The organism is Cellulosimicrobium sp. E-16 (assembly GCF_049913115.1).
In the GTDB taxonomy this organism is placed as follows: Bacteria; Actinomycetota; Actinomycetes; order Actinomycetales; family Cellulomonadaceae; genus Cellulosimicrobium.
Genome location: NZ_CP183974.1, coordinates 4,001,701 through 4,057,155 on the forward strand (window position 1 = coordinate 4,001,701; position 55,455 = coordinate 4,057,155).

Consider the following 55,455-nt stretch of genomic DNA (forward strand, 5'->3'; position numbering starts at 1 on the left):
GGACGCACCGCGCGCCGGGCGGACCGCGACTCCCGGAAGGCCGTCACGACGAACGCCCCGAGGATCAGCGTGTTGGTGACGTTCCACGCGAGCGCGAGGCTCGGCATCGGGTCGCCCCACTCCTTCCAGGCCCCCACCACCGACGTCACGAGCAGGAACGCGAAGAACAGCACCTGCGGGATCATGTAGTTGAACGGCGACGTGACCTTTCCCGTGCTCCCGGTCACGTGCCACGCCTGCTCCTTGCCGGTCAGCGCGTTCCACAGGGCCTTGGTGTAGATGGGGAACGACACGGACGCGAGCATGAGCACCTCCCACCGGAACGACCCGAGCGTGAAGAACGCGATGGCGATCTGGAGGACGTAGAACCCCGCGTAGTAGAGCAGCCACGTGCCCCAGGAGATGGTGAGGTTCATGGGCGTGAGGTCGAGGTAGATCTGCAACGGCGGCACGAGCAGCAGCACGAGCGGCGCGATGCCCGCGAGGTAGTGCGTCGCGGTGACGGTGTACTGGAGCCGCTGGTCGAGCGTGAGGGTGCGGCGCGGGCTGAGCGGGTTGTGCTGGAGCAGGATCTCGAACCCGCCGGTCGCCCAGCGCAGCTGCTGCTTCGTGTACGCCTCGACGGTCTCGGGGGTGTCGCCGACGGCGAGCGTCGTGGGGATGTAGATCGTGCGCCACCCGCGCTCGTGGAGCATGAGCGACGTCCACACGTCCTCGGACTTGGAGTCGGTGTGCATGCCGCCGATGTCGTCGATCGCGGCCCGGCGGAAGATCACGTTGGTGCCGACGCAGAACGCGGCGTTGAAGCGGTTCCGGCCCGGCTGCACGAACCGGTAGAAGACTGCCTGCATGTACCCGGCGCCGCGCGAGATGAGGTTGTCGAGGTTCCCGTAGGTCTGCGGCGTCTGGACGAACGCGACGTCGTCCTTGACGAAGAACGGCACGGTCTCGACGAGGAGCTCGGACCTCGCGACGAAGTCGGCGTCGAGGATGACGAAGAAGTCGCCCTTGGCGATGGCGAGCGCGTGGTTGACGTTGCCGGCCTTCGCGCCGTTGCTCGACAGCCGTCGCACGTAGCGCGCGCCGAGCTGGGCGGCGAGGTCGCGCACGTCGTCGGACCGGCCGTCGTCGAGCACCCACGTGCGGTGCGTGCCGCGGAGCGCGACGGCGGCCCGCACCGTGCGCGCGATGGTGTCGAGGTCCTCGCCGTAGGTCGTGATGAGGACGTCGACGGTGACGGGGCGGTCGTGGAGGTAGAGGTTCCAGCGCGTCGGGTCGTCCTCGGCGCCGTCGCGGATGATCTCGGGGACGTCGAACAGGCGGTCCTTGGCGTGGTGGAACGAGAACCCGCGCGGGTCGTGCCCGCTCGACAGCACGGTCCACATCGCCAGCAGCGCCTGGGCGACGAGCACCGACTCGGCCGTGATGACCATGACGTACGGCAGGGCGTCGCCGCGGTTCGCGGGGTTGAGCAGGAACACCGCGTACGCGACGACGCCGAGCGTCGCGAGCAGCATGATCATGACGAGAGACGGCGAGCGCGCCGCGGAGTTCTCGTCGCGCGGCGGGCCGGTCGGACGGTCGACGTCGGCCGTCGGGCCGAACGGGGCGGGCCGCACGTGCTGCGTGCGGCGCGGGGTGACGACCAGGCGGTCGAACTCGGAGACGGCCATCGCGGGTCCTCGGCTCTCGACAGGTCCCGTGCGGGGACCTCGCGGGTCGGGAATCGGACCGGAGGTCGGCGAGCGGATGCCCGCCGGCTTCCTGAGCCCGGGTGCGGCGACGTCGTCGGCGTCGTGAGTGCGTGCGCGGCGGTGCTGTCGAGCCCCCTGCCGGTGCCCTCGTGCGGAGGGACCCGGAGACGGGTCGAGGTGGCCCGCTGGGAGCGGGCCACCTCGTCGTCTGCGCCGAAGGTAGCGGTACGAGGCGGTCGTGTCACGGGTCGCGCGAGCGGTGGCCGTCACCGTCTCGGCGCACGGCGGCGAATGTGAACGGACCGGTCGGGACCCGCCGCTGCACCGTCCCCGCGGCCCGGATCGTTGGCGCGGCGCCGCTCCCGTCCCCGCCCGACGCCGTCCCGCCCCACGTGGTGAGCGCTCACCCGAGCGGCGCTCCGCACGACCCGGAAACGCGCCGTTCACGGGCGGAAACGGAGAATTCACGGCGCCGACGCGCCGCACGTCCGACGGGTGGACGCCCCGGAGGGCGAGCCGGTCGTCCACCAGGATCACGCCGTCGCGCACCGCGGGCCGGTCACCGCCACCGCACCGGGCGGGTGTAACGCACCGGCGAGCACCGGACATGAGACGGTCGTCCCCGTCACCCGGTCGAGAGGACCCCGGATGCCCGCCCCTGACCGTCCGCCCGAGCGGACCCCGTCGGCCCCACCGCCGGACGTGGACCGCGCGGCCCGGTTCACCGCCCTGTTCGAGGCCACGCACCGCCCTCTGCTCGCCTACGCGGTGCGGCGCGTGGCCGACCCGTCCGACGCCGCCGACGTCGTCGCCGAGGCGTTCCTCGTCGCCTGGCGACGCCTCGACGACGTCCCCGTCGGCGACGACGCGCGACCGTGGATGTTCGGCGTCGCACGCCGCGTCCTGGCGAACCTCCACCGGGGCGCGCGGCGCCGGCTCGCCCTCGCCGACAGGCTCCGCGCCGAGGTCGCGGAGGCCACCCCACCGCCGACCGGCGAGGTGAGCGACGTCGAGCGCGCGCTCGCGCGGCTCGGCCCCGACGACCAGGAGCTGCTGCGCCTGGTCGCGTGGGAGGAGCTCGCGCGCGACGAGATCGCCCTCGTGCTGGGCATCTCACGGGCTGCGGTCCGGGTGCGCCTGCACCGTGCCCGCCGGCGGCTGGCCGAGCAGCTCGACGGACTCGTCGCACCCGGCGCACCGACGTCCGCGCCGCAGAGGAAACGGGACGACCCGACCGGACACGTGGTCACCGGGTGGGGACGACCCCGCCCCGGAACCGAGGAGGCACGATGACGGACCTGATGAAGCAGCTGCGAGCCGCCGACCCCGTCCGCCGCGCGGATCTCGGCGCCGTGGACGACGCGGCGTTCGCCGCTCTGCAGGAGGAGATCCTCATGACCACCACGCTCGACCCCACGAACGCGGCCCCCGCCGCACCTCCGTCGCGCCGTCGACGGCTCGGACGCCGCGGCGCGGTGGCGCTAGGCCTGGCCACCGTGCTCGCGGGCGGCGGCGTCGCGTACGCGGCGATCCAGGCGTTCCGCGGATCGTCGGGCGAGGGCGTCACGTGCGTGACCGCCTGGAGCCCGGACGTCGCAGAAGGGCTGGACGTGGACGCGGCCGGACCGTGGCTCACCGGAGACCCGTACGCGGACTGCACCACGCTCCTCGCGGAGCAGGGACTGCCGCCGATCGAGGACGCCGTGGCCTTCGCCTGGGACGGCCAGACGTACGTCGCCCCGGCCGGCCAGGTGCCCGACGGCGTCGAGCGGCTCGAGGGCCGCTCGGCGGTGGACCCCGCCGTGGTCGAGCTGCAGCAGAGCGTGACCGACCGGGTCGACGGCGGGGCGAGCGCGTGCCGCACCGTCGCCGAGGGTGTCGCCTGGGCCGAGGACGAGCTCGACCGGCTCGGCCTGGACGACTGGTCCGTCGGCGAGCACGACGCGCTGCCCGAGGGTGCCGACGGGACGCCGGTGTGCGCGTTCGCGACCGTCGACGTCGGCGGGCGCGCGGTCGTCGTCGGCGCCTCAGGCAGCTCCGACGGGATCCTCGAGGACCCGGTGGTCGCCGAGATCGTGTCGACGCTGAAGGGCGGGATCACGGACGGGTGCGTCTCCCTCGGCGAGGCCCGGGCGATCGCCGACGAGGCCCTCACCTCGGTCGACGGCCCGTTCCCGACGACGAGCGTCCCGGACGAGAGCGCCGAGTGCGCCCGCGTGGACCTCTTCGTCGGCGGCAACGTCCAGGTGACCGTCTACGGGCCGACCTCCGCCGGCTGACCGGTCGGCGTCGGCCGCTGCCTCGCAGTACGCGCCCGCGTCGCGACGACCTGTTTCGTCGCGACGCGGGTTCGGGGGCGAGCCCGGGCGTGTGCCGTCAGGGCAGCTGCGGCACGACCTGGGACGCGATGAGCTCGAGGTGGTCGAGGTCGTGCAGGTCGAGCACCTGGAGGTAGAACCGGGTGGCGCCCTGCTCGGCGGCGGCCGCGACCTTGTCCGCGACCTCGGAGACCGTGCCGGCCAGTCCGTTGCGGCGCACCTCGTCGGGCTCGCGGCCGATCGCCTCGGCCCGACGGCGGAACTCCGCCTCGTCCTTGCCCACCGCGACGACGAACGCGGCGGAGTACACGAGCGAGTCGGGGTCGCGGTCGGCGTCGAGGCACGCGGCGCGCACGTTCTCGAACCGCTCGGGCAGCACGCCGGGGTCCGGGAACGCCGCGTTGAACTCGCTCGCGTACCGGGCCGCGAGCGCCGGGGTGCGCCGGGGCCCGTGGCCGCCGACGATCACCGGGACGCGGACCTGGGCCGGCTTGGGCAGCGCCGGCGAGTCGGTGAGCGTGTAGTGCTCGCCGGCGTAGGAGAACGTCTCCCCGACCGGCGTCTCCCACAGGCCCGTGATCACCGCGAGCTGCTCCTCGAGGATCCCGAACCGCTTCTCCGGGAACGGGATGCCGTACGCCTCGTGCTCGCGCGCGAACCAGCCCGCACCGAGCCCGAGCTCCACACGACCGCCCGACATCTGGTCGACCTGCGCCACCTGGATCGCCAGCACGCCCGGGTGGCGGAACGTCGCCGACGACACGAGCGTGCCGAGCCGGATGCGGCTCGTCTCGCGGGCCAGGCCCGCGAGCGTCGTCCACGCGTCGGTCGGGCCGGGCAAGCCGTCGCCGTCGCCCATGACGAGGTAGTGGTCGGAGCGGAAGAAGGCGTCGAACCCGAGGTCCTCGGTCGCCTTCGCGACCGCGAGGAGGTCGTCGTAGGAGGCGCCCTGCTGGGGCTCGGTGAAGATGCGCAGGTCGATCTGGGTCATGCCGTCACCCTGCCACACGGGGCTGCGGCTTCTGCCCGCGGAAAACCCCGACCCGCGAGATAGAACGTCCGGTCGCGAGGTAGAAACCCGCGTGCCCTACCTCGAGACCGGACGTTCTACTTCGGCGGGGATGCCGAGGTGGTGCCGTCAGTCCGTCAAGGGGACGAGGTCGAGCTCCTGGAACTCCGCGACCTCAGGGACCCAGCGGTCGGCGACGAAGCCGCGGTGGTCCGGGTGGGCGTCGTACGCGGCGTAGGCGGCGTCGTCGTCGAACATCATGGAGAACTGGAACGTCAGCGGGCTCTTGGCGCTCACCTGACGCGAGACCGTGAAGTCCCGCACCCCCGGGATCGCGGTGAGCGTGCGACGCGCGGTGCCGAGGAACTCGGCCTCCTCGGCGCTGCCGGCGGGGTGGACGAGGCGGAAGGCGACAGTGTGCTGGATCACTCCCCCACCCTAGGCTGGCGACCATGCGCGTGAGCACCGTGATCCTGCCGATCTATCCGTGGCGTGAGGGCCGGGACGTGTGGCGGGCCGCCGACGACCTCGGGTTCCACGCCGCCTACACGTACGACCACCTGTCGTGGCGGACCTTCCGCGACGGGCCGTGGTTCGGCGCCGTCCCGACGCTCGCCGCCGCGGCGGGCGTCACGGAGCGGGTGCGGCTGGGCACGCTCGTGTCGTCGCCGAACTTCCGGGAACCCGTGACGTTCGCGAAGGACGTCATGACGCTCGACGACCTGTCCGGCGGGCGCGTCACCGTCGGCCTCGGCGCCGGCACGACGGGCTTCGACGCGACGGTCCTCGGCGGCGAGCCGTGGTCCGCACGGGAGCGTGCCGACCGCCTGCGCGACTTCACGGTCCTCCTGGACCGGCTGCTCACCGAGCCTGCGGTGACGCACGACGAGGGCCACTACCGCGCGCACGAGGCGCGAACCATCCCCGGCCCGGTCCAGTCCCCCCGTGTGCCGTTCGCCATCGCCGCCGCGGGCCCGCGCGGGCTGCGGCTCGCCGCGCGGTACGGCCAGGCGTGGGTGACGACGGGCGATGGCCGCCTGGGCGACGACGCGACCCCGGCGGAGTCGCGGGCGGCGGTCCGCGACCAGGTCGAGCGGCTCGAGGGCGCGTGCGCCGACGCCGGGCGGGACCCCGCGTCGGTCGAGCGGATCCTGCTCACCGGCTTCACGCCCGACCCTGCGCTGGAGTCGGTCGACGCGTTCGTCGAGACCGCGCACGGGTACGCGGAGGCCGGGATCACGGAGATCGTCGTCCACTGGCCCATCCCGGGCACGCAGTTCGCGGCCGACCAGCGCGTCTTCGAGCAGATCGCCACGGACGGCGCTGCGCAGGTCGACGGGCTGTAGGGCCTAGAAGAGGACGTCGAACAGGAAGCGGACCGGAGCGGTTACCGTCTCCCAGACGATGCGCCCTGCGGACCGGTGCTCGAGCCGGGCCTGCCGGGCTGCGAAGACCGCGGCCGCGACCCCGCCCAGGACCGCGGCGGCCAGACAGGTTCCCACGAGCCACGACGGCAGGTCGACCAGGTAGCCGGCCACCGACAGCGCCGCCGCGACCACGCCCAGCACGAGGCTGACGACGAGACCCCAGGCCGCCACGGGGTCGTATCCACGGCTGTGCCGCGCCTCCCGACCGTCCTCCACCCGCACAGTGTGCCAGCGGCGCGACGTCTCGGTAGCGGGACCTCGGATCGTGTCGAGGGAACCTGCGAGCGCCCCGCTGCGTGTAAGAGGTGGGGGTCCCGTGACACATGTCCGTACGAAGGGGCTCACGGACCGTGACGCGAGGAGGCGACGTGCGCAAGGCAGCGGCGGGCTGGTACGCGGACGCACCCGGTTCGGGGAGCGAACGCTGGTACGACGGCGCGGAGTGGACCGACCGCACCCGCGCGCGCCGCGCGTCGGAGGACACCGGGCCGTGGCGCCGGGTCCTCGTCGTCGGGGCCGTCGTCGTGCTCGTCGTCGCGGCGCCGCTCGTGCTCGCCGTGCTCGGCTGACGCCTCGCCGCGACCGACCCGTCAGCCGAGCTGCCCGAGCACCCGGTACGTGACGTGCGTGACGAGCGACGCCGCGCGGACGGAGACCGTCTCGAGCGCGAGGGGTGGGACGCCGTCGAGCACGCGGTCCCCGTGCCCGAGGACCTGCGGCACGACGTGCAGCCGCAGCTCGTCGAGGAGACCCGCCGTGAGCGCCTGGTTGATGGTCGCGGCTCCCCCGGCGATCGAGACGTCGCGCTCCCCCGCCGCCTCTCGCGCCTGCGCGACGGCGGACTCGATGCCGTCGGTGACGAAGAAGAACGTCGTCCCGCCGTCCATGACGAGCGGCTCGCGCGGGTGGTGCGTGAGGACGAACACCGGCGCGTGGTACGGCGGCTCGGGTCCCCACCAGCCGCGCCAGCCGAGGTCCCACTCCCCACGCCCGGGCGTGAACATGTTCCTCCCCATGACGAACGCCCCCGCGGCAACGATCGCCTCCATCTCGGTGGCGTTCTCGTCCGCCGTCTCGGTCATCCACCGGTGCAGGTCCACGCCCTCGCCGAACGGGTGCTCGAGCGTCTGGTCGGGACGGGACGAGAACCCGTCCACCGACACCGCCACGTCGCACGTCACGTTCCCCATGCCGCCCTCACCCTCCGCGGTCCGCGCGAGCCGGGACCGTCGTCGTCCACATCTGACGCCACCTCCGACCGCCCGTGCACCCGAAACTCATCGCACCGTCTCCCTCGGGGCCGCGGCCTCCTCGGTCGCGATGCGCAGGGCGGCGACGAGCTCGCGGTAGAGCTCGTCGGTCGCGAGGAGCTCGGCGTGCGTGCCGCGGGCGCGGACGCGTCCGTCCTCCATGACGAGGATGAGGTCGGCGTCGATCACGGTCGACAGCCGGTGCGCGATGGTCACGACCGCGCGATCGCGCGCGAGGTCCTCGATGACGGCGTGCACGGCGGCCTCGGTGAGCCCGTCGACCTGGGCCGTCGCCTCGTCGAGGAGCAGGACGTCGGGCGCGTGCAGGACGGCGCGCGCGAGAGCGACGCGCTGCCTCTCGCCGCCCGAGACGGTGGTCCCGACGAGCGACGTGTCGAGCCCGTCGGCGAGCGAGCGCACCTTGGCCTCGAGCCGGACCTGTGCGAGCGCGGCCCACATGGCCTCGTCGGTGGCGCCGGGGTCGGAGAGGTGCAGGTTCTCGCGGATCGTCCCCGGGACGACGGGCGTCTCCTGCTCGACGTACGCGAACCGGCGCCGGACGTCGTCGAACGTGAGGTCGTCGTACGGCACGCCGTCGAGCAGGATCTGCCCCGACTCGGGCTGGAGGAACCGCAGGAGCAACGAGAACGTCGTGGTCTTGCCCGCTCCGGACGGCCCGACGATGGCGACCTGTCCGCGGTGGGGCACGTCGAGGTCGAGGTCACGGACCACGGGCTCGCCGCCCGGCAGGTAGCGCGCCGTGACGCCCCGCAGGGAGAGTCGCGGCGTCCCGGCCTCGGTCCCGTCGGTGCCCGACGCCGCGGCCGCCTCCGCCGGCCGGCCCGCCTCCGCGCGGGTCGGGTCGAGCGACGCCGAGCCGACCCGCCCCGGCCGGGCCGCGTCGTCGTCCTCCTCCGGCTCGATCGCCTGGACTTCGCTGATACGGCCCGCGGCGGCGATGCCGGCCTGGAGCTGGGTGACGTTCATGGTCAGCCCGGTGACGGGCTCGACGATCTGGAACGCGTAGAGGAGGAACGCGACGAGGCTCGACACGGCGAGCAGACCCTCGTCGACGCGCCACGCGCCGAGCGCGAGGATGACGATGATCGCGGCCTGGATCCCGCCGCCCGCGATGGTCCACGCGACGGCCTCGGTGCGCACGGCCCGGACGCTGTGCCGCGCGGAGGCCTGCGCGTCGTCGAGCACCCGCTCGATCTGGCGGCCCTCGGCGCGGCTGGCCTTGATGGTGCGGATCGCGCGGAGGCCGCCCTCGAGCGTCCCACCGAGGCTGCCGAGCGACTCCTGCGCCTTCTCCTGCGCCTTGGCGATCCGCGGCATGAGCCCGCCCACGAGCACGGCGATGACGACGATCGCGCCGAGCGTCGTGCCGAGCAGCACGATGTCGAGCACCCCCATGAGGATGATCGTCCCGACGAGCGACACCGCGAAGTTGACGAGGTTGACGATGCTCGACGACGCGGCCTCTCGCAGCAGCACGGTGTCCGAGGTGACGCGGGTGACGAGCTCGCCCGTCGGGCGCCCGGTGAGCGCGCCGATCCGCGCGCGGAAGTAGCGCCGGACCATGGACGACCGCGCGTCGAGCACGACCCGCTCGGCGAGCGTGCCGAGCAAGATCCACTGCCACAAGCCGAGCACGAGGCCCACGACGAGCAGCCCGACGAGCGTGAGGACGGCCGGGGTGAGCGACTCCCCCGTCCCGAGGGTGTCCAGGACCCACTTGGTCACCATCGGGGTCGCGAGGGCCGCGGCCGTGGTGCCCAGTCCCAGGACGAGCCCGAGCAGGAGCGTGCGGCGGTGCGGTCGGACGAACGCCCAGAGCACCCTGAGCCGCGGGAGGAAAGGGCCCTTGGGTGCGTCGGTCGTGGCGGGCGTCGTGGTCGGCGGGCCGGGAGCGTCGGTCGTGGACATGGCGTCAACCATGGTTGACAATCCCTTCTCGTGTCAACTGTGGTTGACGCGCAGGTGGATCCTGGAGTGGAACGAGGTTGACCACTAGTGGAACACGCTTGTTCCACTAGTGGCAAGAGGTGTTCCACGGCGTCGAGGGCTATCGTGGGCCGCGTGACGGCACGAACCAGCGCGCGCGACACCACCACCGCGCCGGCCCCCGCAGCGGCGGACGACGGCGTGCCCGCGGAGAGCGGAACCCGTGCGCGCACGCGGCGCGCGATCCTCGACGCCGCCGTCGCCGTGCTCAGCACGGACAAGTCCGCGTCGCTGGGCGACGTCGCCCAGGCCGCGCAGGTCGGGCGCACGACGCTCCACCGCTATTTCCCGGAGCGTGCCGACCTCGTCGAGGCGATCGGTGCCGAGGCCGTCGAGCGCACGCGCGCCGCGATCACCGCGGCGCGGCTGGACGACGGCGGCCCCGCGTCCGCGCTGCGCCGCCTCGCGTTCGAGTACTTCGACCTCGGCCCCTGGTACATGGTCCTGTTCAACGAGCTGTCCGGCGGCGAGCCCGAGTTCTGGGCGGAGTCCGACGCGGCGGAGGAGCCGGTGCGCGACCTCCTGCGCCGCGGCCAGGCGGACGGCGTGTTCGACGACCAGCTCAGCGTCTCGTGGCTCGTCCGCACCCTCTGGTGGATGCTCTTCAACGCCTGGGCGATGCACGACGAGGGCGAGGCGACGCGCGCCGACGCGCTGCGCATGGCGGTCCGCAGCATCGAGGGCGTCGCGCTCGCCCGCGAGGCCCGCCCGTGAGCACGGCCCCGGGCCCGGCGCCCCGGCCCGGCCTCGGCGAACGGCTGCGGCGCTGGTGGCAGCGCGCCGACGACGTGCGCACGGGCGTGCGCTGGGCGAGCGTCGGGACGGTCTTCGGCGGGATCGCCGTCGCGGTCGTCTGCCTGGTGCTCGTGCTCCGCGGCCGCGTCTGGGCGTGGTTCCCGCTCCTCGTCGCTGCGGCCGTCGCGCTGCGCGAGGTCCGTTACCTCCAGCGCGCCGCGCGCGGTGGCCGACCTCGCTACCACGAGAACGCGCCGCGCTGACCCCGGGGCGCCGTCGCCCGCGCGGGTCACGGGTTGGCGCTGCTCGTCATCCGGAGGTCGCACCCCGGTGGACCGCAGGATCCACCGGACGGCCGACGCGCCCGAGGCCGCTCGGCGGGAAGACTGGCGGCACGGCGTCGGGCAGCGGCGCCGGAGACCTCCGGAGGCGCACCGTGACGACCCCCACCCCCGCCCGGGACGCGGCGTTCCCCGAGCAGCTCCCCGAGCCCTTCCCCGACCGGTCGTCGGAGCAGCCGTCGGCCCAGGCGGCCGCGCGTGGCCTGCGCTTCACCGCGCGCCGTGGCCGCGGTGCCCGCCGACGCACGGTCCGCCCCGCGTCGCGCCCGGCCGTCCCGCCCGTCGAGCGGGCGAACGGCTGGCTCGTCGCGGTGGCCGTCGTGGCCGGCGCGGTGCTGTTCTCGGTGCTCGCGATGAACGCGTTCCTCGGCGGCTGAGGATCCCCGCTCAGCCCTGACCGGCCGCCGCGGGCGAGCCCTCGACCGTCGCCCCGGTGTCGGCGGCCGCCGCGCGACGCGCCGGCGCGAGCCCGCGCGCGACGCCCGCGCGCTCGAGACGGCGGGCGAGCAGCAGCCCCGCCCACGTCCCCACGAGCGAGCTCGCCATCATGAGGGCCACGATGAGGACCTGCACCACCGGCGCCATCGACGCGGCGTCGAAGGCGACGAACGCCGACCACGTGTACAGCGCCGAGAAGACGAACGTCGCGACGTAGAACAGCCACGGCGCCCACACGCGGTAGAGCGTCACGAGGAACGCGACCTCGAGCGCCGCGCCCACCATGAGGCACGTGAGGATCGAGGACGCCCCGAGCGGCGACGCGGAGCTGATGACGCCCGCGACGAGCATGGTGAGCACCGCGGCGCCGGGGCGGCGCACGAGGGCGAGCGCGAGCACCGGCCCGACGATCCACAGGCCGAGCATCGCGGAGTAGAGCACCGGCACGGTCGACGCGAGCGCCGCCGCGACGAAGTTCGCCGGGACCAGCAGCACGCCCGTCGCGGCACCGATGGCGGCACAGGTCATGAGGTAGCGCGTCGTGAGGGACTGACGGCGGGTGGTGCTGGGCATCGTGGGCTCCGGGACGTCGAGGGTCTGGGCGGGTGGATGGAAGCGGTCGAGCCAGGGCGCGAGGGGTCGGGCGGCAGGCCGCGGTCAGCCGGTCAGCGCGGGCACCACGACGAGCGCGATGCCCGCCGCGACGCCCCACGTCGCGAGGAGGAAGACGACGTCGCGCACGCGGAACGGCACGAGGACCCGCTCGGTGCGGGTCGCGTGCGCGCCGAACCCGCGCGCCTCCATGGCGAGCGACACGCGCTCGCCGTGGCGGATGCCGCCCGCGAGGAGCGGGACGGCGTAGCCGAGGTGGCGCCGTCCCGCCGCGACGGGCCCGCGCCCGTGGTCGACGCCGCGCACGCGGTGCGCCGCACGGATCACCTCGAGCTCGTGCCCGAACCGCGGCACGAACCGCAGCGCGGCGAGCGCCGCGTACCCCACGCGGTACGGCACGCGCAGCTGCTGCACCATCGCGCGGACGACGTCCTGCCCGGTCGTCGACAGCCCGCCGACGAGCACGAGCAGCAGGAGCGCGCACGTGCGCAGGCTCGTCGCGAGCCCGGTCTCGAGCGCCCCGGACCACAGGTGGAACGGGCCGACGGTCGCGAGCAGCGTCGTACCGTCGACGTCGCGGGGGTCGGTGAGCACGCCGAACGACACCGTCATGACGGCGGCGAGCGCGGGCAGGCCGAGCAGCAGGACCGCGACGACGCGCCGCGGCGGCCGGACCATGACGAGGATGACGAGGAGCGCAACGAGCCCGACGAGCGCGGGCGTCAGCAGGTCGCGGGTCGTGAACACCCACACGACCACGGGCAGCGGGCCGAACGCCGTGACGAGCGGGTCGTAGGTGCACAGGTCCCGTGCCGGCCCGGCGAACCGGCCGAGGCGCGCGTCGTCCGGTGTCGCGCGCGCAGAGCGGGGCCGGACGTCGAGCGTGCCCGCGCTCATGCCCCGACCCCCGCGGGGACGGGCGCGGCCGGCAGGTCCGCGAGGCGCGCGACACGCCGCCACGCAGGGTCGGCCAGGTGCCGGGTCGCGCGCGCGAGCGGTGGCGTGCGCAGGCCGGCGAGGCGCAGCACGTCCTCGTCCGCGAGGACTTCGCCCGGTGAGCCGTCGGCGACGACGCTCCCGTCCGCGAGCGCCACGACGCGCGTCGCGTGCTCCGCGACGAGCTGCATGTCGTGGCTCACGACGACGACCGCCGTCCCGTCGCGGTGCAGGTCGGTGAGCAGGTCGAGCAGCTCGGCGGCGCGCTCGCGGTCCTGCCCGTACGTCGGTTCGTCGAGCACGAGGACCTCGGGGCGGCACACGATCGCGGTCCCCACCGAGAGGCGACGCTTCTGCCCGCCGGACAGGAGGAACGGGTGCCGGTCGCGCAGGTCGGCGAGCCCGAACCGGCGCAGCACGTCCTCGACGCGCGCCGCGACCTCGTCCTCGGGCACGCCGCGCACGCGCAGGCCGAGCGCGAGCTCGTCGTCGACGCGCGACGTGACGAGCTGGTGCTCGGGGTTCTGGAAGACGAACCCGACGTGCCGGGAGAGCTCGCGCGGGTCGGCACGGGTCGGGTCGAGGCCCGCGACGGTCACGCGGCCGTCGAACGCGCCGCGGCGCGGCCGCAGCACGCCCGCGGCGAGCTGCGCGAGCGTCGTCTTGCCCGCCCCGTTGGCGCCGACGACGGCGACGAGCTCGCCCGGCGCGACCGCGAGCGACACGTCGCGCAGCACGGTCGCGCCGCGCCCGCGGCGGTCGCCGCGTCGTAGCGTCACGCGGTCGACGACGAGCACCGGCTCGGGCGCGGCCGGTCCCGGCTCGCGCGGGCGCGGGGACGCGTCGGGCAGGTGCGTCACGGTCACCAGGGCGGTCCCCAGCTCGTCGGGAGTGAGCGGCACGGGGTCGAGGTGCACGCCCGCGGCACGCAGCCGCAGCGCGGCGAGCGTCGCGGTGGGCAGCCAGACGCCCAGCGCCGCGAGCGCCTCGGCCCGCTCTCCCAGCACCTCGCGGACGGGGCCGTCGTGGGCGAGCCTCCCGGCGCCGTCGAGCACGACGACGCGGTCGACGAGCGAGACCGCGGCGTCGAGGTCGTGCTCGACGAGCAGCACCGCGCGGTCGCCGCGCGCCACCACGTCGCGCAGCACCGCGTAGACCTCCTCGGTGCCCTGCGGGTCGAGGTTGGCCGTCGGCTCGTCGAGCACGAGGAGCGGGGAGCCGAGGGCGAGCGCGCACGCGATCGCGAGCCGCTGGCGGCCGCCGCCCGAGAGCACGGCGGGGTCGTCGTCGCGACGCTCCCACAGGCCGACTCGTCGCAGCGCGTCCTCGGCGCGGGCGAGCACGTCGTCCACCGGAAGGCGCAGGTTCTCGGGGCCGAAGCACACCTCGTCGAGCAGCGTGCCCGTGACGACCTGGGCGTCGGGGTCCTGGAAGACCATCGCGACGTCGCGCGAGAGCTCGGGCGGCGTCGTCTCGGCCGTCGACCGCCCGCGCACGCGGACCGCCCCCTCGAGGTCCGCCCCGACGACGTGCGGGACGAGCCCGTTCGTCGCGAGCGCGAGCGTCGACTTGCCGCAGCCCGACGGGCCGAGCAGGAGCACCGCCTCGCCGGGGCGCACGTCGAACGTGACGGCGTCCGGCGTCGGGCGCCCGACCACGCGTGGCGCGGGGTCCGCGCCGGGTCCCGCGGGGTCGTGCTCGTGGTACCGGACGCTCACGCCGCGCACCGCGAGCAGCGGCTCCGGGGTGCCGTTCGACGTCTCGTCCGCGATCACGCGGCTCAGGATAGGCGAACCTAAGCCACGTGACGAGACCCCGCTCGCGGCGGGGGACGGCGCGGGCGGTCAGAGCCGCGGGTCGACCGGTTCCGACTCCAGCGCGAGCACCGCGAACACCGGCTCGTGGACGCGCCACGTCGGCTCCCCGCGCGCGACCCGGTCGAGCGCCTCGAGGCCGAGCGCGTACTCGCGCAGCGCGAGCGAGCGCTTGCGCCCGAGCGACCGGTCGCGCAGCCGTTCGAGGTGGCGCTCCTCGGTGTACTCGGGCCCGTAGATGATGCGCAGGTACTCCCGGCCGCGGACCTTGAGCCCGGGCTGCACGAGCCCGCCACCCTTGCCGCCCGCGCCCCGCCGCCGCACGAGGTTCGCGAGCGGCTTGACCACCATGCCCTCTCCCCCGGCCGCCGTGAGCTCCTCCCACCACGCCGTCCCGGTGGCGCGCGACGCGTCGTCCGCGAGGTCGACGACGACGCGCCGCGTCGTGCGGAACAGCACCGGGTCCGCCGCGACGAGCCCGTCCGCGACGTCGAGGTGCCACAGGTGGTCGCGCTCGGCGTACGTCGTGCCGGTCGCCTCGACGGACCCGGGCCGGGCGGACGTCCCGCTCGCGAGCACCTGGAACGGCGCGACCTGCACGCCGCGCAGCGGGTCGACCGCGCCCCGGACGTCCTCGCCGTGCACGGTGACCCCCGTGTCCCACCGGTAGCGCCGGTACGACTCGACGAACAGCTCGGCGTCGGCCGCACGCCGCGCGGTCCGACCGCGGAGCTCGCCCACGTCCACGCCGCGCGCCTCCGCGGCGGCCAGGGCCGCGAGTGCGGACGGCATGACGGCCCGTGCCGCCGCCCCGACGCTCGCGTACTGGTCGCGCAGGAGCTGGTCCGCCTTGAGGGACCACGGGAGCACCTCGGCATCGAGCAGCACCCAGTCGGCGCCGAGCGCGTCCCACGTCCCGGCCGCCTCGAGGGCAGCGGCGACGCGCCCGAGCAGGAGCGCCGTCGTCGGCTCGTCGAGGAACGACCGCCCCGTGCGCGTGTGCACAGCACCTGGAGAAGCGATGCCGAACCGCTCGGCGACGACGCGCGAGCCGTCCGGCCCCGCGTCGCGCGCGACGAGCAGGACCGCGCGCGAGCCCATGTGCTTCTCCTCGCACACGACCCGGTCGACGCCGTCACGCGCGTACGCGACGAACGCGCCGTCGGGGTGCTCGAGCAGGCCGGGCAGCGTCGAGGTCGCGACCGGGCTCATGGTCGGCGGCAGGTACAGCAGCAGGCGCGGGTCGACGGCGAACCGGCTCATGACCTCGAGCGCACCCGCCGCCTGCTCCTCGCCCACCGTCACTCGCCCGTGCGTCGAGGTCTCGACGACTCGGCGCCCGAGCACGTCGGACACGGAGAGCAGGTCGGGCTCGCGCGCGGGCTCGCCCGAGCCGTCCGAGCCGTCGGGGAGGAACGGGCGCGCGGGCGCGTAGTACTCGCGCGCGGCCGGCACCTGCACGACCTCCTTCTCCGGGTAGCGCAGCGCGGACAGCTTCCCGCCGAACACGCACCCCGTGTCGAGGCACATCGTGTTGTTGACCCACTCGGCCTCGGGCGTCGGCGTGTGCCCGTAGAGGACCGTGGCGCGGCCGCGGTAGTCGTCCGCCCACGGGTAGCGCACGGGGAGACCGAACTCGTCGGTCTCGCCCGTGGTGTCGCCGTAGAGCGCGAAGCTCCGTACACGCCCGGACGCCCGGCCCTGGTAGGACTCCTTGAGCCCGGCGTGCGCGACGACGAGGCGGCCGTCGTCGAGCACGAGGTGGGACACCAGGTCGCGGCAGAACTCCGCGACCTCGCGGCGGAACTCCTCGGGCTCCTCGGCGAGCTGGGCGAGCGTCGTCTCGAGGCCGTGGGAGACCTTCACGTCGCGCCCGCCGAGCGCGCGCACGAGCTTGTGCTCGTGGTTGCCCGGCACCGCGAGCGCGTGCCCCGCGCGGACCATGCCCATCGCGAGCCGCAGCACGCCCGGCGAGTCAGGGCCGCGGTCGACCAGGTCGCCGAGGAAGATCGCGCGGCGGCCCTCGGGGTGCGCGGCGTCGACGGGCCGGCCCGCGTCGTCGCGCACGACGGCGTAGCCCAGCTCCCCGAGGAGCGTCACGAGCTCGTCGAGGCAGCCGTGCACGTCGCCGATCGCGTCGAACGGGCCGTGCTCGTCGCGACGGTCGGTGAGCAGCGGCGTCCGCACGATGCGTGCCGCCGCGACCTCGTCCTCCCCACGCAGCACGTGCACGGTGCGGAACCCCTCGCGCTGGAGGCTCTTGAGCGACGACCGCAGCGCCGCCCGCTGCCGCGTCACGACGTGCGCGCCGAACCCGCGGTCCGCCCGCGCGGCGTTGCGCTCGAGCGCGACCTTCTCCGGCACGTCGAGGACGATCGCCACGGGCAGGACGTCGTGGGCGCGCGCGAGCGCGACGAGGGTCTTGCGGGCCTCGCGCTGCACGTTCGTCGCGTCGACGACCGTGAGCAGGTTCGCCTCCAGGCGCTTGGACACGATCGTCTCCAGCACCTCGAACGCGGCCTTCGTGGCCGCCTGGTCGTTCTCGTCGTTCGACACGAGACCGCGGCACACGTCCGACGACACCGTCTCGTACGGGCCGAAGTGCTCGCGCGCGAACGTCGACTTCCCCGAGCCGGAGACGCCGACAAGCACCACGAGGCTCGACGCGGGGACGCGCAGGTCGCGCGTCGCCGCGTCACGCTCGGTCGTCGGCTCGGTGGCCTGCTCGGTCACGTGCTCGCTCATCGCGCCTCCCCTCCGTCGTGCGTGCCGGACCCTGTCGCGGCCGTCCCGCCGAGCGGCGCGGCCCCGTCCAGCGTGAGGACCACCATCTGGGTGGGCGCCCCGACGTCCGGCGCGAGCGGCCCGACGTCGCGGTGCTCGACCGCGTACCCGTAGCGGTCCGCGGCGGCGTCCGCCCACGCGCGGAGCTCCGCGCGCGTCCACTCGAAGCGGTGGTCGGGGTGCCGCACCCTGCTCCCGCCCGGCCCGTCCAGGAGGTTCGGGTAGTGCACGTTGTACTCGGCGTTGGGCGTCGTGACGACGACGACGCGTGGCCGCGCGTGCCCCAGCACCGCCTGTGCCAGCGCGTCGAGGCGCGACGGGTCCACGTGCTCGACGACCTCCATGAGCACCGCGGCGTCGAACCCCGTGACCCGGTCGTCGGTGTACGTGAGGGACGACTGGAGCAGGCGCACGCGCTCGCGCTCGGCGTCGCTCGCGTCGTGCAGGCGCAGCCGCGCGGCCGCGCGCTCGAGCTCGCGCGCCGAGACGTCGGTGCCGAGGACGCGCGTGAAGGTCCGGTCGGCGGCGAGACGGCGCAGGAGCGCGCCCTCCCCGCAGCCGAGGTCGACGACGGTCCGTGCACCCACCTCGTGCAGGACCCCGAGCACCGCGTCCGCGCGCTGCCGGGCGAGCGGCGGCTCCGGCGCGTCCGCCTCGGGTGACGTCGCGCCGTCGAGCGAGCCGCCGCCGTCGGGCTCGGCGACGTCCGCGGGCGCGGCGCCGTCGAGCGCGGCGAGGCGCGCCGTCGCGTCCTCGACGTAGCGGCGCTGGTGCGCGAGGTAGCGGCGCAGGATCTGCGCGCGCTCGGGGTGGTCGGCGAGCCAGCCACCGCCCGCGCGCACGAGCTTGTCCACCTCGTCCGTCGAGACCCAGTAGTGCTTCGCGTCGTCGAGCACGGGCAGCAGCACGTAGAGCTGCGCGAGCGCGTCGGCGAGCCGGCGCGTGCCGTGCAGGCGCAGGTCCACGTACCGCGAGGCGCCCCATGCCGGGACGGTCGGGTCGAGCGGCTCCGCGGTCGCAGTCACGTGCCAGCCCAGCGGCTCGAAGAGCCGGCGCGCCAGGTCGGTCCCACCGCGGCAGGGCAGGGACGGGACGTGCACGTCGAGCGGGAGCTCGACGTCGGGGAGGTCGGGCCGGGCGTCGCACCGGCCCGCCATGGCCGTCGCGAACACCTTGCCCAGCGCGACGGCGACCATCGACGACGCGGCGTACGGCCGGTCGTTGACGTACTGCGCGAGCGCGAACGCGTCCCCGCCGCCGAAGCGCTTGTTGTGCACGATCCCCACCGGGTCGACCTCGAGCAGCAGCGCGACCTCGCACCGCTCCTCCGTCGCCTCGGGGTAGAACACGTGCGCGCGGCCCACGGGCAGGTCGAACACCTGGGCGCGGTCCGGGTGCTTGTGCAGCAGGAACCCGAGGTCGGTGGCGTCGTCGAGCGTCCCCGGGGACGCCGTCGCGGCGAGGGTCACGAGCATGGCCGCCATGGTGCCATCCGGCGCCGGGCGGGGCACCGGGATTGTGGACGAGCGAGCGACCTGTGGACGACCGAAGTTTCAGCCGCTCCGCCCATCGACGCGAGCGCTCCAGAGGTCTACCGTCGATCCCACGGGCGCCGCTGCCCACGGCACGCGCCCGGCCAACGTCCAGCCGGAGGCCGCGCATGGTCGCCACAGCCGAGAACGGGCCCCCGGGCCCGGGGGACGAGCGCGCGGGGAGCGACCCCGCTCCGTCGGGCCCCACCGCGTCGGACGCCGACGCGTTCGCCGACCGCCTGTTCGCCGCGACCCTCGGCGCGATCGACGTCCTGTCCGTCCACGTCGGCGACCGGCTCGGCTGGTACCGCGCGCTCGTCGACGCCGGCCCCCTCACCTCGACCGGTCTCGCCGAGCGCACGGGCACCCACGAGCGGTACGCGCGCGAGTGGCTGGAGCAGCAGGCGGCCAGCGGGATCCTCGCCGCCGAGGACCCGGGCGCCGGGCCCGCGCTCGCGGCCGACCCGGTCGCCGCCGCCCGCGAGCGCCTCTACGCCCTGCCGGCCGCGCACGCGGAGGTCCTCACCGACACGTCCTCGCTCGCGTACGTCGCGCCGCTCGCACGCTTCGTCGGTGCGATCGGCCCGCAGCTCCCCCACCTGCTGGACGCGTACCGCGACGGCGGCGGGGTGTCCTGGGACCAGCTCGGCGACGACGCGCGCGAGGCCCAGGCGGAGGTCAACCGACCGTGGTTCGAGCGCGAGCTCGCGCCGACGCTCGCGCGGGTCCCCGCGGTCCACGACGTGCTGAGCCGGCCGGGATCCCGGGTGGTCGACGTCGGGTGCGGGTTCGGGTGGTCGACGCTCGCGCTCGCGCGTGCCTACCCCGAGGCGGTGCTCCACGGCGTCGACGTGGACCGCCCGTCGGTCGCGGCGGCGCGCGCGGCGGCCGAGGAGGCCGGGCTCGCGGACCGCGTGACGTTCCACCTCGCCGACGCCGCCGAGCTCGGCCTCGTCGAGCCCGCCGGGCTGCCGTTCGACGCCGCGTTCGCGTTCGAGTGCGTGCACGACATGCCGCGGCCCGCGGCGGTGCTCGACGCCGTGCGCCGCGCGGTCCGGCCCGACGGCGTCGTGGTGGTCATGGACGAGGCCGTCGGCGAGGAGTTCACCGCGCCCGCCGACGACGTCGACCGGGTCATGTACGGGTACAGCCTCTTCGTGTGCCTGCCCGACGGGCTCTCCTCGCCGCCGTCCGTCGGCACCGGGACCGTCATGCGCCCCGCGACGCTGCGCCGCTACGCCCGCGAGGCGGGGTTCGCGGACGTCGAGGTGCTGCCCGTGGACGACTTCTCGTTCTTCCGGTTCTACCGACTCGTGCCCTGAGCACGTCCGATCGCCTCGCGCGCCGGTCGACGGCGCTCCCTCACGACCAGCACGACGAGGGTCGCGGCAGCGAGGACGTAGACCACGACGACCAGGAAGTTCGCTGCCCCGGCTGCAGCGCCCGCAGGCTCGCGCACCCCGACGAGGAACGTCGAGAAGTCCCACGCGGCGTGGAGGGCCATGGCGGCGACGATCGTCCCTGTCCCTCGGCGCGCCAGGTAGAGACCGGTACCGGTGAGCGCCGCGAAGGCCACCTGGAGCACCGCCCCCGGCTCCTCCAGGAGAAGGTTGGTGAGGTGGAAGCCGCCGAACCAGAGTGTCGTCCACAGCACGGCCATCCCCTCGGACCGGACACCCTGACGCAGCGAGCGCAGCACGATCCCACGGAACAAGGTCTCCTCGGCGAAGCCCACGAGCACGCTAGCCGCGAGCACGGCGAGCAGATGCCCGGGCTCGAAGAAGGCCCAGTCGAGGCCCACGAGGTGCAGGACGGTGATGACCACCATCACCGCCGGCAGCAGCCACAGGAACCAGCCTGTGGGCAGCCGGCGCGCGTCCCGGAAGACGTGGTCCCAACGTGCCCAGACGAGGAAGACGACGAGCCACGCGGCGCCCGCGGCGAGCGGCAGCACCGCCGAGCGCAGCGTCGAGTCGGCGGAGTCGAAGAAATGCTCGTACCCGATGCCGGAGGCCCTCATGAGGCCGACGACGATCATGACGTAGACCACGAACACGACCGTCGCTACCGGTACGGACGGGGTGACGCGCCACCGCGCGGACGAGTACCCGACAGTTGCCGACATGACGCTCCTCCCTCGCGGACCGGTCCCGCGCCCTCTCTCGATCGCCCGCGCCCGGCACGGCCCCGGGTCGCGGCGAGCGCGCTCAACGTATCGGCCACCGCCTCCCTCCGCGACCGGTCACCTCCCGGCCGTCCGCCACCGCCCGCACCGGGCGGGCGACCGGCACCGGTGTACCGTCCGGTGCATGACCGACGTCCGCAGCCGCACCCATGCCCAGGCCGTCGACGCAGCGATCGAGCTCTTCACCCGCAAGGGCTACGAGCAGACGACCGTCGAGGAGATCGCCGACGCCGCCCAGGTCAGCCGCGCCACCTTCTTCCGCCGCTACGGCTCCAAGGAGGACGTGGTCTTCGCGGACCACGAGCTCCTGCTCGACGAGGTCGTCGTCATGCTCGCCGCGACGCGGCCCGTGCCGGACGCCGAGGGCCGGCTCACCCCCGAGCCCGGCGTCGACCCGTACGTCGAGGTCTGCCGCGCGGCGCGGCTCGTGTTCGACCACCACGTCGGGCAGCGCGAGACGTCGCTCGCGCGGTGGCAGCTCCTCCAGCAGGTGCCCGCGCTGCGCGACCGCGAGCTCGTCACGACCCACCGCTACGAGCGCGCCTTCACCGCATACCTGCGCGACGCGCTCCCGCCGGACGAGCGTCGGTCGACCGCGTCCATCGCGTTCGCCGCGTCGGTCGTCGCCGTGCACAACGCGCTCCTGCGCCGGTGGCTGCGCTCTCCCGACCAGGACCTGCGCCCCCAGCTCGAGGAGGCGTTCGCGGACCTGCGCCGCGCCGCCGTCGGCCGCTACGCCGCGTCCGACGACACCGCCGCCACCCAGCCCCGCGAGCCCGGGGACGGCCTGCCCGGGCGCCGCGTCGTCGTCACCGTCGTCGACGCCGGGACGGATGCCCAGGGCGTCGCGGACGACGTCGCACGAGCGGTCCGCGACGCGCTCGCCTGAGCCCGTCCGCCTCCACGTCCCAGCCCGTGGGACGGCCGCGGGACGGGGTCGCGCGCGGGGAATGCGCGAGTAGCATCGGCGGTTGCAGAACGCAGTACGCACGAACGTGCTCCGGGGTCGGTGCAATTCCGAGCCGGCGGTGACAGTCCGCGACCCGCGCCCACGCGCGGTTGACCTGGTGGAACTCCAGGACCGACGGTGACAGTCCGGATGGGAGGAAGCACGTGCGGCGCGGCCGTCCTCGGCCGGGCTCTGGCGAGCCCGCGCGACGGGGCGCGGCCTCGCCGTGGTGAGCGACGCCGTCGGGCCCTCGTGGCCCGGCCCCGCCGCCCGCCCTCACCCCGGAGCCGACGTGCCCGGGAGGACGAGGACATCCGATGGACCTGATCCACGCGCTGTTCGACGCGCAGCTGACGATCGGCGACCAGCACCTGCTGTGGCGCGAGATCGTGGGCAACGGGTTCGGCCTGGCGTCGGCGCTGGGCGGCATGCGGCGCAAGGTGTGGGCGTGGCCGGTGGGCATCGTCGGCAACCTGCTGCTGCTCACGGTGTTCCTCGGCGCGGTGTTCGCGACGCCCAACCCCGTCAACCTGCTGGGCCAGGCCGGCCGCCAGGTGATGTTCGTCGTCGTGTCGGTCTATGGATGGGTGCAGTGGCGCCGCACCCAGGCGCAGCTCGGTGACGCCGACGCGGACAGCCACGGCGTCGCCGTCGTGCCGCGCTGGGCGTCGTGGCGTCAGCGCGTGTTCCTCGTCGTCGCGCTCGTCGGCGGGACGGCGCTGCTCACCCCGGTGTTCCGCGCGCTCGAGTCGTACGAGCCCGTCTGGGCCGACGCGTGGATCTTCATGGGCTCGCTGCTCGCGACCTACGGCATGGCGAAGGGCTGGGTCGAGTTCTGGCTGATCTGGGTCGCCGTCGACGTCGTGGGCGTGCCGCTGCTGATCTCGGCCGGCTTCTACGCGTCCGCGTTCATGTACGTGTTCTACGGCGCGTTCACGCTCGTCGGGTTCTTCGTGTGGTGGCGCGTCAACCGCCGTGCCGCGGCCGAGGCGGAGGCGGCGGCGGCGGGAGCGACCGCCTGACCTGCGGGCCCCGGCCCGGGCGGCGGGCGCGGGTCAGTCCTCGAACAGCATCCGGTCCGACGGCGCCGCACGGCCCGCGCGCAGCGCCGGGTCCGCGCACAGCGCCTCGACGAGCGCGTCGCTCCCGCCCACGTAGGTCGCGGCGGCGTCGATCTCCGTCCCGACGAACCACGAGCGGTCCTCGGGCCACCACAGGTTGGGCGGCTGCTCGTGGTCGCGGAACGCGCCGGCGTCGGCGAGCGTCCCCGTCCACAGGTGGTACTCGCGGTGCGGGAGCAGGAGCATCGGGGCGGCCGGTCGCTCGACGAGCGTGGGCGCGAGCTGCTCCCACGCCTCGGCGACCGCGCGCTCGATCTCCTCGGGGGTCGGCCGCGGCTCGTCCTCGGGCCACCCGACGAGCGGCGCGACCCCCGAGCTCGCGCGCGGGTCCGTCCCGTGGTCGTAGAGGAACGCGTGGCCCGTCCACAGGGCGAGGTGCACGGGCTGGTCCCCGGTGAAGCGTCGGAGCGCGGCGACCAGGGTGTCGGTCTGCGCCGCGAGCGTGACGTCGTCGTCCCAGTCGGGGTGCGGGACGCACGCGTACGCCGCGTACCCGCGCGGGACCGTGCCGTCGACGCGCGGGCCGAACTCCCCGAGCCGCTCCGCAATCCACGCGCCCGCGGAGGCGTCGTCGTCCCAGTCCACCATCCCCCGACCCTAGGGGGAGCCCCGCGGGGCAGCGACCTAGACTGGGCGCGTGGGCTTCCTCTACCGGGAGCGCGCCGCCCCCTCCCCCGCCGTGGACGTCGTGTGGGCCACCGTGGACCTCACCGACGGGACCTACGTCGCGTCCGCGGACGCCCGCTGGGACCTCGTCTTCACCCTCCGGGAGGGCGAGCGCCGGGTCCTGCTGTCCGGGCCGTCGTCCCGGCCGACCCCCGTCCCGTACACGGCCGGGAGCCACAACCTCGGGGTCCGCCTCGCGCCGGGCGCCTACTTCGCGCACGAGCCGGTCACCGCCTGGTGCGACCGCACCGACCGCCTCCCGCTGCTCGGCCGGGGCGCGTTCGTCCTCGCGGGACGCGCCTGGCCCTTCCCGTCCCTCGACCTCGACGCGCCGGACGTCGACCTGCTCCTCGCCGCGCTCGTGGCGTCCCGGGTCGTGCGTCAGGACGCGGTCGTCGAGGCCGCGCTCGACGGCGGCGCCGGGCGCTGGTCGCCGCGCACGGTGGAGCGGCACTTCGCGCACGCCGTCGGGATCAGCCCGCAGCGGGTCCGCCGGATCGAGCGGGCGCGCGAGGCCGTGGCCCGGTTGCAGGACGGCCGCCCCATCGCGGACGTCGCGTTCCGGCTCGGCTACGCCGACCAGGCCCACCTCACCCGCGACCTCAAGCGCCTCACGGGACTCACGCCGGGACGCACGCGCGACCGCGGCGAACCCGTCTGAGTGTCGCGCTCGTTCAAGACAGCCCCGGCGGGACGCGGTTGCGTGGTGGGGTCACGACCGCCGCCGAGGAGGACCGGCCATGGACACCGACCTGGACGTCCGACCGTACGAGATCGCCGTGAGCGACGCGGAGGTCGCCGACCTGCGCGACCGGCTGGAGCGCACGCGCTGGCCCGCCGAGCTCACCGGCACGTGGGAGCGCGGGACCCCCGTGGGCTACGCGCGCGGGCTCGCGGAACGGTGGCGCACGACGTTCGACTGGCGCGCGCAGGAGGCCCGGCTCAACCGGATGCCGCAGTTCGTCGCGCACGTCGACGGCCAGCGCGTCCACGGGCTGCACGTGCGCTCGTCGCGCCCGGACGCGACGCCGCTGCTGCTGTGCCACGGCTACCCGACGTCGTTCGCCGAGTTCGCTCGCCTCGCCCCGCTGCTCGCCGAGCCGGACGACGGCCCGGCGTTCCACGTCGTCGCGCCGTCCATGCCCGGCTACGGGCTGTCGACACCGCTCGCGTCGTACGGCTGGGACATCGCTCGTACGGCGGACGCGTTCGACCGCGTCGTGCGCGCGCTCGGCTACGACCGCTACGCGGTGTTCGGGGGCGACGTCGGCGCGGGCGTCGCCGAGCAGCTCTGCCTGGAGGCCGGCGAGCGGGTGCTCGCCTCGCTCGTGTCGACGGACCCCGGCGCCATCGCGACCGCGTACACGCCGCCGACCGACCACCTCACGGACGCGGAGCGTGAGCGGCACGAGAGCCTCGTCGCCGCACGGTCGGAGGACTTCGGCTACCTCCAGGTGCAGACCACGCGCCCGCTGAGCGTCGCGTACGGCCTCACCGACTCCCCGGCGATGCAGCTCACGTGGATCGCCGAGAAGTTCCACGAGTGGACCGACCCGCTGCACGAGCTGCCCGAGGACGCCGTCGACGGCGACGACCTGCTCACCCTGGTGAGCGTGAGCTGGTTCGGGCGCGCGGGCGACGGCGCCGCGAACCTGCTGTACGAGGCGGCGCACGCGCAGCAGGCGTGGGGCCGCTCGCACGACCGCCCCCAGGGCATGACGGCCTTCGGGGAGGAGCCGCTCATGCGCCGCATCCTCGATCCCGACGAGTCGCTGCCCTACTGGCGGGAGCGACCGCGCGGCGGGCACTTCCCGGCGCTGGAACGGCCGGACGACGTCGCGACGGACGTCCGGGCGTTCCTCGGCGCCCCGGCGCTCCGTCCCGCGCTCTGACCTCTCGCCCCGGTTCCTGGCGCCGGTGGGCACCGGTTCCTGCTCCGGGCGCACCGGCCCGGGAGACGTCGACTAGGACGGCAGCGCGCCGCTGAGCCCGACCTCGTTGCCGTCGGGGTCGCGGAAGACGATCTTGACGACCCCGCCGTCGTACGTCTCCCGACGATCCGGCTCGATCCCCCGGGCCGACGCCGCCGCGAGGAAGGCGTCGACGTCGTCGCGGAACACCGTGACGACGCCGTGCCCGGCGTGCTCCGGCACCTGCTCGACGACGAGCCACCGGTGCTCGGCGAGCTCCCACACGGACTCGGTGGGCGTGGCGACGAACGTCGGCTCCGCCCCGAGCAGGCGGACGTACCAGTCGCGCGCCGGGTCGTGGTCGCGCACGTGCATCGTCACGAACAGGTCGAGGGCCATCTCTCGACGGTAGGTCGCGGGCCACCGCGTCGCACGATCTCGCGCGATACGCCGTCTCAGATTGACTGAGACCGCGTATCGCTGCACTATGGGAGAGACCGCCGCCGACGCCGGGCCCGCACCCGGGAACCCGCGCCGGAGCCGGTCGCGCACGACCGACCGCAGCCGCCCTCCCAGGGGAGCACCGATGCCCACCACCCCGATCATGCCCGGCGTCACCGAGCCCACCTACGACCTCGCGACCCCGCTCGACCTCGACTACGCCGGCGCGTTCGCCGACGCGACCGAGGAGGACCGCGCCCACCAGCAGCGCGTCCGGCAGTTCGTCCAGGACGAGGTGCTCCCGGTCATCGACGAGTACTGGGAGCGCGCCGAGGTCCCGTTCGACCTCGTCAAGCGCATGGGCGAGCTCGACCTGCTGCGCGACGGCGTCGACGTCGAGGGCCGCCCGCGCGTGAGCCTGCTCGGCGCGGGCCTCGCCGCGATGGAGATGTCGCGCGGCGACGGCTCCGTGGCGACGATCTGCGGCGTCCAGGGGGGCCTCGCGCTGCGCAGCATCCAGATGCTCGGCTCCGACGAGCAGCGGGCGAAGTACGCCGAGCCCATGGCGCGCGGGGAGATCCTCGGCGCGTTCGCGCTCACCGAGCCCACCCACGGCTCGGACTCCGTCTCGCTCGAGACGACGGCGCGCAAGGAGACGCGCGACGGCGTCGAGGGCTACGTGCTGAACGGCGAGAAGAAGTGGATCGGCAACGGGTCGTCGGGCCACATCACGGTGGTGTGGGCGCGGCTGGTCGACAGCGACTCGGCGGACGGTGACAACCAGGTGCACGGGTTCGTCGTGCCGCAGGACACCCCCGGCTACACGGGCACGACCATCACCGGCAAGGTGTCGCTGCGGGCCATCTGGCAGGCGCACGTCGTGCTCGACGACGTGTTCGTCCCGGCCGAGAACGCGCTGCCCGGCGCGCGGTCGTTCAAGGACACGTCGCGCGTGCTCTTCGCGACGCGCCTCGGGGTGGCGTGGGCCGCCGTCGGGCACGCGGTGGCCTGCTACGAGGCCGCGGTCGCGTACGCGAAGCAGCGCGTCCAGTTCGGCCGCCCCCTCGCCGCGAACCAGATGGTCCAGGAGCGCCTCACCAGGATGCTCTCGACGATCACGCAGCTCCAGCTCCTCGTCGCGCAGATGACGCGGCTCGACGAGGCCGGGACGCTCACCGGGCCGCAGGCGTCGCTCGCGAAGTACACGTGCACCCGCGGGGCCCGCGAGGTCGCGGCGAGCGCGCGCGACCTGCTCGGCGGCAACGGGATCCTGCTCCAGAACCGCGTCGCGCGGCACTTCGCCGACGTCGAGGCCCTGCACACGTACGAGGGCACCGAGTCCGTCCAGGCGCTCATCGTCGGACGCGACATCACGGGCGTCTCCGCGTTCGCCTGACGGTCCCGAGGGTTCACGCCCTCCCCCTGCTCCCCGGCGCCGCTCGCCCCTCCTCGCGGCGCCGGGGCTTCCCCTTTCCGCCCTTGCCCTCCCGCCTTCTCCCCGGACGGAGCCCCATGAGCACCGACGCCACCCCCCTGCCCGACGCCGCAGCCGTCACCCCCGAGGACGAGGTCACCCCGGTACTCCTGCACGGCGCGCGCACCCCGTTCGCGCGCTTCCGCGGGGCGCTGGCCTCGCTCTCGGCCGCCGAGCTCGGTGCGCACGCGATCCGTGGCGCGCTCGCGGCCTCGGGCGTCGCGCCCGAGCAGGTCGACACGGTGATCGTCGGGCAGGTCGTGCAGGCGGGCGCCAAGCAGGGCCCCGCACGCCAGGCCGCGATCCTCGCGGGCCTCGGCTGGGACGTCCCGACCGTGACGATCAACAAGCTGTGCCTCTCGGGGCTCACGGCGATCATCGACGCGGCCCGGCTGGTCCGCACCGGCGAGGCGAGCGTCGTCGTCGCAGGTGGCCAGGAGTCCATGACGAACGCGCCGCACCTGGTGGTCGGGTCGCGCTCCGGGTTCGCGTTCGGGGACGTGACGATGGCGGACTCGCTCACGCACGACGGCCTGAACGACCCGTTCAGCGGCGAGGTCATGGGCGAGCTCACCGACCGCGGGTGCGCGACGCGCGGCATCGGCCGCCCCGAGCAGGACGCGTTCGCGCTGCGCTCGCACCAGCGGGCCGCCGCCGCGCGCGACGCCGGGCGCCTCGCCGACGAGATCGCCCCCGTCGAGGTGCCGCAGCGGCGGGGCGAGCCGGTCGTCGTCGAGCACGACGAGGGTGTGCGCGCCGACACGACGCTCGAGGCGCTCGAGCGCCTGCGCCCGGCCTTCGTCAAGGACGGCACCATCACCGCAGGGTCCAGCTCGCCGCTGTCCGACGGAGCGGCGGCCGTCGTGGTCGCGAGCCGCGCCTTCGCCAAGCGCAACGGGTTGTCGTGGCTCGCCGAGATCGGTGCCGCAGGCCAGGTCGCCGGTCCGGACAACTCGCTGCACTCGCAGCCCGCACGGGCCATCGAGGCCGCCGTGAAGCGCGAGGGCGTCGCCGCCGCGGACCTCGACCTCGTCGAGATCAACGAGGCGTTCGCCGCGGTCGCGCTCCAGTCGGTCGCCGACCTCGGGATCGACGCGGACGTCGTGAACGCCGACGGCGGCGCGATCGCGCTCGGCCACCCCGTCGGCGCGTCCGGCGCCCGGCTCGCGCTGCACCTCGCGCTCGCGCTGAAGCGCCGCGGCGGCGGCGTCGGCGCGGCGGCTCTGTGCGGCGGGGGCGGGCAGGGCGACGCGCTGATCCTGCGCGCCTGACCCACCGGGCTGTCTCGACGGTCCGACGCGCGAGCCGACCAACCCTGGTGCACGATGCTGCACCAGGGTTGGCGCGCTTCGGTCGCCACGGTGTGACGCAGATCGCGCCGAGGTCGGCCGAAACCGCGTCATGGATCGCGTCGGGCGCGGTCTCTCTCCCTGGAACCACCCCCGACGAGAGGACCGTCATGACCACCGTGACCGACGCAGCACGCCGCACCGCGAGCCGCGCGCGCCACTCGCACCTGTCCGCCGTCGCCGTCGCGCTCGTCGGGCTCGCCGCCGGGTTCGCCGCCGCGCCCTACCTGCTCGGCTGACCCTCACGACGCCATGGGCCCGGGACCTCGCGGTCCCGGGCCCTCGTCATGTCCCGGGCGGGCCGTCCGGGTCGGTCTCTGGTGCGGCGCCTGGCGGCGCGACGTTGGGCGGCGTGGCGCTCGGCGGCTCGGCGTCCGCCGTGCTGCGGGCGAGCAGTTCCTCGAGGCGGTCGAGCAGCGGGACCTGACCTGCGACGACGAGCCCGCGGGCGCGAGCGAGCGAGAACCAGCCGGCCCGGTCGAGCTCGGGGAACTCCTGCATCCGCCCCGAGCGTGGCGGCCACTCGAGCGCGAACGTGTTGCTGGAGATGGCGGCGACGTCGAGGTCCGCCTCGCGCGCCCACGCCGCGACGAGCTTGCCGGCACGCTGGCGCACGGTGCCGAGATCCAGGTCGGGCGCCTCCGCCGCGGGGGCCGGGACGCCGAGCTCCTCCGCGAACTCGCGCAGCGCCGCGGCGTGGCCGTCCTCGCCCGGCTCCACCTCGCCCTTGGGGATCGTCCAGCCGCCCGCGTCCTTGCGAGCCCACAACGGGCCGCCCATGTGCCCGAGGAGCACCTCGACGACGTCGTCACGGAACCGGTAGAGCACGAGCCCTGCTGACTGCTTCACCCCTCCTTCCTACACAGCCGACGGCGGGACGGCCCGTCGAGGTGGCGACACCGCCGAACCCGGCGACATCCCCGGGTTCGGCGACCACCGTCCCCGTAGCCCCGGGTTGGACGCCGCGGCCTGCGGAAGCGCTGCCCGTGGCGGTACCGCGCCGGGCCGGGGCTGAGCACGGATCTCCGCCCCGGATCGTGTCGGTGGCGCGGCGTAGCGTCGGCTGTCTCAGGATCGGAACGCAGGAGGGGACACCATGACCACGCCGAGCGTCACGCACCTCAACCCCGCCGGGCTGCACCGCAACCCGGTGTTCTCCCAGGGCACGATCGTCGAGACCGGTCGCACGCTCTACGTCGGCGGCCAGAACGGGACCGACGCGGAGGGCGCGATCGTCGAGGGCGGCATCGCGGCCCAGACCGCGCAGGCGCTGCGCAACGTGCTCGCCGTGCTGGCGGAGGCGGGCGCCGGGCCGCAGGACGTCGCGCGGCTCGCCGTCTACCTCGACCCCGAGGCCGACCTCATGGAGGGGTTCGCCGCCGTCGGCGAGGTCTGGGGACCCCACCCGGCCGCGGTGACGGTGCTGCGCGTCGGGATCGGCCGGCCCGGCGCGCTCGTCGAGATCGAGGCCGTCGCGGCCCTGTCCGCGTGATCCGTCCCCGCTGACACCCCTCTCCACGGGCGTGCGACCGCACCCCCGGCTACCGTCCGGGGGTGCCCGCCGACCCCGCCCCACGCCGCTCGCTCGGGCGCGCCCTGGGTCGGGCCGCGGCGTACGGGGTCGCGGCGTCCGTCCCGGTGCTCGTGCTCGCGTGGCTCGTGCGCGCCGAGTCGGGGCTCGTCGTCGACGGCGACCGCGCCGCCGTCGCCGCGGCGACCCGGTTCACCGGCGAGCGGCCCGCGTTCGAGCGCACCCTGCTCGTCGGGCAGGAGGTGCTCGCCGCGCGGTGGATGAACCTCGCCGCGATGGGCGTCTGTCTCTGGGCCTGGCGACGCCGCGGCCTCGGGTCGCGCGCGGCCTGGGCGGCGGGGACCATCTGGGGCGCGTGGGCGCTCGGGCTCGGCGCGAAGGAGCTCGTCGACCGCGCGCGGCCCGTCGTCGAGGACGCGGTGACCGTCGTGCCTGGGTCCAGCTTCCCGTCCGGGCACGCGATGAACGCCGCCGCCGTCGGGGTGAGCCTCACGGTGCTGGTGTGGCCGCTGCTCGGGCGCCGCGGCCGCGTCGCCGTGGTGAGCGGCGCGACCGTGCTCGTGATCGTCACCGCGGCCGACCGCGTGCTGCTCGGCGCGCACTACCCGTCCGACGTCGTCGGCGGGATCCTCTTCGGCGGCGCGGTCGCAGGGGCGTCCGCCGTCGGCTACCACGGGTGGGCGTCCGCCCGGACTGCCCGCTCTTCCGGCTCCGCTCCCAGGAACGAGGTCTGATGCATCCCTTCGTGCACCGCTACGAGCTCGACACGACCCGACCCACCGCGAAGGAGGTGCTGCGCGACGTCGGTCTCCGGGCGTTCCTCCCCGGCGCCGTCCTGTGGGTGCTCATCGTCGCGACCGGGTTCCTCGTGACGGGTCCGCTGGGCGACCTGCCCGGCGAGGTCGGGGTGAACCGCTGGCTGGAGGAGCGGCGCACGCCCTTCTGGGACACCGTGACCGACGTGTTCTCCCTCATCGGGACGACCGAGTTCATCATCGGCGGGACCGTGCTCACGATCCTGCTCGTCTGGTGGCGCACCCGGCAGTGGTGGTTCGCCGTCGTGCCCGCGCTCGCCGTCGCGCTCCAGGCGCTCATCTTCCTCACGTCGTCGATCGTCGTGGGGCGCGAGCGCCCAGACGTCTCGCGGCTCGACGAGGCACCGCCGACCTCGAGCTTCCCCTCCGGCCACACCGGCGCGTCTGCCGCGTTCTACCTGACCCTCGCGCTGCTCGCGCAACGCATCACGCACCCCGTCCTGCGCGTCGTCGTCACGGTCCTGTGCTGCCTCGTGCCGCTCGCGGTCGGGATGTCCCGGCTCTACCGCGGCGCCCACGGCCCGGCGGACGTCGTGGTGGGCCTGATCAACGGCATCGTCTGCTGCGTCCTCGCCTGGAACTACCTGCGCCGCGACGTCCGCGCCCAGCGCTGAGGGCGGACACCCCTCCCACGAGAGAACCCCGTTCTCACGAAGGAGAACCCTGGTCTGGAGAGGTAGAACCCCGGTGGCGCGAGGTAGAACCGTGGTTGCGCGCGAGGTAGAACCTTGGTCACACCAGGCAGAACCTTGGTCGCGCGGAGTAGAACGGTGGTCGCACGACGAACCGGAGCCACCCATGGACGGTGGTCCGCATGGCCCTCCTTGTACGACGTCGGCGGGCCCGGTCCTGAGACCGGGCCCGCCGTCGTCGTGCCGGGGTCGTCCGGGCGATGCGCGCGCCCGGGCGACCCGTCAGCTCACGCGCAGAGACCCACCGGGTCCCACGAGCCCCACGTCACGGACCCGGGCAGCTCCCCCTTCGTCCACCACTGGGCCTTGTAGTTCACCCCGGCGCGGGACACGGTCTGCCCGCCGGTGTAGACCGCCTCGCGCGACCAGGCGGGGGCGCAGTCCGCGACCTCGACCTCGGGCGCCGTGCCGCACGGACCGATCTTCTTCCACGCGGACGACGAGCCCGGCTCCTGGTTGCGGGTCCACCACTGGGCCTTGTACTCCGAGCCCTCGTGCGAGACGACCTCGCCACCGGTGTAGACGCCCGTGCCGTACCACGGCACCGCGCACTCGGCGGGCACACCCGGGCCGGGGGTCGCCGCGCGGAGCGTCGAGCCCAGCGCGTCGCCCAGCTCGTTGCGGTAGTCGCCCGAGAGGTCCCACCACATCGCGCCGCCGTAGCCCTGCGTCGCGACGAACTCGGCCTTGGCCGTGACCGACGCCGGGTCGTCGTAGCTCCACCACTGGTCGCCGTCGTAGAGCCAGCTCGCGCCGATCTCCGGGTCGAAGTACTGCTCGCCGTCGAACGCGCGCAGCTCCGCGTACGTCTTGGTGCCGACGTAGCCCGCAGCGGGCTGCCAGCCCTGCGAGCCGTCCTCGACGCCGTACCAGCCGTGACCGTAGGCCGCGAGACCCGCGTTGATCTGGCTCGGGTCCGCGCCCGCGTTGACGTACATGCCGAGCGCGCCGTCGAGACCGAGGCCCCAGTTCTCCGCGCCGTCCGGGTGCAGGTTGCCCTGGTGACCCGTCTTGTTCGGCACCCAGCCCCCGTGGAAGTCGTAGCCCTGGACGTTCAGGTAGTCCACGACCGCGAACAGGCGCGGGTCGAGCCAGCCCCCCTGGCCCGCGTTCCAGCCACCGGCGGGCGCGAAGCCCGTCAGGAGGTAGTCCTCGCCGTTCGCCGCGCCGCGCGCGTCGAGCTCGGTGCGGAACTCCTCCATGAGGAGCAGGAAGTTCTCCTTGTCCTCCGGGCGGGCGTTCGCCGTCTCGCCGCCGGTGACCGGCCACTCCCAGTCGATGTCGATGCCGTCGAAGATGCCGGCCGCGGAGCCCGGGCCGCCCTTGCCGTCGACGACCGGCAGGTCGCCGTCGATGTACAGGTCGAGGCACGAGTCGACGAGCGCCGTGCGGCCCTCGGCCGTGGACGCCGCCTCGGAGAAGTTGTCGGACCAGGTCCAGCCGCCGAGCGAGATGAGGATCTTGGTGTCAGGGCTGACGGCCTTGAGCTTCTTGAGCTGGTTGAAGTTGCCCGCGAGCTTCTGGCCGGGCTTGTCGGCCTTGCCGTCGACGGAGTCCTTGGCCGCGACCTGCGCGACGAAGTCGTTGAGGGGGTCGCCCTCGCCGGGGACGTCGGCGATGTCGCACACGAGGTCGGTCGTGACGTTCCCGAACGCGTAGTTGATGTGGGTGAGGTCCTCGATCGCGCCGGTGCGGACGAGGTCGACCACGTGGAAGTCGCGGGTCACCCGCGAGTCGGCCATGACGTAGCCGACGCTGCGGAACCCGTTGATGTCGGACGGTCCGGCGACGGAGGCCGCCGGCTTGGCCGTGGGCTGCGGCGCCGCGATGGCCGGCGACGCGAAGGTGGCCGCGGTCAGGGCGAGCGCCCCGGCGACGGCGGTGGCGGCGACCACGCGCGAGCGGGCGGTCGGTGCGGGCGAGGTCTTGGCGAGCGAGCGGCCCGAGGAGGCCGCGCTGGGTGTCGATCGATCGTTCATGAAGGCCTCGTTGCTCTTCGGCCCGGGCTGGGGAACCCGGGATTTGTTCGGTCTCCTGCAACGTACCTGGACAGGGGTGTTTACGCCAGGGTCCGAACGAAATTCGCCCGCGCGGAGATCTCTTCGCTGGACGGCTGACTCAGGGCTTGTGGACACCCGTCCAGGATGGTGTGCCTCTGCCCGGCCAAGGGCCGATCACACGCTCCCGTCCTCGTCCGCCGAGACGTCCTAGCCTGAGAGCGGCCCGTACTTCTCATGCGACGCACGCGACGAGGGAGTGACTGCGGTGAGGCAGGAACGGAGCGACATCGAGGTCGGCGAGACGAGAACCGGGGCCGGCGGAATCCAGGCCGGAACGACCGCGAAGGTCGCGGTGGTCGGAGCCGGCTCGGTCGGCGCGACCCTGGCCTACGCCGTCCTGATCCGCGGGGCGGCGCGAGATGTCGCGCTGTACGACGTCGACACGGCCAAGGTCCGCGCACAGGCCCTCGACCTCGCGCACGGCATTCAGTTCATGCCCATGGCGCGCGTGGAGGGATCCGACGACGTCGCGGTGTGCGCGGGTGCGGACGTCGTCGTGGTCACCGCGGGCGCCAAGCAGCAGCCCGGCCAGACGCGCATGGACCTCGCGGCCAAGACCGTCGGCCTGGCACGCACGCTCATGCCCCAGCTCGTCGAGGTCGCGCCCCGCGCCGTGTACCTCATGGTCACCAACCCGGTGGACGTCGTCACGTACGCCGCCCTGCGGTACTCCGGCCTGCCGCGCGTGCAGGTGCTCGGCTCCGGCGCGGTGCTCGACTCCTCGCGGTTCCGGTACCTCATCGCCGACCACGTCGGCGTGGCCGTGCAGAACGTGCACGCGTACGTCGCCGGCGAGCACGGCGACACCGCCGTGCCGCTGTGGTCGTCCGCGACGATCGGCGGCGTGCCGCTCCTGGAGCTCGACCCGTTCTACGGGCGGGAGCCGCTGGCCCAGGAGGTCCGCGACGCCATCGCGCACGACGTCGTCCACTCCGCCTATGACATCATCGCGGGCAAGGGCGCGACCGCCTACGCGATCGGCCTCGCCGCCTCCCGGATCGTCGAGGCGATCACCAACGACGAGCACCGCATCATGCCGATCTCCTCGCTCGTGAACGGATACCGAGGCATCGACGACGTGTGCCTCTCCGTCCCGACCATGGTCAGCCACGACGGCGCCGGGACCCTGCTGCCGACACCCCTGTCCGACGCCGAGCTCACCGCGCTGCACCGGTCCGCCGACGCACTGCGCGCCGCGGCGGCTGAGGTCGGTCTCTGAGGCGAGCGTGCCCTAACGGGGCCGCGCCAGGAAGCGCCGACGACGACGTCGGCCCTCGGCAGGCGCGTTCGCACTCGCGCTCGCCTCCGCCTCCGCGACACGTGCCGCCCGGCGGTGCGCCCATGCGGCGACCGTCTCGTCGACGTCCCGCGGCATGGTGACCAGGGGAGGGCCGGCGGGCGGCTGGTAGCGGCCGCGGAGCACGCGGCGGTTGAACTCCTCGACCTCGCGCCGCACGTCTTCCTCGACCCAGATCTCGTCGAGGCGCTCGTCGAGCGCGGCGTCTTCCCTGCGCAGCTCGATGGACGGTGGCAGGACCACGAGCCGCTCGCGCTTGACGAGGTTCTTCAGCCACCAGTCGGGGTCGTAGCGGTCGGGCATGAGGAGCGGCTTGCCGCTGCCGGGCAGGTCGTCGAACTCACCGCGTTCGATCGCTCTGCGGACGTGCATGTCGGCCAGCAGGGCGATCGCTACCTCGTCGTCGATGGCGACCGCATAGGGGTTGAAGAACGCCGGAGGTGGGTGCGGGTCGGTCATCGCTGCTCCGTTCCGTCGTTGACCATACGCCTGTATTGTGTCACGCGTAGCGTCGAGGAGGGAGGACTGAGTGCCGAAGCTGGTGGACCACCAGGAGCGTCGCGCGGCGATCGCGCGTGCGCTGTGGCGCGTCGTCGACCAGCAGGGCTGGACCAATGCCACGATGCGCGAGGTCGCGAGCGAAGCCGGAGTATCGCTGGGGCACGTGCAGCACTACTTCGCGTCACGCACCGCCCTGTTGACCTTCGCGATGGAGTTCGCCGCCGAGCAGACCGCCGACCGGGTCGCACGGGAACTCGCCGCGCTCGAGCAGCCTCCGCACCCCGGCGACGTGCTCCGGCTGGTCCTCGTCGAGATGCTCCCCCTGGGTCCCGAAGCTCGGGCGTCGAGCCGCATGAGTGCCGCCTATGTCCTGGAGGCCCTGCACGACCCGGCGCTGCGCAAGCAGGCGAGCCTCGGACTACGGGACGGACGCGCCCTGGTCGCACAGCTCGTCCGAGAAGCGATCACCCAGGGCCAGATCGCACCGGACCGCGACCCGGACATCGAGACGGATCTGCTCCTCGCGCTGACCGGATTCACTCCGCTGCTCGAGCTCGAGGTGATCGAGCCGCAGGCCGCGCTGGCAGCCATCGACCAGCACCTGGATCACCTCTTTGCCGGAAGATCCTGACCGCGGCCCTCGCGGGAGCCACAGGGGTCACCCGGATCGCGGTGACGGTTGGGCCCGACGCCGGAAGCTCGTCGAGCCGCGCGCGGATACGACGAAGGGCCCACCGGCAGGATTCTGCGGGTGGGCCCTTCGGGCGGCGGTAGCGGTGGGATTTGAACCCACGGTGGACTTTCACCCACACACGCTTTCGAGGCGTGCTCCTTAGGCCGCTCGGACACGCTACCTTCGCCGGGAAACCCGGCCCAGGAAGGATACCTGGTCAGACCCCCGGACACCGAATCGGCCGGTCAGACCGCCCGATCCGACGCGCGGAGGCCCGGCGTCACGACCCGCCGAGCGCGTCCGCGAACAGCGGCGTGACGTTGTCGATCGCGTAGATCACGGCGGTGGGCGTGCCGAGCGAGAAGGCGTTGGAGAGGTCCTTGTCGTCGAACACGACGTAGCGGCCGTCGGCGACGGACGGCACGGTCTGGAAGATCGGGAGCGCCTCGACGTCGGCGGCGGTGAAGCCGATGGGCTGGATGACGGTGAGGTCCGCGTCGAGCAGGTCGACGTCCTCAGTGCCGAGGGTGGCGGAGAACTCCTCTCCGGCGGCCTCGTCGATCTCGGGCTTGGTCTCGAATCCGAGGCCCTGCATGAACTCGCCGCGGCTGGACGTCGAGACGTAGGCGCCGAAGCCCTCGGCCCAGTACGACCCGATGACGGCGGTCTTGCCGTCGAACTCCGGATGCTCGTCGCGCGCGGCGGCGAACGCGTCGTCGACGTCGGCGAGCAGCTCGTCGCCGGCGTCGCTGCGCCCGAGGGCCGCGGCGATCATCCCCACCTGGTCCTCCATGGGCGTCAGGTAGGCCTCGCCGCCCTCGGGGATGGCGACGGTCGGGGCGATCTCGGAGAGCCGCTCGTACCGCTCGGGGTCGCCGGCCGACTTCACGTCGAGGATGACGTCCGGGTCGAGCACGGCGATCTGCTCGTAGGACGGCTCGAGCGTCCCGATGATCTCGGGCGACTCGTCGTACGCGCCGTCGAACCAGGGGCCGACGCCGTCGCCGCCGAACGCGAGCCAGTCGCTCGCCCCGACGGGCTGGACGCCGAGCGCCAGGGCGGTCTCGGCGTCGCCCCAGCCGAGGGCGACGACGCGCTCCGGCTCCTCGGGGATCTCGACGTCGCCGAACGCGGTGGGGATCGTCACGGGGAAGGCGTCCGCGGCGCCGTCGGCGCTCTGGCTGCCCGACGGCGCGGCGTCGCCCGACCCGTCGCCGGACGAGCACGCGGCGAGCGCGAGGACGGCGAGCGCGGACGTGGCCGCGAGGGCGCGGCGGAACGTGGTGGTGCGGTGCATGGGACTCCTCAGTCCTCGAAGATCTGGCCGACAGGCTCGCGCTTCTCCGCCTGGAAGCGGTCTTCTGCGCGGCCGTAGGCCCAGTAGCCGGAGAGCGACAGGTCGGCGCGCGGGACGCCGCGCTCCGCGAACACGCGGCGCAGGGCCTTCATGGCCTCGCGCTCGCCGTGCGCGAAGACGTGCACGCGGCCCTCGCGCCACGGGAGGTCGGCGACGGCGTCGGGCAGGAGCGTCGTCGTCCCGGCGGGCGCGTCCCCGCGCAACACCCAGGTGACCTCGACGCCTGCGGGCGCCTCGAGCGGGAGCCGGTCCGCCTCGGTGCCGACCTCCAGGACCGCGTGCCCGACGGCGTCGCGCGGCATGGCCTCGAGCGCGGCGGCGATCGCGGGGAGCGCGGAGTCGTCGCCGGCGAGCAGGTGCCAGTCGGCCTCGACGTCGGGCGCGTAGCCGCCGCCAGGGCCGGAGAAGACGATCCGGTCGCCGGGCTTCGCGCGCGCTGCCCACGGCCCGGCGAGGCCCTCGTCGCCGTGCACGACGAAGTCGATCGCGAGCCGCTGGGCTGCCTCGTCGACCCACCGAACGGTGTAGGTGCGGGTGACGGGCAGGTCCTCCGGTGCGAGCGTGTCGCGCAGCGCCGCGACGTCGTAGGGCGGCTCCAGCCCGAGCTCCGGCTTGGCGAAGATGATCTTGACGTACTTGTCGGTGTGCTCGTTCGTCGTGAACGCGGCGAACCCGTCGCCCCCGGCCACGACCCGCACGAGGTGCGGAGAGAGCCACGCGGTCTCGAGGACCTCGAGGACCGTCTGGGGGCGGGCGCGCCGCGGCGCGGGCGCGGTGGTGGTCGACATGACAACCTCTCGTCGGGGACTTAGGTGAGGCTAACATCGCCGCCTGTGCGCGCGGTCGTGACCCCGGTCACGCGGCCGCGAGCGCCGCGGCGACCCGCGTGAACTCCGGGCGACGCCGGGCCGGACGGGACTCACAAACGCACCCTGTGCCCTCCACAGCGACCGCACAGACTCCCCCGGCGGAATGGGAACGTCCTCGACCACGGCGCCCAGCGCCCCGGCACCCGGAGGCCTCGTGTCCCAGCCCGTCCTGTACCTCGTCGACCTCGTCGCGGTCACCGTCCTCGCGTTCGGCCTCTACTTCCCCCGGCACCGGCGGCGCGACCTCGTGGTCGCGTACCTCGGCGTCAACGTGGGGGTGCTCGCGGTCGCGGCGACGCTCGCGACGAGCAGCGTCGGCGCCGGGCTGGGGCTCGGGCTCTTCGGGGTCCTGTCGATCATCCGGCTCCGCTCGACCGAGCTGTCGCAGACGGAGGTCGCCTACTACTTCGCGGCCCTCGCGCTCGGCCTCCTCGGCGGCCTCGGCGCGACGACCGGCTGGCTCTCCCTCGCCGGCATGGTGCTCGTCGTCGGCGTGATGGCGGTTGTCGACCACCCGCGGGTCCTGCGCCGGGCGCAGAGCCAGAGCGTCGTCGTCGACCGCGCCCTCGCCGACCGCGCCGACCTCACCCGCTACCTCGAGGAGCTCCTCGGCGCCGAGGTCCGCGGCGTCAGCGTCCAGCGCCTCGACCTCGTCAACGACACCACCTGGGTGGACGTCCGCTACACCGAGCCGCGTGCCCGCCGTCGGGCGACGGCGGTGCCCACCCGGGCGGCCGCCGCACCCCTCCCCGTGCCCGACGCCGCGCTCCCGGCCCCGCGCGACGCCGCGCCCTTCGCACCTCTCACCCCGGCGACCACGACGCCGGCCCGGCCCGAGCGGACCGAGGTGCGCGCATGAGCCCTCGGACCGTGACGGCCGACGACCGGGTGCGCGCCGTCCTCTGCCCGCTCGACGGCGTCGGCCTCGACGAGCTCGTCGATGCGGCCGCGCTCCTCACCCGGGTCGACCGCAAGTACGTCCTCCCGGTCGACGACGCCGTGGCCGTCCTCGACGACCTCGCCCGCACGTCCGCAGCCCGCGTCCTCGAGATCGACGGCGCCCGCAGCTCGCCGTACGAGTCGGTGTACTTCGACACCCCCGACCTGGCGTCGTTCCGCCTCACGGCGACCCGCCGCCGTCGGCGGTTCAAGGTCCGCACGCGGACGTACCTCGACTCGGGCACGAGCTTCCTCGAGGTCAAGACCCGCGCTGCGCGCGGCACGACGCTCAAGCAGCGCGTCGCGCACGACGAGTGCCCGACGGCGCTCGGCGCGGGCCGCACGTTCGTCGGCCGGACACTCGCGGCCGAGGGGATCGACGGCGTGCCGGAGCACGCGCTCACGCCCGGCCTCGTGTCGCGGTACCGCCGCACGACGCTCCTGCTCCCCCGGCCCGACAGCGCCGCGCGCGCCACGATCGACACCGGCCTCACGTGGGGGCTCGAGCCGCACGGTGCGCACGCGCCGCTCGCCTGGTCCGTCCCGCACCTGGTGGTCGTCGAGACGAAGGGCGGCTCGACGCCGTCGGACCTCGACCGCCTGCTGTGGCGGCACGGCCACCGGCCCGAGCGGATCTCGAAGTACGGCACCGGCCTGGCGCTCCTGCGACCCGACCTGCCCGACGGCCCGTGGCGGCGCGTGATCCGCCGCCACCTCGCCCCCTCCCCCGGCGCCACCGCACCCGCGGGGACCACGACCCCTCCCGCCCGTACCCCCGGGCACGACGACAGGAGCCTCTGATGCGCATCCGCCGACCCCTGACCTACCTCACCGCCGCGGCCGCCGCCGCCGTCCTCGCGGGCTGCTCCGTGCTGGGCAGCGCCGCGACCACGGACACCGCCTCGACCGGCACCACCGAGACCACCACCACGAGCGTCGTGTCCGACGCCGTCGCCGGGCTGACCCCGGACGAGGCCCGCGCGGACAACACCGAGGTGACGGTGGAGGACGCCGACCTCGCGTTCGACGAGGCCTCCGCGGTGGCCGTCACGCTCGACGGCGACGCCGCGACGGCGGACGGCGACGGCGTGACCGTCGACGGCTCGACCGTGACCATCACCGCCCCCGGCACGTACGTGCTGAGCGGCACGCTGGAGGGGCAGGTCGTCGTCGACACCGCGGAGGACGGGCTCGTCCAGCTCGTGCTCGACGGCGCGGACATCGCCGCGACGACGAACGCCGCCGTGAACGTGCAGGACGCGGAGAAGGTCGCCGTGATCCTCGCCGACGGCTCCACCAACAGCCTCACCGACGCCGAGACGTACTCGGCCCAGGACGCCGACGGCGAGCCCGACGGCGCGCTGTACTCGACGGCCGACCTCCTGATCGGCGGCGACGGGGCGCTCAGCGTCACGTCGCACGCGAACGACGGCATCGTCTCCAAGGACGGCCTCGTCGTCGCAGGCGGTGACCTCACGGTCGACGCGGGCGACGACGGCCTCCGCGGCAAGGACTACCTCGTCGTCACGGGCGGGACGCTCGACGTCACCGCCGCGAAGGACGGGCTGAAGTCGACCGAGGACGGCGACGAGACCCTGGGGTTCGTCGACGTGCGCGGCGGGACGGTCACTGTCACGTCCGGCGACGACGGCGTGCAGGCCGTCACCGACGTCATCGTCTCCGGCGGGACGCTGTCCGTGACCGCCGCGGGCGGTGCGGGCGCGGCCGTCGCCGAGGACGCCTCCGCGAAGGGCCTCAAGGGCGACGTCGGCGTCGTGGTCGGCGACGACGCCACGCTCACCGTCGACGCCGCCGACGACGCGCTGCACTCCGACGGCGCCGTCTCCGTCTCGGGCGGGACGATCGAGCTGTCGTCCGGCGACGACGGCGTGCACGCCGACGGCGACGTCACCGTCTCGGGCGGCGACCTCACCGTCACGACGTCCGTCGAGGGCATCGAGGGCGCGGCCATCACGATCTCCGGCGGCGACCTCGACGTCACGGCGACCGACGACGGCCTCAACGCGACCGTGGGGACGACCGCTGCCACGGAGGACGCGACGGCCGACGGGTCGAAGGACGGGACCGCCGACGAAGGTGCGGCGGGCGACCCGGGCGACGCCGCGTCGTCGGGCACGACGGACGGCCAGGTTCCCCCGAGCACCGACGGCCAGGTGCCCGAGCCGCCGGAGGGCGCACCGGCAGGCGGTGCCACCCCGCCCGAGATGCCGACCGACGGCGAGATGCCGCAGGGCGGCGGACCGAGTGGAGGTGCCGACGGCGGCATGGAGCAGGACGACGGCTCGACGCTGACGATCTCCGGCGGCACGCTCACGGTCGATGCGGACGGCGACGGCCTCGACTCGAACGGCACGCTGACCATCACGGGCGGCGACACGTTCGTCCAGGGTCCGACGAACGACGGCAACGGCGCGCTCGACGTCGCCGGGACGTTCGAGATCACGGGCGGCACGCTCCTCGCCGCAGGCAGCTCCGGCATGGCGGTCGCCCCCTCGACCGACTCCGCGCAGGGCTGGCTCGCGACGAACGTCGCCGCAACGGCCGGCGACGCCGTGACGATCTCCACCTCGGACGGCACCGTCCTCGCGGAGCACACCGTCACGAAGGACACCGCGAACGTCGTCTTCTCCTCGCCCGATGTCACGACCGGCGATGCCTACACCGTGACGACGCCCACGGCCCCCACCGACGTCGTCGCCGGCGAGTGGGCCGGCGGCGTCCAGATGGGCGGTCGCGGCCGCCCGGACGCGACCCCCGACTCCTGACCCGAACCCAAGGCCTGGTCCCGCGAGGTAGAACCCCCGGTCGCGACGTAGAGCTCCGCGAGCTCTATCTCGCGACCGGGGGTTCTACCTCGCGGGCCGTCGTACGGTAGGAGACGTGCCCACCGACGACCCGACGACGCCCGTGAGCCCGACCGCGTCCCCCGCGCACGTGGCGACGTCCTCCGCGGACCTGCCGCCGTCCGCCGTCCCGACCCTGACGTCGCGGCTCGCGTGGCGACCGAGCCGGCCGCCGCCGTCGGGCACGGAGCCGGAGCCGCCGCTGGGGACGGCGGAGGACGCCGTGCAGCTCCTGCGCGGGCTGCGGGTCACGGCGCTGACGGGCGCGGGCCTGTCCACGGACTCGGGCATCCCGGACTACCGCGGCCCGGACTCGCCGCCGCGCAACCCGATGACGTACCAGCAGTTCGTGCAGGACGAGGCGTTCCGCCGCCACTACTGGGCACGCAACCACGTGGGCTGGCAGCACGTGCACCGCACGCAGCCGAACGCGGGCCACCGCGCGCTGGCGCGGCTGGAGGACGCGGGCGTGCTCGTGGGGCTGATCACGCAGAACGTGGACCTGCTGCACGAGGACGCGGGCAGCCGGAACGTCATCGACCTGCACGGCCGGTACGACCGCGTGATCTGTCTCCAGTGCGGGCGCGTCATCTCGCGCGAGCACCTCGCGGACCGGCTCACGGCGCTCAACCCGGGGTTCATCGAGAGCATCGGCGACGTCGCGGACGTGGAGATCGCGCCGGACGCGGACGCGGTGATCGAGCAGACGTCGCACTTCCGCCCGGCGCCGTGCGAGTTCTGCGGCGGGGTGCTCAAGCCGGAGATCGTGTACTTCGGGGAGAACGTGCCGCGCGAGCGGGTCGAGCGTGCGTACGCGATGGTCGACGAGGGCGACGCTCTGCTCGTGGCGGGGTCGTCGTTGACGGTGATGAGCGGGCTGCGGTTCGTGCGGCACGCGGCGAAGGCCGGCAAGCCGGTCGTCATCGTCAACCGCGGCTGGACGCGCGGCGACCCGCTCGCGACGCTCAAGGTCGACGCCGGCACCACCGAGACCCTCACCACGCTCGCCGCGGCCCTCCCCCGCTGACGCCGAGCACGACGAGAGCCCGCGTCGAGCACGACCTGAGGGTCGTCATCCGCTCGACAGCGACCCTCAGGTCGTTCTCGGCGGGGCGCGGCGCTCAGCGCTGGGCGGCGAAGAAGTCGCGCAGGAGGCGGCCGCACTCGTCCTCGCGGACGCCGCCGACGACCTCGACGGCGTGGTTGGCGCGCTGGTCGCGCACGAGGTCCCAGACGGAGCCCGTCGCGCCGGCCTTGGGGTCCCACGCGCCGAGCACGAGCCGCTCGACGCGCGCGAGCACGAGCGCCCCGGCGCACATGACGCACGGCTCGAGCGTCACGACGAGCGTGCAGCCCTCGAGCCGCCACTCCCCGAGCGTCGCGGCGGCCTGGCGCAGCGCGAGCACCTCGGCGTGGGCGGTCGGGTCGCCGGTCTCCTCGCGCCGGTTGCGACCCGCGCCCAGCAGCCGCCCGTCCGGCCCGACGACGAGCGCACCCACCGGCACGTCGTCGCTCGCGAGCGCGTGGGTGGCCTCGTGCAGCGCGAGGCCCATGAGTGCGTCCCAGACCTGTCGGCGCGCCGCGACCGTGTCCGGCGGGAACGTCCCGTCCGCCCACGGCAGGTCGAGCCCCCGCGGCTCCGGGGCGCCGCCGGCCGCCGTCGTGCCCGACCCGGGGCCCCCGGTGCCCGACGCCGGTCCCTGGCCCGGGTGGGCGGGGTCGCCGGGGTGGGCGACGTCGTCGGGCACGGGACCTCCGGTGCGTACGAAGAGCTCGGCGGCTCGTCGCCGGACCGCGACGAGGTGCTGACCGCTCGGTGGTGCGGAGAGAGCTGTCAGCGCCTCACCAGGCTATAGACCGGTGTGGCGCTGACAACTCGCGGACGGCGGCCGGTTACCGGGCGGTACGGGAGGGCCTGTGGTCGGATACCGTTGTCGCCATGCGCCTGCACGTCGCCGACCACCCGCTCGTGGCCCACAAGCTGACCGTCCTGCGGAACAAGGAGACGGCGTCGCCGACGTTCCGGCTCCTCGTCGACGAGCTGGTCACGCTGCTCGCCTACGAGGCCACGCGCGACGTGCGCGTCGAGCCGCACGAGATCGAGACGCCGGTGACGACGACGGTCGGCGTGCGCCTCGCGGAGCCCCGCCCGCTCGTCGTCCCCATCCTGCGCGCGGGCCTCGGGATGCTCGAGGGCATGACGCGCCTCCTGCCGACGGCGGAGGTCGGGTTCCTCGGCATGCAGCGCGACGAGGAGACGCTCGAGGCGGTCACCTACGCGAACCGTCTCCCCGACGACCTGACGGGTCGGCACGTGTTCCTCCTGGACCCGATGCTCGCGACGGGCGGCACGCTCGTCGCCGCGATCGACTACGTGTTCGCGCGCGGTGCGCGCGACGTCACGGCGGTCTGCCTGCTCGCGGCTCCCGAGGGGATCCAGGTGCTGGAGAACGCGGTCGGCGACCGCGTGGACGTCCACCTCGTGGTCGCCGCGGTCGACGAGCGCCTCAACGAGAAGGCGTACATCGTCCCGGGCCTCGGCGACGCCGGGGACCGCCTCTACGGCGTCGTCTGACCCCTCCCACCTGCGCGGGCGCGCGCGACCGAGCCCGGTCGCGCCGCTCGTCGTCGGCATCTGAGCCCGGAACGCGAGACTCCGCCGGTCCGCATGCTGAGAAGTTCTCGGGCTCCTCTTGGCGTACCGTGCGGTGCGCTGCCATGCTCGCTCCCGTGAGCACCACGACCCTTCCCGCCAGCGCGCCGTCCGGCGCGCTCCCGGGCGCGGTCATGTGCGTCTGTTGTCAGGCCTGAACCCTCTCCCGCACCTCGGTTCAGCCCTCGACCCCTGCCGACCCGCCGGTTCCCCGGCGACGCCGTCGGCCCGACGCACCCGGAGCCACCCATGACGCTCACCGCTACCCGCCCCGCCCGCCGCACCTCGACGCGCGCCGCCGCACCCCGAGTCCTCGCACCGCAGCGGCCCGCCCCGCCGCACGCCTCGGCCGCGCCGGACGCCGCGCCCCGCCGCAACCCCGGCTTCGTGCTCTACGTCGGCGTGGACGCCGCGCCGGGCGAGCAGCCCCAGGCGCAGCTCGTCGAGCTCGCCGAGGCCCTGGGCGAGCTCGCCCGCGACTGGCTGCCGAGCGCCGAGACCTACACGGCCCTCGCGCTCGCCGAGCCCACGACGGCGACGTCGTCGCCCGTGCAGGACATCGCGGCGTTCCGCGAGCGGCTCGCGACGCTCTCGCCCGTCCCGCGCGTCGTCATCGACCCCGCCGGGCGCACGGTCACGGTCGAGGGCCGGTCCGCGCGCCTGACGTTCCGGGAGCTCGAGCTCCTGTCCTACCTCGCCCGCACGGCGCACCGCGTCGTGACGCGGGCCGAGCTGCTCCAGACCGTGTGGGCCGACCACGAGGTCGCCGCGGGCAGCCGCACCATCGACGTCCACGTGCGCCGCCTGCGCGAGAAGCTCGGGCTGGAGCACGTCATCACCACGGTCCGCGGGCTCGGCTACCGGTTCGACCCGCAGACCCCCGTCGTCCTCGGCGGCACGGGGGACGCCGCCTGAGGACCAGCGCTGCCGGGCCGCGGTCGACGTGGGGGGCCGTGGGGGACCGCGCGCCCGGCAGCGCAACCCCGTCCGGGGTGCCCAGCATCCCGGCGGCAGGCCCCGGGGCGACGCTCCTCGCCGGGCGCGGACGCCCGCACGGCGATACGTTCGGCCCATGCGCACAGTCATCGCGGGAGGTCACGGCCAGGTCGGCCGTCGCCTGGCCCGGACCCTGGTGGAGCGGGGTGACGACGTCGTCGCCTTCGTGCGGTCCGCCGCGCAGATCACGGACCTCACCGAGCTCGGCGCGCACGTCGCGCTCATCGACCTCGAGAAGGACGACGCCGTCGCGGTGTCGTTCGAGCTGGAGGGCGTGGACGCCGTCGTGTTCGCGGCCGGCGCCGGTCCCGGGAGCGGAGCGCCGCGCAAGGACACGGTCGACCGGGCGGGCGCGGCGCTGCTCGCCGACGCCGCCGAGCGCGCGGGCGTCGGACGCTACGTCCTCCTCTCCTCCCGCGGCGTCGAGGCGGCGCGCGCCGACGAGCGGCCCGACGACGTCGACGACGTGTTCTGGGCCTACCTGCGCGCCAAGGCAGCGGCCGAGGACGACCTGCGCGCGCGGACCGACCTCGCCTGGACCATCGTGCGCCCCGGGCACCTCACCGACGACCCGGGCGTCGGCCTCGTCGCGCTCGCACCCGTCGGGGACGGCGACAAGCCACGCGGCAAGCGCCGCAAGCCCGGCGCCGCCGTGGGCGAGAGGTCGGACGTGACGCGCGACGACGTCGCGCTCGTGCTCGCCGCCGTCCTCCACGAACCGCAGTCGGCCGGCCTCGTGCTCGACCTCGTCGGCGGCGACCGACCCGTCGACGACGCGCTCGCGGACGTCCTGCCCTAGCTGCCGCACCCGGGCAGCGGGCGACGACGACGCCCGTCAGCCCTCGCCGCAGCGCGACCCGCGCTGCCAGAACAGCCCGAGCGGGTCGCGGTCCGGTCGCACGAGGACGCTGCCGTTGCGTGCCGTGTAGTTCCAGCCGCGGTAGGAGACCTCGGCGTCGTGGTCGTACCAGATGCCCGCCTCCCACTCCGGGTAGCACGCGGGCGCCGCGGTGAAGTCGTCGACCCTGAGATGCTCGGTCCCCTTGCCCGCGTGGACGACGTAGGTCGCCCCGGACCACGGCGCCTCGCCCAGGCTCTCGGTGCGCCGCTCCCCCGCGCCCACGACCCACTCGCCCTTGGCCTGCCCCGTGACGCGGAACGTCACCGGGACGTTCGAGCCGGAGTTGTCGAGCAGGACGGACACGGCGCGGTACGAGTGGCCGCGCTGCGCGTCGAAGTACGGGTCGCCGAGGACGAGGCTCGCCGTCGGCGCCTCGACCGTGCAGTCGAGCGCGCCGAAGTGCTCCGAGAGCGTCTCGGTGAACGACACCCCGAGCACGGTGCGGGAGAGCTCGAGCTCGACCTTCCCGGCCTTGACCGCGAGCGCCCCCGCCGCGACGTCACCGCTCGCGCTCGCCCCGGGGGCGACGTCGCCCAGGTCGCGGTCGCCGAACGGCGTGCGTGCGAGGACGTGCATCGCCTCGGGCGAGTCGTTGCGCAGGGTCACGGAGAGGACGACGCCGTCGCTCCCGACGGCGCACTGCGCGACCACCGTCGAGGTGGCGGTCCAATCGGGCTGGTACCGGTCGCCCTGGTACCTCTCCGTGAGGCGTGCGTCCGTGAAGACCGTGCCGAGCACGGTGCGCGACTGGCGGAACGTGACGGAGCCGGGCTTCACGTCCAGCGCGCGCGTGTCCACGGTGAACGTCGCGGTCGCACCGGGCGCGACCTGCTGCGCGGACCCCGAGTCCCCGTAGCCCGCGGCCGACATGACCACGTCGACCGTCTCGGGCGAGTCGTTGGTCAGCGTGCCGACGAGCTTGACCGAGCCGTCCTGCCAGCGTGCGTCGACCGTCGCGGACCGGGCCCACTCCGGGCTGTACGCGAGGGCGCGGTAGAGGGCCTCGACCGTCTCCCGGCCCGGGCCCGACGGCGCCGCGCGCTCGACCGTGAACGTCGCCGTCCCGGCGGGGACGGACAGAGCCTTCGCGTCCACGGTGAACGTCGCCTCGGCACCCGGCGCGACCTCGACCGGCGCGGCGTCGCCGTGCGGAGTCGACATCCCGACGCGGAGCGTCGTCGCGGCGTACGGGTTGTGGAACGTGCCGGTCACGACGGACGTGCCGACCCCGGACCCGGGAGCCACCACCCAGGACGTCTCCGCGTCGGCCGCGTGCGCGACCTTCTTCCAGTCGAAGCAGTCGACGGCAGCGACGTCATGGCTCGCGAGCGGCGCGCCGTCGGCGAGCACCGCGAGCCGCAGCGGCTCCTGGCCCACGCCTCCGGGCACGTCGACGGTCACGGCCGCGCCGCCGTCCACGGTCCGGGTCAGGTCCTCCCGCCCCTCGACCGAGAAGACGACCGGGACGGTCGAGCGCGTGTTGTCGTAACGCAGCGAGACCGTCGCGGCAGACAGCTCGGTCTTCCGGTCGAGCACGCACTTCCCGACGACCGGCGAGCCCACGGCGGGTGCGTGCCGGACCGCGTCGTACGAGGCGGTCACGGAGTGCGCCCGCGCGGACCCGTCGAGCCGCGTCGCGTGGAGGACGACCTTGCCGGCCGCCACGTCGCGCGACCCCGTGTCGAGCGTGAGGGTCACCGTCTCGCCCGGTGCGACGTCCACAGCCTTCGTGACGCCCAGCGCACCGCCGTCCATGGTCACGCGCAGCGTCGTCGCCGCGTGGCCGTTGCGGTACTCGCCCTGCACGACGACGGACCGGGTCTCCGCCGACCAGCGCGTCGTCGCGGTGCCCGTCACCGACCACTGGAAGCAGTCGACGGCGTCCACCGTGCGCGTGCCGAGCGCGCGACCGTCGGCGCGCACCGTGTAGGCGGCGGCCTGCGTCCCGGCGCGCGGCAGGTCCACGACCTGCGTGGCCCCGCCCGCGACCGTCGCCGTCAGGCCCGGCCGACCGTCGACGGAGAACACGACCGGAAGGGTCGACGCCGAGTTGTCGTAGGACAGGCTCACGGGCGCGGACGACGTGTCCGACTCCGGGTCGAACCGGCACTGACCGAGCGAGGGTCCCTGGACTGCGGGTGCGATCCTCTGCTCCTCGAGAAGGACGGGCAGCAGGCTCTGGTAGCCCTTGCCGTCGCCGTCGTCGTCCTGGTGCCAGCGGTACTGGCGCAGGACCGCGTTCCCGCGCACCGTCTGGGTCAGCCCGGTGTCGAGGACGAGGTCGCCCGTCTGGCGGTCGGCCAGGGGCGTGATCGCCGCCGAGTCCGCGACCCCCGACCACGTGTCGTTGTCGGGCGCGAGCAGACGCACGTCGAGCTTCTCGCCCGTGCCGTTCACGACGCTCGCCGTCCAGCGGACCGTGCCGCCGTCGTTGTCGGCCGCGACCCGGACGTCCGCAGCCGTGAGCCACGGCGGCGGGGACCAGCAGTCGAGCGCGTCGAACGACCCCGCGTCGAGACGGTGCTCGAACGTCTCGCCCGCGACGGTCGTCGAGAGCACGACGGCCGCACGCCCGGCGGGGTAGCGCACCCCGTCGTCGACCTGGACCTTCACCTCCTGGCCGAGCCGGACCGCGGAGGCGGTCGCGCTCGAACCCGCCGCCTCGACCGTCACGTCGAGGCCGTCGTACGACGTGGTGTTGGTGTACGTCGCGACGAGAGACGCGACGTCGCCCTTCTCGGTCGCCGTGCACTGCGCCACGACGCCGCGGAGCGCCCCGTCCTCCCCGCGCAGACCATCCGCGGCGCCGCCCCAGTAGTCGTCGACGGCCGGGTCGACGGACGCGGTGCCCGAGCGGACGTCACCCGCCGTCGCCTGGACCTGGAGGTCGGGCAGGTCGTCCGGGACGGTCTCGAGGTCCGCGAGCAGACGCACCGGGACGGCGACGGTCGCACGCGGGGCGAGGGTCGTGCCCGACGGCGAGGCGCACGTCACGTCCCCGTCGCCTGCCTCGCAGCTCCAGCCCGGCGGGCCGCCGCCGACGAGGCTCAGTCCGTCCGGGAGGTCGACGGTCACGCGCGGTTCCACGGCAGGCTTGTCGCCGCTGTTGCGCAGGGAGAGCCGCAGCGTCGCATCGCCCGGGTTGTCGAACGCGAGCGTGGGCTCCGCGGTGACCCGCAGCTCAGCTCCCCAGTACGCGACCTTCGTCGGCGGGAACGACCGGTGTGACGGCTCGATGCCCTTGGCACGCAGCGCCGCGGCGAAGGCGTACTCGCCACCCGAGTCGGCACGCACCTGCACCGACAGGTCCTGGGTCGCCCGCGGCGCGAGGATGCCGACCGAGCACGTGACCAGGCTCGTCCCGTCTGCCTGCGGCACCGCGCTGCCGCAGGGGAGCGAGGCCGTCGACAGCGGCCCGCCGACGGCGGTGCCGCGCGCGACGAGCGACGAGCCGGGGGTCGAGACACCCTCGGGGAGCGTGAGGTCGACGAAGACCTCCTCGGCCACTCGCCCGCCGGTGTTCGACGCGGTGATGACGAGGTCCGCCGGCACTCGTGCCGCGAGCGAGACCGGGGCGAGCGACAGCTCGAGCGCCGCCGGGCCGGGCTCGGGTGTTCCCGGGTCCGTCGGCCCGGGCGTCCCGGTCCCCGGGTCGGTGGGCGTCGGCGTGCCGGTGCCCGGGTCGGTGGACCCGCCCGGCGTCGTGGTGCCCGGCGTCGACCCGACCGGGGTGGTGCCGTCCGTGGGCGACCCGCCGCCGGTCCCGGTCGTGTCCCCCGTCCCGGCGGCGGTCTCGTCGGTCGGGGCGGGCGGGACGTTCGTGGGCGACGTCGGGTCGGTGGTCGGGTCCGGCGTCGTCGTGGTCCCCGTGGTCGGTGACTCGGACGGCGACGGTGAGGTCTGCGCGGTCGGGGTGGGCGCGGGGTCCGGCGAGAACACCCCGAGGGCGCCCGCGACGCCGAGCCCGGCGATCGCGAGCACGCCGACCGTGACGGCCGCCGCGGCGAGCGGCGCCGACGTGACGAGGGCGACGAGGCCGCCGGCACCGGCCGCGGCGAGCGCGCCGCTCCCGGCCGCCGCACCGCCGGCCGCGGCCGCTGCGCCACCGACGGACGCCGCGCCGGCCCCGACCGCACCGCCGGAACCACCGGCCGCGCCTGCGGCGGCACCCGCGCCGCCGACGGCACCGGTCCCGGCCGCGCCTCCACCGGCGCTCGCGCCCGCGCCCGCTCCCGCACCGCCGGAGCCGCCTGCGGCAGCGGACCCGCCTGCCGATCCCGCGCCCCCGCTCGACGAACCCTGGAGAGCGGCACCGACGCCGCCGGCGACGGAGGCGCCGCCGAACGTCGGGAGGGCCGTCCCGACCAGGCCGAGCGCGCCGACGCCGAGGACCAGCGGGGCGATGACGGCGCGCATGCCGTGCGACACGTCGCCCAGCTCGAGCACGAGCGCGCGGCACTCGCCGCAGCCGTCGAGGTGGGACTCCACGCGCGTCGTCTCACGCTTGGCGAGCCCGCCGCGCACGTACGAGCCGAGGAGCGCGTTGACCGTGCGGCACTCCTCGGCGGGGACGGACGTCAGGTGCTGCTGGAGGTACGCCTGGCGCAGGCCCTCGCGCGCCCGGTAGGCGAGCGCGGAGACGCCGTTGGCGGTGAGCCCGAGGATCGGCGCGATATCGGCCGGGGAGAGGTTCTCGACCTCCATGTACCAGAGCACGGCGCGCCAGCGCTCAGGGAGGTCCAGGTAGGCGCGGGCCACCGTCGAGCGCTCGAACCCCGCGAGCGTCGGGTCCTCGGTGGACGCCATGGGCCCGAACGCGGTCTCGAACGTGCGCTCGTCGTCGGTCGGCTGGGTACGGCGCGCTCCGTTGACGAGATCGTAGGAGAGCCGTCGGACGACGGTGAACAGGTAGGCGCGGAAGGTGACGTCGGGGCCGCCCCCGCTCTGCAGCACGGACAGCGTGCGCGCGAACCCGTCGGAGACGACGTCGTCGGCGTCGGCCGTGGACCGGACGTACTGGCGTGCGACGGTGCGAGCCGCCGCGGCATGGCGCTCGTAGAGGACGCCGTAGGCGCTCATGTCGCCCTCGCGCACGGCGGTGATGAGCTCGGCGTCGCTGAACGCCTCGCTCCACACCCGTTCCTGCGCCTGCGTCATGTCACCCGCCCCGGAGACCGCCCCGACCGAGGCGTAGGGGGCCCATAGTAGACGCCCGTCCAACTTCGAGGCAGTCGCCTTCTGGCGACGGAACGGTAACGGTCACAGTTCTCCCCGTTCGCCCCTTTTCACCCCAGACCCGGGGTCTCAGAAACTCTCTCCCCGACCCGCGTCATGGATCGGCCGCTCGACCGTCTCATCGATATGGACCTCCTCCACGGGTACACCCTGCCCGCTCCCGACAGCGTGCGCGAGCGCTGGCGGCACGCGAGTGCCGAGGGAATCTGGCTGCGGCCGGGCGACTGGTACCACCCTGCCGTCGACGCGCTCGTCGAGGCGCTGTGCGAGGAACGTGACGGGACGCCGGCCGCCGAGCGGCTCGGGAGGGTGCGGGCCGAGGCGGGGGTGGGGATCGGAGAGGCCATCGACGACGTCGTGTGCCTGTACCGGACGCACGACCGCGAGCCGGTGGTCGAGCTCCTGCGCGCGGTCGCGGTCGGCTGGTCGGAGGGCTACGAGGCCACCCCGGTGACGCCCGAGGTCCTGGACCCCGAGTCGGGCCTCGCAACCACCCAGTACTTCGTCCACAGGCTCCGCGAGACGTACGGCGTCGCGCTGCGCACGGGCAGCGACGCCACCCGGACGCACGGGCTGCTCGTCGTCGACGTCGCGCTCGACGACCTCACCGGCTGGCAACGCTTCGCGCGGTCGGCCGCGATGGGGCGCGCGCTCACGCACACCTTCGGCGACGGACACCCCATGGCCTCGCTCGGCAACGGCCTGTTCGTCGTCCTCGGGGAGCGCGGGGCCGACGAGGACACGCTGCGCACCGTGCTGCGGCACAACATCGAGCGCACTGGGCTGGCGCTGGGCGTCACGGCGATCCTGCGGCGCCCGCCGCGCGTCTGGGTCGAGCCGCTCCCGCGCACCCACGCGGCGGCGGTCGACCTCCTCGACGCCCTGCAACGCTGACCGCACGACGACGCCCCGACCGCACGGCAATCGTGCGACCGGGGCGCAGCCAGGGGGGCAGGGCGTCCCGCGGACCAGCGGCCGGTCCGCCTCCGGAGGAGGTCCGTGGTTGCCGCGTCAGCGCGGCGTGAAGGTGAGGCAGTCGGCCTTGTCCTCGCCGGAGGCTCCCGCGCCGACACGGATCGACGGCGCCGAGCACTCGAGCGAGGCGTTGTGGACGCAGTCGGTGCGCTGGCACGCCCCGACGTGGGCGAGCACCTTCTCGAGGCCGCCCTTGGTCCCCAGCGGGATGAAGGTCGCGCACTCGGCGTCGCCCGCGTGACCGGCGATGGTCACGGCTCCGGCGTGGCACCCGTGGTCGTGGTTGTAGCCGCAGCCGTCGATCGAACACTCGACGACCTGGGGCATCTCCGTGAGGCTGCTCATCGCGATCTCCTGTCCAGACGAGTCCCGTGGGGGCCGGGCTTCCGTCTCCACGGTATTCCCGGAATTCCGCGATGTATAGCAAGGAAGGCCTGGCTAAGAAATGCAGGAATAGCGCCGAATTAGCGCACGACATTCTTTCGGAATGCATGACCAGGGTGGCGGCCCGGGCCTCGTCAGGAGGGCAGGACAGGCGTAGCGTCGGCCCATGGTCCCTACCCTCGGCGCGCCGCTGTTCTCGGGTGCCGACGCCGACCTCTACGCCGTCGGTGCCGACCGCGTGCTGCGCCGCTCGCGCTCGGGTGCCGACTCCGTCGGCACCGCGGAGGTCATGCGGCACGTGCGCTCCGCGGGATACCCCGCCCCGCGCGTCGACGCCGCGGCGGACGGCGACCTCACCATGGAGCTCCTGCGGGGGCCGACTCTCCTGCAGTCGATCCTCGGCGGCCGGACCTCGCTCGCCGGGTCGGCCCGCATGCTCGTCACGTTGCACGAGGCCCTGCACGCCGTGCCTCCACCGCTCCCCGGGGAGCCGGCCCACGCCGCGCTGACCGCGCCGTCGTTCGCGGCCCTCGACGACCCGGATCCCGCCGGGCGGCCGTGCGTCGTCCACCTCGACCTGCACCCGGCGAACGTCGTGCTCACGGCCGACGGCCCGGCCGTCCTCGGCTGGACGAACGCCCGGCTCGGACCTGCCGGGCTCGACCTCGCCGTCACCGCGGTGGTCCTCGCGGAGGTCGCGGCGGACGAGGACGACGAGCTCGCGCCGGGCGCCCGGGTGCTGCTCGACGCGTTCCTCCACCTCGCCGACCCGATGCTCCTGCGGCATCTCGACGCCGCCGCGCGCACGCGTGCCGCCGACCCCGGCCTCGACCCCTCGGAGGTCGCGCTCGTCCCGGCCGCGGCCGCGCTCGTCGCGCGCGAGGCGCGCCGGAGCTGAACCGGACGTCCCGATGCGGCTCGTCAGGAGCCCGCGTCGTCGGGACGCGGACGCCAGATGACCAGCGCGCGCGCCTCGCCGTGCTCGACGAGCGTCTCGCGCAGCGCCTCCTCGACCCCGCGGCGCACGCTGCGCCCGCGCGGCACGACGACGACGTCGCCGCTCGCCGCGGCCGCGAACACCCGTCCGCCCGGCTCGACGCGCGCGGAGAGCGCCTCGATGCGGCGCTCGAGCCGCTCGACCTGCGACTCGAGCGCGAGGATGCGCTGGATGCCCGCGAGGTTGATGCCCTCGTCGTGGCTGAGCCGCTGCACCTCGAGCAGCTTCGCGACGTCGCGCAGCGAGTAGCGCCGCCCCCGGCCCGGGGTGCGGCGCGGCACCACGAGGCCGAGGCGGTCGTACTGGCGCAGCGTCTGCGGGTGCATGCCCGCGAGCGCCGCCGCCTGCGAGATGACGAGGACGGGCGCGTCCTGGTCGACGTCGCTCGCAGGAGCCCGTCCGACGCGACGTGCGTCCTCGCCGAGCGAGAGATCATGAGTCTTCCGCTGGGCCATCACGGCCCCCTTACTCCGCGGCCTGGCGGACCAGGTCGGCGCGCACGTCCTGGCCGTCCGTCTCGGCGGCGAACGTCTCGACCGCCTCGCGCGCGGCCTTCGAGAGCTTCTGCGGCACCGCGACCTGGACGGTGACGAGCAGGTCGCCGGTCGCCTTCGCGGTCTGCACGCCGCGGCCCTTGACGCGCAGCGTGCGGCCCGACGGCGTCCCGGCCGGGACCTTGACCTTGACCGACCCCCCGTCGAGCGTCGGCACGCTGATGGTCGCC

53 protein-coding genes, 1 tRNA gene and 1 riboswitch (2 of these 55 cut by a window edge) are annotated in these 55,455 nt (G+C 74.5%); of the genes, 29 read left to right on the forward strand and 25 right to left on the reverse strand.

Annotation, left to right across the window (positions count from 1 at the left end; all coding sequences use genetic code 11):
- Positions 1-1,673, reverse strand: partial view of a glycosyltransferase family 2 protein gene (locus ACN9MS_RS17565; RefSeq protein WP_426309692.1) — the 5' portion only. Its footprint begins 163 nt before the window's first position; 1,673 of the gene's 1,836 nt are visible here — the first part of the coding sequence; it begins with the start codon at positions 1,671-1,673; its stop codon lies off the left edge, out of view.
- 669 nt (positions 1,674-2,342) lie between these two features.
- Here ACN9MS_RS17565 and ACN9MS_RS17570 point away from each other — a divergent pair.
- Both ACN9MS_RS17570 and ACN9MS_RS17575 read left to right on the forward strand, forming a co-directional pair.
- A complete protein-coding gene (locus tag ACN9MS_RS17570; protein ID WP_426309693.1) occupies positions 2,343-2,987 on the forward strand; it encodes an RNA polymerase sigma factor in 645 nt (214 codons plus the stop codon).
- Complete coding sequence (locus tag ACN9MS_RS17575; protein ID WP_426309694.1) at positions 2,984-3,973, forward strand: hypothetical protein; 990 nt, start codon at positions 2,984-2,986, stop codon at positions 3,971-3,973. The genes ACN9MS_RS17570 and ACN9MS_RS17575 overlap by 4 nt, the downstream gene beginning before the upstream one ends.
- Before the next feature lie 97 nt (positions 3,974-4,070).
- Here ACN9MS_RS17575 and ACN9MS_RS17580 read toward each other — a convergent pair whose 3' ends face one another.
- Together ACN9MS_RS17580 and ACN9MS_RS17585 are read right to left on the reverse strand one after the other, a co-directional pair.
- Positions 4,071-4,994, reverse strand: coding sequence for an LLM class F420-dependent oxidoreductase (locus ACN9MS_RS17580; protein WP_426311926.1), 924 nt, complete (start codon positions 4,992-4,994; stop codon positions 4,071-4,073).
- Between the two features lie 156 nt (positions 4,995-5,150).
- Positions 5,151-5,450 (reverse strand): Dabb family protein, encoded by a 300-nt coding sequence (locus ACN9MS_RS17585; RefSeq protein WP_426309695.1) that lies wholly within the window; start codon positions 5,448-5,450, stop codon positions 5,151-5,153.
- A gap of 23 nt (positions 5,451-5,473) precedes the next feature.
- Here ACN9MS_RS17585 and ACN9MS_RS17590 point away from each other — a divergent pair, with 23 nt between their 5' ends.
- Positions 5,474-6,367: an LLM class flavin-dependent oxidoreductase gene (locus ACN9MS_RS17590; RefSeq protein ID WP_426309696.1), complete on the forward strand. Its 894-nt coding sequence runs from the start codon at positions 5,474-5,476 to the stop codon at positions 6,365-6,367.
- Between the two features lie 3 nt (positions 6,368-6,370).
- On the opposite strand, the gene ACN9MS_RS17595 is transcribed toward ACN9MS_RS17590, so the two are convergent.
- Entirely contained in the window at positions 6,371-6,664 is a 294-nt protein-coding gene (locus tag ACN9MS_RS17595; RefSeq protein WP_426309697.1) for a hypothetical protein, read from the reverse strand.
- Positions 6,665-6,816: 152 nt separating this feature from the next.
- Between ACN9MS_RS17595 and ACN9MS_RS17600 the strand changes: the two genes are divergently transcribed.
- Positions 6,817-7,017, forward strand: a complete 201-nt coding sequence (locus ACN9MS_RS17600; protein ID WP_170227250.1) for a DUF2510 domain-containing protein — start codon at positions 6,817-6,819, stop codon at positions 7,015-7,017.
- 21 nt (positions 7,018-7,038) lie between these two features.
- Here ACN9MS_RS17600 and ACN9MS_RS17605 read toward each other — a convergent pair whose 3' ends face one another.
- Positions 7,039-7,638 carry a dihydrofolate reductase family protein gene (locus ACN9MS_RS17605; RefSeq protein ID WP_426309698.1) on the reverse strand — a complete coding sequence of 200 codons (600 nt, stop codon included), beginning with the start codon at positions 7,636-7,638 and terminating at the stop codon, positions 7,039-7,041.
- An 87-nt stretch (positions 7,639-7,725) separates the two neighbouring features.
- The gene (locus tag ACN9MS_RS17610) at positions 7,726-9,627 is read right to left on the reverse strand and encodes an ABC transporter ATP-binding protein (protein ID WP_426309699.1); all 1,902 of its coding nucleotides are present in this window, start codon (positions 9,625-9,627) and stop codon (positions 7,726-7,728) included.
- A 153-nt stretch (positions 9,628-9,780) separates the two neighbouring features.
- Between ACN9MS_RS17610 and ACN9MS_RS17615 the strand changes: the two genes are divergently transcribed.
- The 3 genes from ACN9MS_RS17615 to ACN9MS_RS17625 all read left to right on the forward strand — a co-directional run bounded on the left by ACN9MS_RS17615 (position 9,781) and on the right by ACN9MS_RS17625 (position 11,158).
- On the forward strand, positions 9,781-10,419 hold the full coding sequence (locus tag ACN9MS_RS17615) for a TetR/AcrR family transcriptional regulator (protein ID WP_426309700.1): 639 nt from the start codon (positions 9,781-9,783) through the stop codon (positions 10,417-10,419).
- On the forward strand, positions 10,416-10,703 hold the full coding sequence (locus tag ACN9MS_RS17620; protein WP_378233365.1) for a hypothetical protein: 288 nt from the start codon (positions 10,416-10,418) through the stop codon (positions 10,701-10,703). Before ACN9MS_RS17615 ends, ACN9MS_RS17620 begins: the two co-directional genes overlap by 4 nt.
- 173 nt (positions 10,704-10,876) lie before the next feature.
- Complete coding sequence (locus ACN9MS_RS17625; RefSeq protein ID WP_426309701.1) at positions 10,877-11,158, forward strand: hypothetical protein; 282 nt, start codon at positions 10,877-10,879, stop codon at positions 11,156-11,158.
- A 10-nt stretch (positions 11,159-11,168) separates the two neighbouring features.
- On the opposite strand, the gene ACN9MS_RS17630 is transcribed toward ACN9MS_RS17625, so the two are convergent.
- The 5 genes from ACN9MS_RS17630 to ACN9MS_RS17650 form a co-directional block, all read right to left on the reverse strand.
- The gene (locus ACN9MS_RS17630) at positions 11,169-11,792 is read right to left on the reverse strand and encodes an ECF transporter S component (RefSeq protein WP_426309702.1); all 624 of its coding nucleotides are present in this window, start codon (positions 11,790-11,792) and stop codon (positions 11,169-11,171) included.
- 84 nt (positions 11,793-11,876) lie between these two features.
- Positions 11,877-12,728: an energy-coupling factor transporter transmembrane component T gene (locus ACN9MS_RS17635; RefSeq protein ID WP_426309703.1), complete on the reverse strand. Its 852-nt coding sequence runs from the start codon at positions 12,726-12,728 to the stop codon at positions 11,877-11,879.
- Complete coding sequence (locus ACN9MS_RS17640; RefSeq protein ID WP_426309704.1) at positions 12,725-14,542, reverse strand: ABC transporter ATP-binding protein; 1,818 nt, start codon at positions 14,540-14,542, stop codon at positions 12,725-12,727. Before ACN9MS_RS17640 ends, ACN9MS_RS17635 begins: the two co-directional genes overlap by 4 nt.
- A gap of 69 nt (positions 14,543-14,611) precedes the next feature.
- The gene (locus ACN9MS_RS17645; RefSeq protein WP_426309705.1) at positions 14,612-17,326 is read right to left on the reverse strand and encodes a polynucleotide kinase-phosphatase; all 2,715 of its coding nucleotides are present in this window, start codon (positions 17,324-17,326) and stop codon (positions 14,612-14,614) included.
- Positions 17,323-18,840, reverse strand: a complete 1,518-nt coding sequence (locus tag ACN9MS_RS17650; RefSeq protein WP_426309706.1) for a 3' terminal RNA ribose 2'-O-methyltransferase Hen1 — start codon at positions 18,838-18,840, stop codon at positions 17,323-17,325. The genes ACN9MS_RS17645 and ACN9MS_RS17650 overlap by 4 nt, the downstream gene beginning before the upstream one ends.
- A 185-nt stretch (positions 18,841-19,025) precedes the next feature.
- Between ACN9MS_RS17650 and ACN9MS_RS17655 the strand changes: the two genes are divergently transcribed.
- Entirely contained in the window at positions 19,026-20,219 is a 1,194-nt protein-coding gene (locus tag ACN9MS_RS17655; RefSeq protein WP_426309707.1) for a class I SAM-dependent methyltransferase, read from the forward strand.
- On the opposite strand, the gene ACN9MS_RS17660 is transcribed toward ACN9MS_RS17655, so the two are convergent.
- Positions 20,201-21,022, reverse strand: coding sequence for a CPBP family intramembrane glutamic endopeptidase (locus ACN9MS_RS17660; RefSeq protein ID WP_426309708.1), 822 nt, complete (start codon positions 21,020-21,022; stop codon positions 20,201-20,203). The two genes, ACN9MS_RS17655 and ACN9MS_RS17660, sit on opposite strands and share 19 nt — an antisense overlap.
- 184 nt (positions 21,023-21,206) lie before the next feature.
- Between ACN9MS_RS17660 and ACN9MS_RS17665 the strand changes: the two genes are divergently transcribed.
- Both ACN9MS_RS17665 and pnuC read left to right on the forward strand, forming a co-directional pair.
- Complete coding sequence (locus ACN9MS_RS17665; protein ID WP_426309709.1) at positions 21,207-21,971, forward strand: TetR/AcrR family transcriptional regulator; 765 nt, start codon at positions 21,207-21,209, stop codon at positions 21,969-21,971.
- Positions 21,972-22,074: 103 nt separating this feature from the next.
- A riboswitch (FMN riboswitch) is annotated at positions 22,075-22,198 on the forward strand.
- A gap of 150 nt (positions 22,199-22,348) precedes the next feature.
- Positions 22,349-23,053, forward strand: a complete 705-nt coding sequence (gene pnuC, locus ACN9MS_RS17670; RefSeq protein WP_426309710.1) for a nicotinamide riboside transporter PnuC — start codon at positions 22,349-22,351, stop codon at positions 23,051-23,053.
- 33 nt (positions 23,054-23,086) lie between these two features.
- On the opposite strand, the gene ACN9MS_RS17675 is transcribed toward pnuC, so the two are convergent.
- Positions 23,087-23,740, reverse strand: a complete 654-nt coding sequence (locus ACN9MS_RS17675) for a hypothetical protein (protein ID WP_426309711.1) — start codon at positions 23,738-23,740, stop codon at positions 23,087-23,089.
- A gap of 49 nt (positions 23,741-23,789) precedes the next feature.
- Between ACN9MS_RS17675 and ACN9MS_RS17680 the strand changes: the two genes are divergently transcribed.
- Positions 23,790-24,479, forward strand: coding sequence for a helix-turn-helix domain-containing protein (locus ACN9MS_RS17680; RefSeq protein WP_426309712.1), 690 nt, complete (start codon positions 23,790-23,792; stop codon positions 24,477-24,479).
- A gap of 79 nt (positions 24,480-24,558) precedes the next feature.
- Positions 24,559-25,710, forward strand: a complete 1,152-nt coding sequence (locus tag ACN9MS_RS17685) for an epoxide hydrolase family protein (RefSeq protein ID WP_426309713.1) — start codon at positions 24,559-24,561, stop codon at positions 25,708-25,710.
- A gap of 72 nt (positions 25,711-25,782) precedes the next feature.
- Here ACN9MS_RS17685 and ACN9MS_RS17690 read toward each other — a convergent pair whose 3' ends face one another.
- Complete coding sequence (locus ACN9MS_RS17690; protein ID WP_426309714.1) at positions 25,783-26,127, reverse strand: VOC family protein; 345 nt, start codon at positions 26,125-26,127, stop codon at positions 25,783-25,785.
- A gap of 187 nt (positions 26,128-26,314) precedes the next feature.
- Between ACN9MS_RS17690 and ACN9MS_RS17695 the strand changes: the two genes are divergently transcribed.
- The 3 genes from ACN9MS_RS17695 (at position 26,315) to ACN9MS_RS17705 (ending at position 29,231) form a co-directional block, all read left to right on the forward strand.
- Positions 26,315-27,565 carry an acyl-CoA dehydrogenase family protein gene (locus tag ACN9MS_RS17695; protein WP_426309715.1) on the forward strand — a complete coding sequence of 417 codons (1,251 nt, stop codon included), beginning with the start codon at positions 26,315-26,317 and terminating at the stop codon, positions 27,563-27,565.
- Between the two features lie 116 nt (positions 27,566-27,681).
- Positions 27,682-28,914, forward strand: a complete 1,233-nt coding sequence (locus ACN9MS_RS17700) for an acetyl-CoA C-acyltransferase (RefSeq protein WP_426309716.1) — start codon at positions 27,682-27,684, stop codon at positions 28,912-28,914.
- 188 nt (positions 28,915-29,102) lie between these two features.
- On the forward strand, positions 29,103-29,231 hold the full coding sequence (locus tag ACN9MS_RS17705) for a hypothetical protein (protein WP_277513988.1): 129 nt from the start codon (positions 29,103-29,105) through the stop codon (positions 29,229-29,231).
- A 46-nt stretch (positions 29,232-29,277) separates the two neighbouring features.
- On the opposite strand, the gene ACN9MS_RS17710 is transcribed toward ACN9MS_RS17705, so the two are convergent.
- Positions 29,278-29,841, reverse strand: coding sequence for an NUDIX domain-containing protein (locus ACN9MS_RS17710; protein WP_426309717.1), 564 nt, complete (start codon positions 29,839-29,841; stop codon positions 29,278-29,280).
- A gap of 247 nt (positions 29,842-30,088) precedes the next feature.
- On the opposite strand from ACN9MS_RS17710, the gene ACN9MS_RS17715 reads away from it, so the two are divergent.
- The 3 genes from ACN9MS_RS17715 to ACN9MS_RS17725 all read left to right on the forward strand — a co-directional run bounded on the left by ACN9MS_RS17715 (position 30,089) and on the right by ACN9MS_RS17725 (position 31,952).
- Positions 30,089-30,484, forward strand: a complete 396-nt coding sequence (locus ACN9MS_RS17715; RefSeq protein WP_426309718.1) for a RidA family protein — start codon at positions 30,089-30,091, stop codon at positions 30,482-30,484.
- 62 nt (positions 30,485-30,546) lie between these two features.
- A complete protein-coding gene (locus ACN9MS_RS17720; RefSeq protein WP_426309719.1) occupies positions 30,547-31,257 on the forward strand; it encodes a phosphatase PAP2 family protein in 711 nt (236 codons plus the stop codon).
- Positions 31,257-31,952, forward strand: coding sequence for a phosphatase PAP2 family protein (locus ACN9MS_RS17725; RefSeq protein ID WP_426309720.1), 696 nt, complete (start codon positions 31,257-31,259; stop codon positions 31,950-31,952). Before ACN9MS_RS17720 ends, ACN9MS_RS17725 begins: the two co-directional genes overlap by 1 nt.
- A 305-nt stretch (positions 31,953-32,257) precedes the next feature.
- On the opposite strand, the gene ACN9MS_RS17730 is transcribed toward ACN9MS_RS17725, so the two are convergent.
- A complete protein-coding gene (locus ACN9MS_RS17730) occupies positions 32,258-34,009 on the reverse strand; it encodes a glycosyl hydrolase family 18 protein (RefSeq protein WP_426309721.1) in 1,752 nt (583 codons plus the stop codon).
- A gap of 307 nt (positions 34,010-34,316) precedes the next feature.
- Here ACN9MS_RS17730 and ACN9MS_RS17735 point away from each other — a divergent pair, with 307 nt between their 5' ends.
- The gene (locus tag ACN9MS_RS17735) at positions 34,317-35,309 is read left to right on the forward strand and encodes an L-lactate dehydrogenase (protein WP_426311927.1); all 993 of its coding nucleotides are present in this window, start codon (positions 34,317-34,319) and stop codon (positions 35,307-35,309) included.
- 12 nt (positions 35,310-35,321) lie between these two features.
- Here the strand turns inward: ACN9MS_RS17735 and ACN9MS_RS17740 are convergent, their stop codons facing one another.
- Positions 35,322-35,846 (reverse strand): DUF1992 domain-containing protein, encoded by a 525-nt coding sequence (locus tag ACN9MS_RS17740; protein ID WP_426309722.1) that lies wholly within the window; start codon positions 35,844-35,846, stop codon positions 35,322-35,324.
- A gap of 70 nt (positions 35,847-35,916) precedes the next feature.
- Here ACN9MS_RS17740 and ACN9MS_RS17745 point away from each other — a divergent pair, with 70 nt between their 5' ends.
- Entirely contained in the window at positions 35,917-36,519 is a 603-nt protein-coding gene (locus ACN9MS_RS17745; protein WP_426309723.1) for a TetR/AcrR family transcriptional regulator, read from the forward strand.
- A 137-nt stretch (positions 36,520-36,656) separates the two neighbouring features.
- On the opposite strand, the gene ACN9MS_RS17750 is transcribed toward ACN9MS_RS17745, so the two are convergent.
- The 3 genes from ACN9MS_RS17750 to ACN9MS_RS17760 form a co-directional block, all read right to left on the reverse strand.
- Positions 36,657-36,743: transfer RNA gene (locus ACN9MS_RS17750), tRNA-Ser, on the reverse strand.
- A gap of 98 nt (positions 36,744-36,841) precedes the next feature.
- Positions 36,842-37,858, reverse strand: coding sequence for an iron-siderophore ABC transporter substrate-binding protein (locus tag ACN9MS_RS17755; RefSeq protein ID WP_426309724.1), 1,017 nt, complete (start codon positions 37,856-37,858; stop codon positions 36,842-36,844).
- An 8-nt stretch (positions 37,859-37,866) separates the two neighbouring features.
- The gene (locus ACN9MS_RS17760) at positions 37,867-38,706 is read right to left on the reverse strand and encodes a siderophore-interacting protein (protein ID WP_426309725.1); all 840 of its coding nucleotides are present in this window, start codon (positions 38,704-38,706) and stop codon (positions 37,867-37,869) included.
- Between the two features lie 235 nt (positions 38,707-38,941).
- On the opposite strand from ACN9MS_RS17760, the gene ACN9MS_RS17765 reads away from it, so the two are divergent.
- From ACN9MS_RS17765 to ACN9MS_RS17780, 4 genes are all read left to right on the forward strand, one after another.
- The gene (locus ACN9MS_RS17765) at positions 38,942-39,646 is read left to right on the forward strand and encodes a DUF4956 domain-containing protein (RefSeq protein WP_426309726.1); all 705 of its coding nucleotides are present in this window, start codon (positions 38,942-38,944) and stop codon (positions 39,644-39,646) included.
- Entirely contained in the window at positions 39,643-40,527 is an 885-nt protein-coding gene (locus ACN9MS_RS17770; protein WP_426309727.1) for a polyphosphate polymerase domain-containing protein, read from the forward strand. Before ACN9MS_RS17765 ends, ACN9MS_RS17770 begins: the two co-directional genes overlap by 4 nt.
- Positions 40,527-42,512, forward strand: a complete 1,986-nt coding sequence (locus tag ACN9MS_RS17775; protein ID WP_426309728.1) for a carbohydrate-binding domain-containing protein — start codon at positions 40,527-40,529, stop codon at positions 42,510-42,512. Before ACN9MS_RS17770 ends, ACN9MS_RS17775 begins: the two co-directional genes overlap by 1 nt.
- A 280-nt stretch (positions 42,513-42,792) precedes the next feature.
- A complete protein-coding gene (locus ACN9MS_RS17780; protein WP_400556858.1) occupies positions 42,793-43,617 on the forward strand; it encodes an NAD-dependent protein deacetylase in 825 nt (274 codons plus the stop codon).
- A 94-nt stretch (positions 43,618-43,711) separates the two neighbouring features.
- Here the strand turns inward: ACN9MS_RS17780 and ACN9MS_RS17785 are convergent, their stop codons facing one another.
- Positions 43,712-44,143 (reverse strand): nucleoside deaminase, encoded by a 432-nt coding sequence (locus ACN9MS_RS17785; RefSeq protein ID WP_426311928.1) that lies wholly within the window; start codon positions 44,141-44,143, stop codon positions 43,712-43,714.
- A 386-nt stretch (positions 44,144-44,529) separates the two neighbouring features.
- Here ACN9MS_RS17785 and upp point away from each other — a divergent pair, with 386 nt between their 5' ends.
- The 3 genes from upp (at position 44,530) to ACN9MS_RS17800 (ending at position 47,038) form a co-directional block, all read left to right on the forward strand.
- Positions 44,530-45,165, forward strand: coding sequence for a uracil phosphoribosyltransferase (gene upp / locus ACN9MS_RS17790; RefSeq protein ID WP_087470014.1), 636 nt, complete (start codon positions 44,530-44,532; stop codon positions 45,163-45,165).
- 327 nt (positions 45,166-45,492) lie between these two features.
- Positions 45,493-46,158, forward strand: coding sequence for a winged helix-turn-helix domain-containing protein (locus tag ACN9MS_RS17795; protein WP_426309729.1), 666 nt, complete (start codon positions 45,493-45,495; stop codon positions 46,156-46,158).
- 157 nt (positions 46,159-46,315) lie between these two features.
- A complete protein-coding gene (locus ACN9MS_RS17800; RefSeq protein WP_426309730.1) occupies positions 46,316-47,038 on the forward strand; it encodes an NAD(P)-binding oxidoreductase in 723 nt (240 codons plus the stop codon).
- A 36-nt stretch (positions 47,039-47,074) separates the two neighbouring features.
- Here the strand turns inward: ACN9MS_RS17800 and ACN9MS_RS17805 are convergent, their stop codons facing one another.
- Entirely contained in the window at positions 47,075-52,297 is a 5,223-nt protein-coding gene (locus ACN9MS_RS17805; protein WP_426309731.1) for a sigma-70 family RNA polymerase sigma factor, read from the reverse strand.
- A gap of 204 nt (positions 52,298-52,501) precedes the next feature.
- Between ACN9MS_RS17805 and ACN9MS_RS17810 the strand changes: the two genes are divergently transcribed.
- Complete coding sequence (locus ACN9MS_RS17810) at positions 52,502-53,269, forward strand: hypothetical protein (RefSeq protein ID WP_426309732.1); 768 nt, start codon at positions 52,502-52,504, stop codon at positions 53,267-53,269.
- 117 nt (positions 53,270-53,386) lie between these two features.
- Here the strand turns inward: ACN9MS_RS17810 and ACN9MS_RS17815 are convergent, their stop codons facing one another.
- Positions 53,387-53,695 (reverse strand): DUF1540 domain-containing protein, encoded by a 309-nt coding sequence (locus ACN9MS_RS17815; RefSeq protein ID WP_087470018.1) that lies wholly within the window; start codon positions 53,693-53,695, stop codon positions 53,387-53,389.
- A gap of 205 nt (positions 53,696-53,900) precedes the next feature.
- On the opposite strand from ACN9MS_RS17815, the gene ACN9MS_RS17820 reads away from it, so the two are divergent.
- Positions 53,901-54,632: a phosphotransferase family protein gene (locus ACN9MS_RS17820; protein WP_426309733.1), complete on the forward strand. Its 732-nt coding sequence runs from the start codon at positions 53,901-53,903 to the stop codon at positions 54,630-54,632.
- Between the two features lie 23 nt (positions 54,633-54,655).
- On the opposite strand, the gene ACN9MS_RS17825 is transcribed toward ACN9MS_RS17820, so the two are convergent.
- Entirely contained in the window at positions 54,656-55,057 is a 402-nt protein-coding gene (locus ACN9MS_RS17825) for a heat shock protein transcriptional repressor HspR (protein WP_426311929.1), read from the reverse strand.
- Positions 55,058-55,196: 139 nt separating this feature from the next.
- A protein-coding gene (locus tag ACN9MS_RS17830) for a DnaJ C-terminal domain-containing protein (RefSeq protein ID WP_426309734.1) crosses the window boundary here: on the reverse strand, positions 55,197-55,455 show its end. It continues 731 nt past the right edge of the window; only the last 259 of its 990 coding nucleotides appear in the window; its start codon lies off the right edge, out of view; it ends in the stop codon at positions 55,197-55,199.

Coding starts and splice junctions, on each gene's coding strand:
- ACN9MS_RS17690 (WP_426309714.1), bottom strand. CDS start 26,127: ATGGCCCTCGACCTGTTCGTGACGATGCACGTGCGCGACCACGACCCG.
- ACN9MS_RS17755 (WP_426309724.1), bottom strand. CDS start 37,858: ATGCACCGCACCACCACGTTCCGCCGCGCCCTCGCGGCCACGTCCGCG.
- upp (WP_087470014.1), top strand. CDS start 44,530: ATGCGCCTGCACGTCGCCGACCACCCGCTCGTGGCCCACAAGCTGACC.
- ACN9MS_RS17575 (WP_426309694.1), top strand. CDS start 2,984: ATGACGGACCTGATGAAGCAGCTGCGAGCCGCCGACCCCGTCCGCCGC.
- ACN9MS_RS17630 (WP_426309702.1), bottom strand. CDS start 11,792: ATGCCCAGCACCACCCGCCGTCAGTCCCTCACGACGCGCTACCTCATG.
- ACN9MS_RS17635 (WP_426309703.1), bottom strand. CDS start 12,728: ATGAGCGCGGGCACGCTCGACGTCCGGCCCCGCTCTGCGCGCGCGACA.
- ACN9MS_RS17675 (WP_426309711.1), bottom strand. CDS start 23,740: ATGGTGGACTGGGACGACGACGCCTCCGCGGGCGCGTGGATTGCGGAG.
- ACN9MS_RS17685 (WP_426309713.1), top strand. CDS start 24,559: ATGGACACCGACCTGGACGTCCGACCGTACGAGATCGCCGTGAGCGAC.
- ACN9MS_RS17760 (WP_426309725.1), bottom strand. CDS start 38,706: ATGTCGACCACCACCGCGCCCGCGCCGCGGCGCGCCCGCCCCCAGACG.
- ACN9MS_RS17770 (WP_426309727.1), top strand. CDS start 39,643: ATGAGCCCTCGGACCGTGACGGCCGACGACCGGGTGCGCGCCGTCCTC.
- ACN9MS_RS17730 (WP_426309721.1), bottom strand. CDS start 34,009: ATGAACGATCGATCGACACCCAGCGCGGCCTCCTCGGGCCGCTCGCTC.
- ACN9MS_RS17825 (WP_426311929.1), bottom strand. CDS start 55,057: ATGCACCCGCAGACGCTGCGCCAGTACGACCGCCTCGGCCTCGTGGTG.
- ACN9MS_RS17700 (WP_426309716.1), top strand. CDS start 27,682: ATGAGCACCGACGCCACCCCCCTGCCCGACGCCGCAGCCGTCACCCCC.
- pnuC (WP_426309710.1), top strand. CDS start 22,349: ATGGACCTGATCCACGCGCTGTTCGACGCGCAGCTGACGATCGGCGAC.
- ACN9MS_RS17805 (WP_426309731.1), bottom strand. CDS start 52,297: ATGACGCAGGCGCAGGAACGGGTGTGGAGCGAGGCGTTCAGCGACGCC.
- ACN9MS_RS17725 (WP_426309720.1), top strand. CDS start 31,257: ATGCATCCCTTCGTGCACCGCTACGAGCTCGACACGACCCGACCCACC.
- ACN9MS_RS17705 (WP_277513988.1), top strand. CDS start 29,103: ATGACCACCGTGACCGACGCAGCACGCCGCACCGCGAGCCGCGCGCGC.
- ACN9MS_RS17655 (WP_426309707.1), top strand. CDS start 19,026: ATGGTCGCCACAGCCGAGAACGGGCCCCCGGGCCCGGGGGACGAGCGC.
- ACN9MS_RS17695 (WP_426309715.1), top strand. CDS start 26,315: ATGCCCACCACCCCGATCATGCCCGGCGTCACCGAGCCCACCTACGAC.
- ACN9MS_RS17775 (WP_426309728.1), top strand. CDS start 40,527: ATGCGCATCCGCCGACCCCTGACCTACCTCACCGCCGCGGCCGCCGCC.
- ACN9MS_RS17665 (WP_426309709.1), top strand. CDS start 21,207: ATGACCGACGTCCGCAGCCGCACCCATGCCCAGGCCGTCGACGCAGCG.
- ACN9MS_RS17650 (WP_426309706.1), bottom strand. CDS start 18,840: ATGCTCGTGACCCTCGCCGCGACGGCGTCCCCGGGGACGCTCGACGAC.
- ACN9MS_RS17660 (WP_426309708.1), bottom strand. CDS start 21,022: ATGTCGGCAACTGTCGGGTACTCGTCCGCGCGGTGGCGCGTCACCCCG.
- ACN9MS_RS17570 (WP_426309693.1), top strand. CDS start 2,343: ATGCCCGCCCCTGACCGTCCGCCCGAGCGGACCCCGTCGGCCCCACCG.
- ACN9MS_RS17820 (WP_426309733.1), top strand. CDS start 53,901: ATGGTCCCTACCCTCGGCGCGCCGCTGTTCTCGGGTGCCGACGCCGAC.
- ACN9MS_RS17800 (WP_426309730.1), top strand. CDS start 46,316: ATGCGCACAGTCATCGCGGGAGGTCACGGCCAGGTCGGCCGTCGCCTG.
- ACN9MS_RS17810 (WP_426309732.1), top strand. CDS start 52,502: ATGGACCTCCTCCACGGGTACACCCTGCCCGCTCCCGACAGCGTGCGC.
- ACN9MS_RS17740 (WP_426309722.1), bottom strand. CDS start 35,846: ATGACCGACCCGCACCCACCTCCGGCGTTCTTCAACCCCTATGCGGTC.
- ACN9MS_RS17610 (WP_426309699.1), bottom strand. CDS start 9,627: ATGTCCACGACCGACGCTCCCGGCCCGCCGACCACGACGCCCGCCACG.
- ACN9MS_RS17645 (WP_426309705.1), bottom strand. CDS start 17,326: ATGAGCGAGCACGTGACCGAGCAGGCCACCGAGCCGACGACCGAGCGT.
- ACN9MS_RS17715 (WP_426309718.1), top strand. CDS start 30,089: ATGACCACGCCGAGCGTCACGCACCTCAACCCCGCCGGGCTGCACCGC.
- ACN9MS_RS17785 (WP_426311928.1), bottom strand. CDS start 44,143: ATGGGCCTCGCGCTGCACGAGGCCACCCACGCGCTCGCGAGCGACGAC.
- ACN9MS_RS17605 (WP_426309698.1), bottom strand. CDS start 7,638: ATGGGGAACGTGACGTGCGACGTGGCGGTGTCGGTGGACGGGTTCTCG.
- ACN9MS_RS17815 (WP_087470018.1), bottom strand. CDS start 53,695: ATGAGCAGCCTCACGGAGATGCCCCAGGTCGTCGAGTGTTCGATCGAC.
- ACN9MS_RS17795 (WP_426309729.1), top strand. CDS start 45,493: ATGACGCTCACCGCTACCCGCCCCGCCCGCCGCACCTCGACGCGCGCC.
- ACN9MS_RS17590 (WP_426309696.1), top strand. CDS start 5,474: ATGCGCGTGAGCACCGTGATCCTGCCGATCTATCCGTGGCGTGAGGGC.